The following is a 57,671-nucleotide window of genomic DNA, read 5'->3' as shown; positions in this document are numbered from 1 at the left end:
TAGACCGGGTCCACCATCGCCACGCACTCGCCCCAGCCCTCGCCCACGTCGGTGACGGCGCGCAGCAGCATCAGCGTGCGCACGGTCTGCGTGCCGAACGACGTGCGGAACGGGCTCTTCAACGGCATCTCGACCCAGCGGAGCTCGACCCCGGACAGCCTCATGACGACTCGTTCCTCTCGACGACGTACCACCCGGCCCGGTCGAACCCGGTGACGCGGGCACCTCCCGCGAGCAGCCCGCCGAGGACCTCCCGCACGGCGTGCCGCCACTGCCGCGCCGCGGCCGGGTTCGCCACCCGCAGCGCCTCGACGTCCGGCGGCACCGCGACCAGCACGGTGGAACCGCCGGTGGTGCCGGGCACCGGCAGACCGTCGGCGGAGATGCCCAGCCCGACCACGCCCCTGGCCTCCACGACCCGCGGCGTGCCCGCGCACACCGCGGCGACCTCCGGTGACGTCACCCGCCAGTGCACCAGCAGCCGGTCGCTCTCCACGCCGCCGTTGATGCTGTCGCGCATGTCGCCGTAGAAGTCCGGCAGGTACTCGGCCGCGTCGGCACCGAGCTTGCCCAGGTTGAAGTAGGCGTTGCGGCGCACCAGCGGGTCGAACGTCCAGGTGACGGCGGTCAGCCCGCGGGCCAGCGCCCACGCCCGCTGGTCGAGCTTGAGCGCGTAGCCGACGTTGCGGCCGCGCATCCGGGCCGAGACACCGGCGATGTGGCTGTGCAGCGTGCCGGCCGCCGGTGGCGAGCAGAACCCGATGCACGCGCCGACGAGCTCGTCGCCGTCGAACGCGCCCGCCACGTAGCTGCCCGCCTTGGCCATCGCCCGCAGCAGCTCGGCGGTGACCGGGGGAGTGTTCCCGCTCGACCGCCAGATCTCGGCGTAGAGCCGTTCGGTGGCGACGAGCTCGGACTGCTCGGTGAGCTGGCGGACCACGACGTCCTGGGCCAGCAGCGGTTCGGTCATGTGGTCAGCTCCCTCACCAGTGCCGAGAGCAACGCGGTGCGCGGCGCCAGCTCGGACACCAGCACGTGCTCGTTCTCGGCGTGTGCGCCACCGCCGACGGCGCCGAGCCCGTCGAGCGTCGGCACGCCTGCGCCCGCGGTGAAGTTGCCGTCGGAGGCACCGCCGACCGCGGCCCGGGTCAGCGGTCCGCCCAGCCGGGACGCGAGCGCGAACAGCTCGGCGGACATCGCGGCCTCCAGCGGCGCGCGGTTCGGGCCGCCGGTCACCTCGACCTCCGCCCCGTCGAGCACCGGTTCCAGCGCCCGCATCGCCTCGTCCACGCGCAGCTGCTCGTCGAGGTCGCGCACGCGCACGTCCACCATGAAGCTGCCGTGCGCGGCAACGGTGTTCGTGGTCGTCCCCGCCGACAGCACGGTCGGCGTCACGGTCGTACCCGAGTCTACATCGGACAGTGCGGCCACGGCGAGGATCTGGTGGGCCGCCTCGATCGTCGCGCTGACACCGCGCTCGGGTTCGAGCCCGGCGTGCGCGGCGCGGCCGTGCAGCACCACCTCGTACATCGACGTGCCCTTGCGCTCGGTCTTGAGCGCGCCGCCGTCCGCCGACCCCTCGGTGACGAGCACGGCCCGGTGCTCGCGCGCCTCGGTCTCGATGAGGCCGCGGGAGGACGGCGAGCCGATCTCCTCGTCGCCGGTGATGAGCACCGTGACGCCGTCGGGGGAGTCGAGCGCGGCCACGGCGTGGAAGATCATCACCACGCCGGTCTTCATGTCGAAGCAGCCGGGACCGCGCAGCACGCCGTCCCGCACCGAGAACGGGATGCGGTCGAGCGTGCCGATGGGCCACACCGTGTCGTGGTGGCCCAGCAGCAGCACCTTGCGCGGACCACCGCCCAGCCGCCACCGCAGGTGGGTGCGGCCGTCGAGCACGATCCGGTCGGGGGCGCTGCCGAGCAGGGCCGTGCCCACCTCGGCGGTGACGTCCGCGCTGCGGGCGACGGCGGCGAGGTCGGTGGACGGGGACTCGCAGTTGATGAGGCGTTCGATGTCTTTGAGCACGTCAGGACACCTTAGGCGTGGCGCGGACGCCCATGTGCAGGTACTGCTCGCCGGTGGGCAGCGTGTAGAACACGACCGAGGTCCAGCTGTCCTGCTCGGAGTCCCGGCACACGAACAGCTCGTCGGTGATCGGCACGAGGTCGACCTCCGGCGGGTCCGGCACGAGCCCCGCCAGCGATCCGGTGACCGTCATCGCCAGCCGCAGGCCCTTCTCGCCCTCGGACACCTCCAGGCGCGCCGAGGCCCGTTCGTACCGGCCGACGTACCGCGCGGTGTCCACCTCGACCGGGTCGCCGGGCTCCAGCGGGCGCGGCATCGCGACACCGGCCAGCTCGGCGAAGATCTCCCGGTACAGCTCCAGGTAGAGCTCGCGGGCCTTGCCGCCGTTGGTGAGCAGCGTGACGGCGAGGCCCTGCTCGGGCAGCAGGCGCAGGAACGCCGACTGGCCGATGGTGTTGCCGTCGTGGCCGATGAGCCGGTGACCGTCCCAGCCGAACCGGATCCAGCCCAGGCCCCACGAGTCGCCTAGCGCGTTCGGGTCGGGCACGTCGGTCTGCTTCTCGGTCATCGCCGCCGCGGTGGCCTCCGCCAGCACGGACCCGCCGCCGGTGAGGTGCATCTTCGCGAACTCCAGCACGTCCGCGGTCGTCGAGAAGATCGTCCCGGCGGGGCCGAGCGAGCGCGGCAGCTGCCACACCGGGGCCGGCTTCGCCTCGCCGTCGGCGTCGATGTGGCCGACGGCGGCGCGGTGCATCAGCGCCTCCTCCGGCAGCGTGCCGGTGCGGTCCAGGCCGAGCGGGCCGAAGAGCTTCTCCCGCATGGCCGCGTCCCACGTCTGCCCGGTGAGCTTCTCGACCACCCGGCCGGCGAGGGAGAACCCGCTGTTGCAGTAGGAGAACGTGGCGCCGAGCGGGTGGTTCTGGCCCGCCTCCACCAGCTGCTCGACATAGCGCCGCAGGCAGTCGTCGCCGCGGCCGGTGTCGGTGAACACGTCGCCGTCGATGCCACTGGTGTGCGTGAGCAGGTGCCGCATGGTCACCTTCTGCGCGACCACCGGGTCGGCCAGCTTCAGCTCGGGCAGCACGTCGGCGATCGGCGTGTCGAGGTCGAGCAGGCCCTCGTCGACCAGCCGCATCACCACGGTCGCCGTCCACACCTTGCCGATCGAGCCGATCTGGAACACCGAGTCCTGGGTGACCTCGACCCCGGTGGCCGTGTTCAGCACGCCGTGGCAGGCCTCGGCGACGTCGTCGCCGCGCAGGATGCCGAGCGCCGCACCGGGCACGCCGTGCTTCTTCGCGAGCACGGACAGCCTGCGCTGCCAGTGCGCCGCGTCCAGGGCCCGGCCCTCACCGGTGTGCTCGCGCACCCAATCGACCACGCGCCGGTTGAAGTCCTCGCGGTGCGAGGGCGTGCCGTTGAGGATGAACAGGTGCGAGGCACCGGGGTAGAGCACCAGCCGGGCCGGGACGTCGTTCTGGCGCAACGCGGTGAACCACTGCTCGGCCTGCCCGGCCGGGCACCGGTCGTCGCTCGCGCCCTGGTAGATCAACGTCGGCGTGCGGACGTCGTCGACGCGGGTCAGCGGGGACAGCTCGGCGAGGTGGTCGCCCGCACCGCCCAGCTCCAGCGCGGTGAGCGCGTGACCGGCGTCGGACGTGCCCGCCATGCTCGTCAGGTCGCTGACCACGCCACCGGCGACCGCGGCGGCGAAGCGGTGGTCGCGGCTGGTCAGGTAGCAGGTCATGTAGCCGCCGTAGCTGTAGCCGGTGACGGCGAGCCGGGCCGGGTCGGCGGTGCCGTCGGCGACCAGCTGGTCGAGCGGCTCCAGGAAGTCGCGCGCGTCGGCCTTGCCCCACGCGCCGAGCGCAGCCTGGTAGAACGCCTCGCCGTAGCCGTCGCTGCCGCGCGGGTTGAGCAGCAGCACCGTCCACCCGCGCCGGGCCAGCACCTGGTGGTACAGGTGCACCGGGTCCGCGGAGCCGTTCCACGCGTTGTGCGGGCCGCCGTGGATGTCCAGCAGCAGCGGGGAGGGGCCGGTGCGCTCCGGGTCGCGGACGAGCCAGCCATGCACGACGGTGCCGTCGGAGATCGTGAACTCGCGCTCCCGCGGCACGAACCGGTCGGCGCCGCTGTCGTGCCCGGTGCGGACGGTCACCTCGCCGGTGGTCAGGTCGACCGTGGCGATCTCGCCGTAGGAGGTGCCGCTGCTCAGCACGACCGCCGCGGTGGTGCCGCTGACCGACAGCCCGGACACGACCCGGGAGTCACCGCCGACGAGCAGTCTGGGCGCGTCGTCACCGTCGACCGCGTACAGCTGCGTGCAGCCGCGGTCGCGGGCGCAGAACACCACACCGGTCGGCGTGAGCGCGGGCTGACCGCCGGGGTAGCCGGCCATGCCCGGCATGACGTTGCGGTCCAGCGGCGCGGCGAGGTCGCGCGGCTCGCCGCCGTCCAGCGGCAGCTCCAGCAGGCCGAGGTGGCCGGTGTCGGTGGTGGTGCGGCCGGTGACGAGCAACGCCGACCCGTCGCGCGACCACGTGATCGTCGCGGCCTGGCCGTCGGCGAGCCCGACGAGCCTCGGCTCACCACCGGCGGCGCTCACGACGTGCACCGGCGCGCGGAAGGTCAGGTCGGCGTCGCGGTCCGTGGCCGCGGCGAAGGCGAGCCGCGTGCCGTCCGGTGACCACGCGGGCGGGCCTGCGTGCCAGTCGCCGCTGGTGAGCTGCCTGACCTCGCGGCCGGCGAGCGTGAGCACGTGCAGGTGGCTGCGGACCGTGCGCAGGAACCCGGCCCCGTCGGCCTTGTAGTCGAGCCGGTCGGCCACGACGGGTGCCTTCGCGTCGCCCTCGTCGACCGGTGCGCTGAACGCGACCGCCGTGCCGTCCGGGCTCCACACCGGTGCCCCCGCACCGAGCGGCAGGGTCGTGAGCTGCTCGGGCTCGCCGCCGTTCGCGGGCAGCAGCCACAGCTGGGCGGGACCGTCCTGGGCGCGCAGGAACGCGATGCGCGCGCCGTCGGGTGAGAACGCCGGTGCGACGTCGGCCTCGCCCCTGGTGAGCCGGCTCGGCTCGCCGTCCGCTACGCGCCACAGCGACCGCAGGTCGCGGTCCCGCTCGCGGTCGGTGGTGCGCAGGACGTACACGACCTCGCTGCCGTCGGGGGAGATCGCGGGCTGCTCGGGCAGCGCGAAACCGTACAGGTCCTCGATGGTGGTCACGGTGCAGATCCCCTCGTCAGTGGTTCGGCTTGCCGAGCTCGGCGCGGAACAGGTCGAGCACGTTCGCGCCGAGCACCAGCGCGATGTCGTCGTCGGGCCACCCGCGCTCCTGCAGCGCCTCGGTGACCAGCGGCAGCCCCGCCGGCCCTTCGAGCCCGGGGAGGAACCGGTCGGTCGGCACGCCCTCGATGAACTGCGCCTCGCAGCACGGGGGAGTGACGTCCTCCAGGACCTCCTTCACGAAGTCCGGTCCCAGGCCCACGTGCCGGATGCCCATCACGCCCGCGATGTGCTCGATGTGGTCGACCAGCCGCTCGATGCGGAAGTCGGTCTCGTGCAGGAACGGCGCGAAGAAGTTCACGCACACCACGCCGCCGTTCGCCGCGATGGCCCTGAGCTGGTCGTCGGTCAGGTTGCGGTGGTGGTCGCGCAACGCCCGTGCCGACGAGTGCGTGGCGATCACCGGCCGGGTGGCGAGCTCCAGCACGTGCTCGACACCGGCCACGCCCAGGTGGCTGACGTCGAACATCATCCCGAGCCGTTCCATCTCGGCCACCGCCGCGACGCCCGCCCTGGTCAGCCTGCCGCCGGTGGCGTCCTCACCGCTGCCGTCGGCCAGCGCGGTGCGGCCGAAGTGCGCGAGCGACGCGATCCGCACGCCGAGCCGGAACAACGTCTCCAGCAGCTCGACGTCCTCACCGACACCCGGTGCGCTCTCGAGTGCGAGCACGAGCGCGATGCGGTCGTCCGCGAGAGCGGCGTCGACGGTGGTGCCGTCGTGGCAGAGCGCGACGGCGTCCGGGTTCGCCTCGGCGATGCGGTGTGCGGCCTCGATCATCCGCAACGTCTGCCGCAGCGCCCCCTCCGGCCGGAACACGTCGTCCACGAACACCGGCAGCACCTGCAGGTTCACCCCGCCCGCCCGCAGTTGCGGCAGCCAGCGCTCGCGGAAGTGCGGCACCCAGCGCTCGACGGGCCGGTGCGCGATCGCGTCGAGCAGGTCGTTGTGCGTGTCGGCGACGACGCAGCGGTCGTGCAGGTCCATCAGTACGCCTCCAGCAGTTCACGGGTGTAGTCGTGCCGGGGCCGCGCGAGGACCTGGTCCGCCTCGCCCTCCTCGACGATCCGGCCGCCGCGCATCACCGCGATCCGGTCGCTCACGTACCGCACGACGGCCAGGTCGTGGGAGATGAACAGCATCGACAGGCCGAGCCGTCGTTGCAGGTCGCGCACCAGGTTGAGCACGGCGCCCTGGACGGACACGTCGAGCGCGGAGGTGATCTCGTCGGCGATGACCACCTCCGGCCGCCCGGCGAGCGCCCTGGCGAGCGCGACCCGTTGCCGTTGCCCGCCGGAGAGCCGGGCGGGCAGCGCGGTCGCGCGGTCGGGGTCGAGGTGCACGAGCTCCAGCAACCGGGCGACCTCGGCGCGGCGGTCGGTGCCCCTCGGCATCGCCTCCGCGATCGACTCGCCGATGCTCATCCGCGGGTCGAGACTGGAGTACGGGTCCTGGAACACCATCTGCAACCCGCGGTCACGCCGGCGGAGCCTGCGGACGTCCACGCCGTCGAGCGAGATCGTGCCGGAGGTGGCGTCGACGAGGCCGACGGCGGTGCTCGCCAGGGTGGACTTGCCGGAGCCGGACTCGCCGACGAGGCCGACGACCTTCCCGGACGGCACGGTCAGGCTGACGTCGTCCACGGCCAGGTGCCCGGTCCTGCGGTGTCCGTAGTGGACGGACACGGACTCGAAGCGCAGCTCGCTCACGTGGTTCCCCCTCGGCTCCCGGCAGACTCGGCCAGTGCCGACCGCTGCTGCTCCTCCACCCGCCAGCACGACACCCGGTGTCCCGCCTCGACCGCGGTCAGCACCGGCTCCTCCGCGCGGCAGCGGTCGTCCGCCAGCGGGCAGCGCGGAGCGAACGGGCAGCCCGCCACCACCTCGGCCGGCTCCGGCGGCCGTCCGGGGATGACCGCGAGCGGCTGGTCGCGGTCGGTCTCCAGCGTCGGCACCGCCGCCAGCAACGCCGTCGTGTACGGGTGCCGTGCCGCGGTGAACAGCTCCGCCGTGGGCAGCTCCTCGACGATCCGCCCCGCGTACATCACGAGCACCCGGTCGCAGGTCCGCTGCACGACGCTGATGTCGTGGCTGATCAGCAGGACCGCCGTCGAGCGCTCGTCGCGGATGCGGCCGAGCAGCCGCAGCACCTCGCGCTGCACCGTGACGTCCAGCGCGGTCGTCGGTTCGTCGGCGATCACCAGCCGGGGATCGCCCATCAGGCCCATCGCGATCATGGCGCGTTGCCGCATGCCGCCGGAGAACTCGTGCGGGTACTGCTTGGCGCGTTGCCCCGGCACCCGCACCGACTCCAGCCGGTCCGCCGCCCGCTGCCACGCGTCCTTGCGCGACATCCCCTGGTGCTGCTCGGAGACCTCGGCGAGCTGGCTGCCGATGCGCCGGGTCGGGTTGAACGACGTCATCGGGTCCTGGAACACCATGGCGAGCGACGTGCCCAGCTCGCGGTCCGGCGTGCCCTCCACCGGTTTCCCCAGGAACTCCAGGCGGTCCGCGGTCACCACACCGGGGTGCTCGACCAGCCGGGACACCGCGAGCGCGGTCAGGCTCTTGCCCGACCCCGACTCGCCGACCACCCCGACCACCTCGGCCTCGCGCACGGCGAACGACACCCCGCGCACCGGCGTGACCCAGCCGTCCGGGCCGGGGAACGACACCCGCAGGTTCCGCACGGTCAGCACGCCCTCGTCCGCCACGTCGTCCACAGTGGACGGAGCAGGCGCCGGCCGGCCGCGCCGCACCGGCGGTGGCCGGTGGCCCAGCACGGCCGCGGCCGCCTCGCCGAACAGGTTGAACGCCAGCCCGGCGACGACCACGGCGACCGCCGGTCCCAGCGCGGGCGCGGGGGAGACGTAGATCCGGTTCAGGCCCTCGCCGAGCAGCCGGCCCCAGTCGTAGGACGGTGCCTGCACGCCGATGCCCAGGAACGACAGTCCCGCGAACGCGGTCAGCGCCGACCCCGCCGCCAGCGTCGCGTTGATCACCAGCGGCTCTGCGACGTTCGGCAGCACGTGCCGCACCAGGACGCGGAACCGGCCGACGCCGCTCACCCGTGCCGCCGCGATGTAGGACCGGCCGCTCACCGACGCCGTCAGCGTCTGGGTGAGGCGGGCGAACGACGGCGCGAGGGCGAACGCGATGGCGAGCACCGCACCCGTCGTCCCGGTGCCGAAGACGACCGCGAAGAACAGCGCCAGCAGCAGACCGGGGAACGCCACCGCGATGTTGACCGCCGCCGTCACCACGCGCCCGGCCCAGCGCGGCAGCACCGCGGGCAGCGCGCCGAGCACCACACCCGTTCCCACGCCGACCACGGTCGCCAGCAGCGCCAGGCCGATGGTCAGCCGGGTCGCCACCAGCACCCGGTGGAGGATGTCGCGCCCCAGCGCGTCCGTGCCCAGCGGGTGCGCTGCGGACGACCCCTGCTGCAGCGCGTCCGTGTCGATCGCGCCGGCCTGCTCACCCCACAGCAGCGGGGCGAACAGGGCCAGTCCCGCGAGCAGGAGCAGCAGGACGGCGGACGCGGCACCGACCGGTGTGCGGGCGACTGCGAGCCAACGGCGCATCACGCCTCCCGGATCGTCGAACGGGGGTCGAGCAGGGCGAGGACCACGTCCACGGCCAGGTTCACCAGCAGCACACCGGTGCCGTAGACGAGGACGATGCCCTGCACCGCCGGGTAGTCCTTCTGCTGGATCGACCCGACGATCGTGGAACCCAGACCCGGCCAGGCGAACACGTTCTCCACCAGCACGGTCCCCGCCACCAGCGCGGCGAGCATCATCGCGCCGAGCGTGAGCGTCGCGGTCAGCGCGTTGGGCAGCGCGTGCCGCAGGTAGACCAGCCGCGCGGGCAGCCGCTTCGCCCTGGCCGTGCGCACGAAGTCGTTGCCCAGCACGGACAGCAGCTCCACCCGCACCATCCGCGCGAGCACCGCCGCCGGGCCCAGCGCGAGCGCCAGCACCGGCAGCACCCACGAGCCGGCGGCGTCGTTGCCCGCCACCGGGAACCAGCCGAGCGTGACGGCGAACAGGCTGACCAGCGCGACCGCGAGCAGGAACTCGGGGATGGCCGCGACCACCACGCTCACCGAGGTGAACCCGAGCTCGCCGCCGCGCCGGCGACCGCCCTTCGTGAGCACCGCCATGCCGACGCCCACCGGAACCGCCACCACGACCACGACCAGGAACGCCAGCACCGCGAGCTGCACGGTGGCGGGCAGCCGGTCGCCGATCAGGTCCGCGACCGGCGTGCCGCTGACCAGCGACACGCCGAAGTCGCCGCGGACCAGGTCACCCAGGTAGTTCCAGTACTGCACGAGCAGCGGGTCGTCCAGCCCCAGCGCCTCCCGCCGCGCGGCGACCACGTCGGGCTGCGCGGTCAGGCCGAGCGCCTCCCGCACCGGGTCACCGGGGATCAGGTGGATCATCAGGAACGCGGCCGTCACCAGCGCCCACAGCGAGGTCGCGAACCGCACCGCCCGCCGCCGCGCGAATGGCAGCCACGAGGTGCCGCTCGAAGCCGTCGAGGTCGTGGCGGTGGTCACGAGGCGAGCATCCGGATCGAGGCCGGGTCGAGGCCGTCGCTCATGGTGAACCTGGCGCCCTTGACGAACGTCGGCACCACGGCGTCGAAGTACGGCAGGAGGTCGGCGTTCTTCACCAGCGCGGACTCGGCCCTGTTCCAGTTCTCGCAGCCGGCGCTGCCCGCCTTCGTCGCGGCGAGCTTCGTCTGCTCGGCGTACTCGGGGTTGGTGATGGCACCGAAGTTCACGCCCTGCGGCGGCACCGGGCCGGCCGCGAACGGCACCAGCTGGCTGGGCAGCCCGAGCGTGATCGGCGCCATCGACACGTCCCACGCGCCGGTGCTGAACAACGCCTGGTTGAGCCCGGCGGAGTCGACCGGCTGGATGGTCACCCGCACCCCGATCTCCTGCCAGGCCTTCTGGATGAGCTCGGCGGTCGCGGTCAGCGTCGGCCCGAGGATGGTCGGCTGCATCAGCCGGATCGTCAGCGGCTTGGTGTCCTTCGTCCACCCGGCGGCCTTCAGCGCGTTCTCGGCGGCGGCCTTGTCGAACTTCGGCAGGTGCGCGCTCACGTTGTCGCCGGTGCACGGCCGGGGTTCGACGGTCACGAAGCTCTGCGACGGCTTGCCCTTGCCGCTCGTGAGCACCTTGCCGACCTGCCCCAGGTCGAGCGCCTGCAGCAACGCCCTGCGCACGGCCGGGTCGCTGCCGGGCAGCCCCTGCGCGTGGTTGAACGCGAACATGCCCAGCGGGGTCGCGTAGTCGACGTGGTCGACCTTCTGCGCCAGCAGGCGTTCCTGGTCGGGACCGGCGACCGTGGCCGCGGTGAGCTGACCGGACAGCAGCAGGTTGACCGCCGTCGTCTCGTTCGGGATGACCCGCAGGACCACCTTGTCCGGCAGGCCCTGCTGCTCCTGCTGCCAGTCGCCGGGACCCCACGCGTAGTCCTTGCGGCGGGTCAGCGTGTAGTGGTCGTTCGGCACGACCTCGGAGATCGTGAACATCCCGGTGCCCTGCTCGCCCTTCGCGAGCAGCGACCGGTCGGCCATGCCCTTCGCGCAGACGATCGGCAGCGTGCCGACGTTGGTCAGCAGGAACGCGTCCGGCGCGCCGCTGGTGACGGTGACCGTGCGGGTGGCCTCGTCGGCGGTGGCCGTGGTGCCGGGGGCGACCTGGAGGCCGGCCAGCGGCGACTTGTTCTGCGGGTCGCCGACGAAGTTGATGTTCGCGGCGACGTCGGCAGCGGTGAGCGGGGCGCCGTCGGCGCACGTGACACCGGAGCGCAGCGTGAAGGTCGCCTTGCTGACGTCGGCGTCCCACTTCTCCGCGAGCCCGGACACGACCTCACCCGAGCGCGTGGGTTCGACGAGGCGGCCGTAGAGGAACCGGCCGACCTGGCGCGCGACGGACAGCACCGTGAGCGCCGGGTCGAGCGTGCCCGGATCGGCGCCGACGGACAGGGTGAACGTCCCGCCCTGCGCCAGCGCGCCGGACGAGGTGCCGCCGGAGCCGCAGCCGGCCACCAGGGTGATTCCCGCTAGCAGAGCGATCGTGCGCTTCATGAGGTGCTCCGGAGGTGGTCGACGGCGAGGCGTCCGGCGCGGCCGATGACCGCGTCGACGGCGGGCTGGCGCAGGACCGCGGAGTCCGCGCGGGTGAACACGGCGACCGCGTAGTCGCGGCCGTCGGGGTACGTGACGACGCCAGCCTCGTTGCGGACACCGGGCAGCGTGCCGGTCTTGGCCGCGACCCGGACGTCGGAGGGGAAGCCGGAGCTGAGCCGGTGCGGCCAGACCTGCCTGGCCATGATCGACCGAACCCGTTCGCACGCCTGCGCGACGGCGGCGCGGTCGGTCCAGATGGCGTCCAGCAGCGCGGTGACCTCCCGCGGCGTCGAGGAGGTGGTCCGCTGCGGGTCCACTATGGACAGGTTCCGCACGACCTCCCACGTCGGCGCCTCCAGCACCTCCTCCGCCTGCTCCACGCCCATGGCGAGGTCCGCGGTCATCGAGGCGAACAGGTCCTCGCAGCAGCCGATGATCCGCGTGCGGTGCAGGCCGAGGCGGTCGAGCACCCCGTCGACCGCGGCCTGTCCGATCCGGTGGAACAGCACGTCGGTGGCGGCGTTGTCGCTCATGGTCATCATGAACAGCGCCAGGTCCCGCCAGCTCATCTCGACGTCGTCGGCACACCCCGCGGTGCCGATGCCGCCGATCCGGTAGCGGGACGTGACCCGCGTGCGCTCGGTCTCGTCGAGGCGCCCGGCGGCCACCTCCGCGGCGTAGGCGACCGCCACCGGGATCTTGAACACCGACGCGAGCACGACCTGGTCGTCCGCGCCGACGCACACCTCGGGCCCGCCGGTCACGCCGACCTCGCGGGCGTGGACGAACCCCTCGGCACCGGCCTCGGCGAACGCGGCCCGGATGCGGTCGGAGATCGCGCTGCCGGTCACCGCGCCGTCCGCCACCGCGCTGTCCGTCACGGGGCCACCCGGCGGTCCGCGCGGCCGGTGTGCAGGTACAGGGCCCGGCCCTGGCCGTCGTCACCGACGAACGCGTGCGGCAGGTAGATGCCGAGCGTCGGCTCCGCGGCCACGAGCGTGTCGCCCTCCCACGGGAACAGCTCGGTGCGGCCGGCGCGTTCCGGGCTGAGCTCGGCCATGATCCCCTTGGGCACGAGCTCCATCCAGATCCGGCCGTCGTCGTCCTGCGTCACGACCCGTTCGCCGACCGAGGACGTGTAGGTGCCGACGAACCGCGCGCCGTCGGGGCGTTCGGCGGCCTGCGCCGGTTCTGGCATGGCGGGCAGGTCGACGCCGGCGAGCTCGCGCAGGACGTGCCCGACGACCTCGCGGTACAGCTCCAGCGTGTTGCCGCCGTTGGTCAGCAGGCTGACGGCGACGCCCTGCTCGGGGACCAGGCGCAGGAAGGCGTTCTGCCCGATGGTGCCGCCGTCGTGGCCGACGACCGTCGCACCGGGCAGGTGGAACAGCTCCCAGCCCAGACCCCAGGTGTCGCCCATGACCGCGAGCTTCGGCACCTCGACCTGCACCTGCTGCATGGCGGCGACGCTCTCCGGCGACAGCACCCTCGTGCCGTCCTGCGCGAGGCCGCCGTCGAGGTGCATCCGCGCGAACGCGAGCAGGTCGCGGGCGCTCATCGCGAGCATCGAGCCGGCGGGGGCGTTCGAGCGCACGAGCGCCCAGACCGGTGCGAGCTGCGGGCCCTGCCCGGGGTCGTGCGTGAGGTGCCCGGCCGCGGCGCGGAACAGGATCGCCTCGTAGGCGTCGGTGGCCGCGTGGGTCAGGCCGAGCGGTGCGAACAGGTGCTCGTGCAGGCAGCGGTCGTAGTGCTTGCCGCGCACCACCTCCACGACCCGGCCGAGCACGGTGTAGCCGGCGTTGTTGTAGCTGAACATCCCGCCGGGTGCGAAGAGCTGGGGCGTGTCGTGCAACGTCGCGATGTACTTCTCCACGGAGTCGTCGCCGCGGCCGGTGTCGGTGAACAGATCGCCCTCGAAGCCCGCCGTGTGGTTCAGCAGCTGCCGCACGGTGATCCGCTGCGCGGCGTCCTCGTCGGCGATGCGGAACTCGGGCAGGTAGGTGCGCAGCGGGGCGTCGAGGTCGACCAGGCCCTCGTCGACCAGCTGCATCACGAGCGTCGTCGTCCAGACCTTGGTGATCGACCCGATCTGGAACAGCGAGTCGGTGGTGGTCTCCACACCGGTCTTCTTGTTGAGCACCCCGGCCGCGGCCTCGACCAGCTCGTCGCCGGCGAGCACGGCGGCGGTGGCTCCCGGCACGCCGTGCCGTGCGACCAGCTCGGGCAGGTTCTGCTGCAACCAGTCGTTGATCTCGTTCAGCCTCGACATGCACGTGCCCCGTTCACCTCGACGTGACTCCGGTCGCGGGCAACGCTAGGTTCGGCGGCCCCGCGGACACCTCGTGCGGGCCGACGAATCTGACACCCCGGGTTCGTCCGCTCCGACGAACGCCCTGGCGTGGTGGAGCAGGCTCCACCTCTGGCCGGGCAGTCTGCGTGATCGTTCCGAAGGGGTCGCCGAACCTACGTTTCTCCTGCAAGCAGGACCTACCGAGGAGAACGTGATGAGGGCAGACGCGCTGTCGCTGCAGGCGGTGCGCAAGGTGTACGGCACCGGGGGTGGTGCGGTCACCGCGCTGCACGAGGTGACGGTCGGCATCGGCCGGGGCACCTTCACCGCCGTGATGGGGCCGTCGGGATCGGGCAAGAGCACGTTCCTGCACTGCGCGTCCGGCATGGACAAGCCGACCTCGGGACGGGTGCTGCTCGGCGACACCGACCTGGGCGCGCTGAAGGAGGCCGCGCTCACGAAGGTGCGCCGCGACCGGATCGGGTTCGTCTTCCAGGCCTACAACCTGCTGCCGTCGCTGACCGTCGAGCAGAACATCACCCTGCCGCTGCGGCTGGCCGGCCGGTCCACGGACCGCAGGTGGCTGCACGAGGTCGTCGAGCGGGTCGGGCTGGGCGACCGGCTGGGGCACCACCCCGCGGAGCTGTCCGGCGGGCAGCAGCAGCGGGTCGCGATAGCGCGGGCGCTGATCGCCCGGCCCGAGGTCGTGCTGGCCGACGAGCCGACCGGTGCGCTGGACTCGCGCACCGCGCACCAGGTGCTGACCCTGCTGAGGTCCATTGTGGACTCGATGGGGCAGACGGTGCTGATGGTCACGCACGACCCGGTGGCCGCCTCGGCCGCGCACAGCGTGCTGTTCCTGGCCGACGGACGGCTGGCCGGCGAGCTCGTCGCGCCGACGCCGGAGAAGGTCGCCGAGCGCATGACGCACCTCGGGGAGTGGTGAGCCGTGCTGATCCTGGCCTGGCAGACCGTCAAGGCCCGCACCGGCGGGTTCATCGGCGCCTTCGTGGCGATCCTGTGCGGCACGGCGCTCGTCGCGGCGTGCGGCGTGCTCATGGAGTCCGGGTTGCGCGGTGGCGTGCCGACCCAGCGGTACGCGGCGGCGGACGTCGTCGTCAGCGGTGACCGGATCGTGCGACCGGAGGGTGGGGACGTCCTCGCGTTCGAGCACGCCAGCGAACAGCCGCCGGTCGCGGCGGGGCTGGTCGACAAGGTCCGCGCGGTGCCGGGTGTGCGCGCCGCGGTCGCCGAGCAGACCTTCCCGGCCACGGTGGTCACCGCGGACGGGCAGGTGCTCGCGGACAAGCCGTCGTTCGGCCACAACTGGGGTTCGGCGGTGCTCTCGCCGTTCACGTTGAAGTCCGGGCGGGCCCCGGCGGCGGGCGACGAGGTGGTGCTCGACGCCGGGCTCGCGGCACGGGTCGGGGACGAGGTGCGGATCGCGACCCGGTCCGTGCCGGTGACCTACCGGGTCGTCGGGGTCGCGGAGGGCGCCGGGTCGAGGCAGGCGTCGGTGTTCTTCACCGACGCCGAGGCCGACGAGCTCGCCGCCCATCCCGGCAAGGTCAGCGCCATCGGCGTGCTCGGCAGCGGCGGGGACGCCACCGGGCTCGCCGACCGGGTCGAGGACGCCCTCGCCGCTGACCACGTCTCCGTGGCCTCCGGTGCCGACCGCAGCGCAGCCGAGTTCGACGACGTCAGCCAGACCAAGTCGATCCTCGCGATCATCGCCGGTTCCTTCGGCGGTTACGCCGTCCTCGTCGCGATCTTCGTCGTCGCCAGCACGCTCGCGCTGGCCGTCGAGCAGCGACGCCGCGAGTTCGCCCTGCTGCGCGCCGTCGGTGCGACCCCGCGCCAGGTCCGCAAGCTCATCGGCGTCGAGACGCTGGTGGTCGCGGCGGTCGCCGGTGTGCTGGGCAGCGTGCTCGGCATCGCGGTCAGCCAGGGGCTGCGCAGCGCGTTCGCGCAGATCGGTGTGGTGCCGGCGGACTTCGAGCTGACGATCAGCCCGATCCCGCTCGCCGCCGCACTCCTGATCGGACTGGGCGCGGCCCGCGTCGCCGCCTGGAGCGCGGCGCGACGGCCGTCCTCGATCAACCCGGTCGAGGCGCTCGGCGAGGCCTCCCTGCAGAAGCGCGACCTCGGCCGGGTGCGGCTGGTCGTCGGCTGGGTCACCCTGGCCGTCGGCGTCGGCGCCACCGCGGTGCCGCTGTTCGTCCGCGGCCAGCTCGGCGCCGCGATGTCGGTGATGGCCGCCCTGGTGATCATCATCGGCCTGTCCCTGGTCGGGCCGCGCGTCGTGGGCCGGCTGGTGCGGCTCGTCGCACCGGGGCTCGGCCGGCTCTCCCGGGTCAGCGGGCACCTGGCCGCCGCCAACGCGCTCAAGAACTCCCGCCGCATGGCCGCCGCCGTCACGCCGCTGATGCTCGCGATCGGGTTCGCCGTCGTGAACTTCTACAGCCAGACGACGTTCACCGCCGCGGTGCAGCAGGAGACGACCAGCTCCATCACCGCCGACCACGTCGTCACCGGCGTCGCCGGGGTGCCCGCGGAGCTCGCCGGTGCCGTCCGGGACCTGCCCGGCGTGACCGGGGTGACGCCGCTCGTGCGCACCGAGGTCATCACCGCGCGCAGGACCGGTGACAGCACGGAGGTCAACCGCGGTCCCGCCCACGGCATCGACTCCGACGCCGCCGTCGACCTCGGTGTCACGAGCGGGACCATCGGGGACCTCACCACCGGCACGGTCGCGCTGAGCGACTCCTACGCGTACTGGAACGACAAGAAGATCGGTGACACCGCCGAGTTCTGGTACGCCGACGGCCAGCCCGCGCGGCTCAAGGTCGTGGCGACGTTCAAGCACGACCTCGCGTTCGGCGACCACGTCATGTCCGCCGCCGACGCTCGCGCGCACACCAACGCGGGCATGGACAGCGCTCTGCTGGTGCGCACCGACGACGCCGCACAGCTGACCGACCTGGTCGGCCGCTACCCCGGCCTCGCGCTCACCGGTGCGCTCGACGGACCGGACCGCAGCGACCAGCGGGCGCAGTTCCTGCTCAACCTGGTCGCCGTCGGCGTGATCCTCGGCTACGTCGCCATCTCGGTGTCCAACACCCTGGTGATGTCGACCGCCCAGCGCCGCCGCGAGTTCGCGTTGCTGCGCCTGGTCGGCACCGGTCGCCGGCAGGTCGTGCGGATGATGCGGGCGGAGGCGCTGCTCACCGTCGGGATCGCCGTGGTGCTCGGCACGCTGGTGGCGGCGTTGCCGCTGGCGTTGCTCGCGCTCGGCGCCACCGGCACACCGCTGCCGGCCGGGCCGGGGTGGGTGTTCCCGGCCGTGCTCGCCGGTGCGGTGCTGCTGGGCACCGCGTCCATCGCGGTCGCGACCCGGTTGTCGTTGCGCGCCAAGCCGATCGACACCATCGGCATGCGCGAGTGATGATCAGTGGCCTCGGCCGGGTGCGCATCCTCTTCTCGTGCCGCCCGGCCCACGGCCACCTCCACCCGCTGGTGCCGCTCGCCAGGGCGGCACCAGCACCGTGCTCGGCGCGCTCGCGGCGGGCCTGCCCCAGCTGGTGCTGCCGCAGGGCGCCGACCAGTTCGTCAACGGCGACGCGCTGTCCGCGGCCGTGATCACCGAACGGGCGCGCCACCTCCTCGACGACCCCGCCACGCGGGAGGTCGCCGGGGAGGTGGCGCGGAAGAGCGCGGCGATGCCCGATCCGGCGGCGGTGGTCAGGCAGCCGGCCGCGCCGGCGTCCTGGGGGCGGGCTCCACCTCCGGTTGCAGGTCCATGCCCGCGGGCAGCGAGGCGCGGTAGATCGGCATCGCGGCGGCGGTCGTCAGGATGGCGACCGCCACCAGGATCGCGAACATCTCCGGCGTCACCAGGTTGTAGGCCAGGCCGATGTTGATGAAGATCAGGATCATCAGCCCGCGCGCGTTCATCAGGCCGCCCACCGCGGAGGCGTAGCGCCACGAGTAGCCCTGCGCCCGCACGACCAGCCCGCAGCCGAGGTACTTGCCGACAAAAGCGGCCAGCACGACCACGGCGAGCTGCCACCACAGCGCCCCACCCGACCCGAACCCGGACACCTGGGTGTTGAGACCGCTGAACGCGAAGAACACCGGCAGCAGCAGGATCGAGTTCAGGTCGGTCAGCTTCGTCTCCAGCTCCCGGCGCAACACCGGCGACTTGGGCATCGCGAGCCCGGTGATGAACCCGCCGAACACCGAGAACACCCCGATGAAGTCGGTGAACCAGCCGGCCACCAGCACGACCAGCAGGATGACCGCCATGGCGTCGCGGCTGAGCTCGCCGGTGCGCTCGGTCTGCTCGCCCAGCTTCGCGAGCCACCTGCGGCCGATCGTGAGCATGACGACCGCGAACACCGCCGCGCCGATGATCGTGCGCAGCGCACCGCCGGGGCTGCCCGACGCGCCGACCGCGATGATCAGCGCGAGGAACGCCCACGCCACCGCGTCGTCGATCGCCGCGGCCACCAGGGTCAGGCCGCCGATCGGGGTGTTCGCGATGCCGCGCTCCTGCAGGATGCGCGCCAGCATCGGGAACGCGGTGATCGACAGCGCGCCGCCGACGAACAGCATGAACACCCACAGGCTCGACCCCTGCGGGCTGAGGGAGTCGAAGAACAGCATCGCCGCGCCCGCGCCGAGCAGGAACGTCGGCACGATGCCGGACACCGCGAGCACCGACGCCCTGCGCGCGTTGGCACCCGTGGTCAGGCCGTGGTCCAAAGAGGACCCGACCAGGAACATGTAGAACGTCAGCCCGATCGTGCTCAGCACGTACAGCGTGCTCTTCACGTCAGCCGGGAACAGCTGGGCCTGCAGACCGGGGGCGACGGCACCGAGCAGCGCCGGTCCGAGCAGCACGCCCGCGACCATCTCGCCGACGACCCTGGGTTGCTTGACCAGCATGGCCAGCCGCCCGCACACCGTGGTCGCGACCAGCACGACGGCGAGCGCTGCGAAGACCTGCAACGCGAAGTGGATCTGGTTCACCGGGGATCTCCTGGGGTCAGTGGCGGACCGGGCAACCCTGCGGGTCGTTCGTCTCGAAGTAGCGCCCCGCCAGCCGCAGCCGGCGGGCGTGCACCACCATCACGGTGCCGAGCACGAGCTGGACGACGCTGCGCCAGACGTCACCCCAGCGGTCGCGCACGCGCATCAGGGCGAGCCGCCGCCGTGGCACCGGGCCGGTGCGGACGAGCAGGCACGGGCCGCGGCTGGGCAACGAGCGGGTGTGCGCCACCGGCGAATGCGGGGTGACCTGCCGCAGGACCTCCCTGGCGGCCGCGCGCATCGCGATGGGGGAGAGCCGCCACGCCGGGCACGGCCGGTTGGCGGCGACGCCGAACGGGATGTGGTGCTCGCGGCGGGCGTTGGTGCGCTCCCAGCGGGACGGGTCGAACGCGTGCGGGTCGTCGTAGCCGGTGGCGTGGTAGGCGGGGTAGTCGAAGCACAGCACCGAACCGGCGGGGAACGACGTGTGCTCGTCGAGCACGACGTCGGCGGTCGTGATGCGGTGGGCGATGCCGAACAGCGGGTAGAGCCGGAACGTCTCGTCCAGCACGTGGCCGAAGTACCGGTCGTCGTCCGCCCGCCGGGCCGCCTCGGGGTGCTGGGCCAGTGCGAGCAGGAGGTGCGCCATCGCCTCGGACATCTGCACGACCGCGGTGTTGAAGTAGGTGCCCTGCAGGTAGTGCACCTGCTCGGTCTCCGACAACGTCTCCGGCAGCGGGTGGCGGACGTCCGCGAGCCGCACCCGCAGGTACCGGCTCAGCCGCTCCCGGCGGGCGGGGTGGCGCAGCCCCGTGCACTTCAACGCGCTCACGACGTCGTCGGCGTGCTCGACGACCAGGTCACGCGCGTACCGAGGGCAGGGTTCGCCGAACACCAGCTCGTAGAAGTACTCGGCCCACACCGGCATCATCAGGTCGCGCAACCGCACGTGCGTGACCGGTCCGGTCAGCACCTCGCCGAGGACCTTCGCCGTGCAGCGGGTGGCGAGGTCCGCGAGATCGGCGCTCGGCCCGGCGAGGAACGTCCGCGTCACGCGGGCCACGTCGTCGTAGCGCGGCCCGTCCTCCAGGTGTTCCTGGTGCACCTCGGGACCGGGGGAGAGCCAGTACCAGAACAGGTCCGACAACCCGGCGCCCCTGCTGCGGCCGTTCACGGCGGGGTGGCCGTAGAGCTCCTGGAACCGGTCGGGACCCACCACGTCGTTCGGGAACGTGATGGCGTTGTCGCCGTTGACCTTCTCGAACACCTTGGCGCGCAACGCGACCACCCGCCCCGGCAACCACCTCAGCACCGGGTCACCACCATGTCGCCGCTCAGCTCGCCCCCGCACAGCGCCAGCACGTGCAGGTACTCGTCGCGCAGCACGTCGAGCACCCGCCGCACCCCTGCTTCGCCGTCGGCGGCGAGCCCCCACAGCACCGGCCGGCCGATGCCGACCGCGGACGCTCCGAGCGCCAGCGCCACCGCGATGTCCCCGCCGCCGCGCACACCACCGTCGAGCACCACGGGCACCCGCCCGGCGACCGCCTCGACCACTGCGGGCAACGCGTCCAGCGCCGCCGGCACGACGTCGAGCTGACGGCCGCCGTGGTTGGACACGAAGATCCCCGCCACCCCGTGCTCCACCGCGAGCACCGCGTCCGCCGGGTGCAGGACCCCCTTCAACCACACCGGGAGCGAGGTCCGCGCACGCAGCCGATCGACGTCCTCCCACGTGAACGCCGCCATCTCGATGTCGCGCAGACCGGTGGCACCGGCGAGGTCGCGCATGTTCTCCGCCGCCAGCCCCGGTGGCAGGTCGTGGAACCCGTGCGCGATGTCCCTGCGGTGCCGGCCGAACACCGGCGAGTCGACGGTGACGACCAGCGCGGCGCAGCCGGCCCGTTCCGCCCGTTCCACCAGCGCCTCGGTCACACCGGGGGTGGGCTGGAGGTAGAGCTGGAACCACACCGGCCCGCTCGCCGCCGCCACGACCTCGGCGATCGGCACCGTCGAGGCCATGCTGGACACCAGCACCGCCTCCCCGGCGGCACGCGCCGTCGCCAGCTCGCCGTCGGGGTGGGCGAGCCGGTGGAACGCCGTCGGCGCTACCACCACCGGGAACCCGGTGCGCACCGCGCCGCCCCGCAGCACCCTGGGCAGCAGGGCGCGCCGGGCGAACGCGGCCTCGTTCTCCGCGAGCACGACCTCGTCCCCGACCCCGCCCGCGAAGAAGTCGTAGTGGACGGGGTCGAGCACCGCGCGTGCCTTGTCGTGCAGCTCCGCGAGCACCGGGTTCACCGCAGGTACTCCCGCAGCGGCGCCCTGTGCACCGTCTCGCTGTCCCACTCGTTCTCGAGGTTCTCGGTGAGGTGGTGCTCGTCGACCAGCTCGCCGGCGCGGAACCGGCGCACGACCGGGTGCAGGTAGCGGCCGTCGAGCCCGCTGGTGTCGTCCTGCGAGGTGCGGCCGGCGGAGATGTCGAACGGGTTGACCTTGTCGTGGTCTGCGCCGTACTCCAGCGTCACCACCAGGTACGACTCCACGTCGCCGAACTCGCCGCGGGCCACCGCCTCGTGCAGGTGTGCGACCGGCACCTCCTCGACGTAGCGCACCGTGCCGTCGGCGCCGAACAGCACGACGTCGGACATGAACGCGAACAGCTGCCACAGCGCCGAGGTCCGGTTGACCCGCTCGATGATCGCGTCGGTCACGCCGTCGGCCGCGATCTCCCGGCTGGGCCAGTCCACACCGTGGTAGCGGTGCTCGATGATGCGGTGCAACGCGCGCACGCCGTAGCGGAAGCCGTGGATGAACCCGCTTGTGGACTTCTTGAAGTCCCTGGCCTGCGTGATCGTGCCGGCGAAGAACAGGTCGGGCACGTTCACCGACTCCCACGCCGCGGTCTGGTCGGGGAAGCGGTCCTTGATCGTGAGCTGCGGGCGGCACTCCGGCGCGAAGATCGAGGCGTCGAACCGGAACCCGGTCGCGAGGATCACCCGGTCGTACCGGATCTCCTTCACCACCTCGTTCACCCGCTGGAAGCTGACCTTCACCCAGTAGTCGTCGCCGTCGCGCCGGATGCCCGCGATGTGCCCGTCCAGCACCGCGTTCTGCGACTTGAGCTGGTAGGTGTCGAGGAAGTTGTTGTTCACCGCCCGCAGGTGGCCGACGAAGTGCGTCTGCCAGGCGAGCTTCAGCGAACCGGGGCCGGCGACGTGGATGACCGCAGCGGTCTCGACCAGGTTGTCCGCGGTCTCGAACGCCGAGTTGCCGCGCCCGATGATGAGGACCTTCTTGCCGGTGAAGTCGGCCGGGTCCACCGACACGTCGTAGTAGGGCTCTGCGTGCTCGACGCCCTCGATGTCGGGGACGTACTGCTTCGAGACGCCGGTGGCGACGATGAGCCGCTTCGCCCGGTACGTGCCGCCGTGCTGGTCGTGCACCACGAAGTCGTCCGGCCGGGTCACCGAGACGACCGTGGTGTCGTAGCGGATCGGCAGGTCGTTCTTCACGGCGAAGTCGCCGAGGTAGCGGACCATGTCGTCGGCACCGGGGAAGTAGCGCGGGGTGTAGGCGGTGAACAGCAGGTCCGGGTCGTCGGTGAGCAGCGAGTTCCAGTCGGTGCGTAGGTTCAGCTCTGGGTCGTCCCAGCCGGTGTGCACCTTGTTGATGGAGATCAGCATCCGGTGGCGCGGGAAGCGGGTGAAGAACGTCCCGGCCGCCGCACCGGACTCGAGCACCAGGTGGTCGCGTCCCGCCTGCTTGAGCAGGGCGGACGCCTGCAGCCCGGCAGGACCGGCGCCGATGACGAGACAGTCGGTGGAAACCTCGCTGGACAAGGGTTTCTCCTTCACGCGGTGCCGACCGGTTCGACCAACCGGCGCTTGTCGGGTTTGCCGCTCGGGGCGACGGGGGGTTCGGCGATGGCGGTGACCCGCACCGGAGCGCAGGCGGCGCCCAGCCGTTCGGTCACCAGGTGCCGCAGCTCGGCGAGGGCGGGCACGCGGTCGGCGCGGGGGACGACGAACGCGTGCACGGCCTCGCCGGTGTCCTCGTCCGGCACGGCGACCACGTAGGCCTCGGCGACGTCCGGGTGTTCGGCGAGCACCTGTTCGATGGGGCCGATGTGGTGCAGGTTGGCGTTGACGATCACGACGTCGCGGGCCCGCCCGGTGAGGTGCAGGAAGCCATCGGCGTCGAGGTGGCCGAGGTCGCGGGTGCGGACCCAGCCGTCGACGAACACCTCGGCCGACTCGGCCGGGTTCGCCCAGTAGGAGCCGGCCTGGCCGGGTGTCCGCACGAACAGCTCGCCGTCGCGGACCTCGACGTCGACCGGTGGCCGGCCGACCGTGCCGGGCGGGTCGGCGGGCGTGGCCATCGAGATCATGCCGGTCTCGGTCTGGCCATAGCCGTGGAACAGCACCGGTCCCAGGACCTCCAGTGCCTCGCGGTGGCGTTCGGCCGTCAGCGGTGACCCGGAGACGAGCAGCGCGCGCAACGCCGACAGGTCAGCGGGCCGCTCGCGCTGGCCGCGCACCAGCTTCGCCAGTCCGGGCACGGTGATCACCCGCGCGGTGGCGCGGTGGCGGGTGATCGACTCGACCGGCGCGGGGGTGTCGGCGACGACGACCGTGCCGCCCGCGGTGAGCGTGAGGACCGCGTACTCGAACATGACCTGGCTCGACAGCGACCCGAACACGAGGTAGCGGTCGAGGCGGCCGGCCAGGTCGCGGATCGCGGGCGGCCACGCCTCGGGCCGTGCGGTCCACGCGCGGGTCATCGCGGCGTAGGTCTGGGCACAGGCCTTGGGCGCACCCGTGCTGCCGCTGGTGTGGATGAGCCGGGCGACGTCGTCCGGGCGGCCGGCGCAGGTGAGCTCGGCGCTCCCGTGCCGCCGCAACGCGTCCACGTCGGCGTCTTCGAGGACGAGCGCGATGTCGAGGCCGAGCAGGTGCCGGACCTGGGCGTCGGTCAGGCCCGGCCGCACGCCCACGACCCGCGCGCCCACCGCGTGCCCGGCGAGGATCGTGGCGAACGCCTCCGGGGTGACGCCGAGCAGCAGCGCCAGCCCGTCACCGGGACCGATGCCGCGGGAGCGCAGTCCGTGCGCGATCCGCGCGGTGAGGTCCAGCAGCTCGTCGCCGGTCACCACGCGGGTGCCGTGCTCGAAGACCGGCCGGTCCGCGGCGACGGCGAGCACGTCGAGCACCGCCCGCGGGAACGGCCCGGCCTCACGCGCCGGCAAGGCATTCCTTCACGAACACGGCCAGCGGCTGCTGGTGCACGCCCGGCAGGTCCCAGTGGTTCTCCAGGTTCTCCGCCAGGTGGTGGGTCGCGACCAGCTCGCCGTTGCGGTGGTAGCGGACCACCGGGTGCAGGTAGCTCGCGTCGGCGGCGTGCGCGGCGTCGTTCTCGGCGACGCGGGGGACGTCGATGTCGAACGGGTCGACGGTGTCGTGGTGCGGGCCGTACTCCAGCGTCGCGACGAACCGGTGCTCGGCCGCGTCGAGACCGCCGTCGTGGACGTAGGCGACCGGCACCTCCTCCTCGTACCGCGCCGTGCCGCCGTCGACCGTGACGACGTCGCCGATCACCGCGAACTGCTGCCACAGGCACGACGAGCGGTTCAGCCGGGCGATGAGCGCGTCGCTGATCGACTCCGGAGAGGCGTCGACCTCCCGCCCCGGCCACGGCGTGCCGTGGTTGCGGGCGGAGAGGATGCGGTGCAGCGCGCGGGCGCCGTAGCGGAAGCCGTGGATGAACCCGCTGGTCGACTTCTTGAAGTCGCGCGACTGCGTGATGGTGCCGGCGAAGTACAGGCCGGGCACGGTGGTCGACTCGAACGCCGAGGTGAGCTCCGGGAACCGGTCGTCGACCACCAGCCGCGGCCGTGCGCTGCCGGCGAAGATCGAGCTGTCGAACCGGAACCCGGTGCAGGCGATGATCCGGTCGTAGTCCAGCTCGCGCAGCTGCTCCTGCGTGCGCGCGTACCGGAACCGGATCCGGAAACCGCCTTCCGGCCTGCGGTCGATCTGCTCGATCGTGCCGTCGAGGACGGCGTTCTCCGACTTGAGCTGGTAGGTGTCGAGGAAGTTGTTGTTCACCGCCCGCAGGTGCCCGACGTAGTGCGTCTGCCAGGCCAGCTTCACCGAGTGCGGCCCGGCGACGTGGATGACGGCGGCGTGCTCGACGAGCGCGTCGGCGGTCTCGAACCCGGAGTTGCCCTTGCCGATCACCAGCACCCGCTGGCCGGTGAACCCCTCCGGGTCGGTGTCGAAGGTGTCGTAGCGCTCGACGTGCTCGATGCCGGGGATGTCCGGCACGTGCAGCTGCGACACGCCGGTGGCCACGACCAGGTGCGCGGCCTGCCACGTCCGTCCGCTGTGGTCGGTGACGACGAACGCGTTGCCCTGCTTGGCGATCCGGGCGACCTCGACGTCATAGTGCACACGCAGGCCGGTGGCGACGTCTTCGAGGTAGCGGACCATGTCGTCGGCCGCGGGGAAGTACCGGGGGCTGTACCGGGTGAACAGCAGGTCCGGATCGTCGAGCAGCAGCGAGTTCCAGTCCATCCGCATCCGCTGCTCCGGGTCCGCGTACCCCGAGTGGACCTTGTTGATGGAGATGAGCTTGCGGTGCCGCGGGTAGCGGGTGAAGAACGCGCCCGCACCGTTGCCGCGTTCGAGGACGGCGTAGTCGCGACCGTCGCGCTCCAGCAGTGCCGCGAGCTGCAACCCGGCCGGTCCGGCCCCGATGATCAGGTAGTCGTGCGCCATGGCCGAGGAAGCTACCCACGCGATCTCAGAACTCTCTGAGATCGACTCCCTACCTTCGACGCCGTGACCACGACCGCTTCCCGCACCACCGTGGACCTCGCCTCGCCGCTGACCGGCGAGCACCTCCTCCGCGCGGCCGCACCCGTGGAGGTGCTCATCGGGCCGACCGTCGCGCAGCGCCTGCACCGCGGCCGCGACCACCTGCGCGGGGTCCTGGCCGACGACGAACGCCCCGTCTACGGCGCCAAGACCGGTTTCGGTGCTCTCGTGGGCTTCGCCGGTCGTGCGTCCGAGGCGGACCAGTGCGACAACACCCTGGCGCACCTCGGTGCGGGCCAGGGTCCCGACCTCCCGCCGGACGTCGTGCGCGCGGCCCTGCTGGTGCGGACCTGGTCGCTGGCGCAGGGCCTGTCCGGTGTCTCGGCGCACGTGGTGGACGGGCTCGCCGCGATGTTCGGCACGTCCTTCGTGCCCGCCGTGCCGCGCTACGGGTCGGTCGGTGCCAGCGGGGACCTGATCCCGTTGGCGTACGCGGCGCAGGCGTTGCGCGGCAGGGGGTTCGCCTACCTGGACGGCGTGCGGGTGCCCGCGGCCGAGGCGCTGGCCGAGGCCGGGCTGACGCCGTTGTCGTTGGACGGACGCGATGCGCTGGCGTTGGTGAACGGCACCTCGGTCACCACTGCCGCGCTCTCGCTCGCGTTGTCGTCCGTGCGCGCGTCGCACATCGCCGTGCAGGACCTGACCTGTCTGCTCGCGGACGTCCTCGGTGCCGACCCCGGTTTCGTGAACCCGCGGCTGATCGACGCCTACGGACACGACGGCGCTCGGGTTGTTGCCACGCGCATGCGTGCTCTGCTGGACGGCATCCGGCCCAGCGGCGACCGCCCGTTGCAGGAGCCGTACAGCCTGCGCTGCTCACCGCAGCTGCTGGGCGCGTGCGAGGACGCCCTGCGGTACGTGGACGGCGTGGTCCGCTCGGACCTGGCCGGGGTGAGCGACAACCCGCTGTTCTTCCCGGACGACGACCTCGTGGCGCACGGCGGCAACTTCTTCGGCCAGCCGGCCGCGTTCGCCGGTGACGTGCTCGCCATGGTGACGACGTCGCTGGGCAACCTCGCGGAACGCCAGCTCGACCTGCTCGTCGACCCCGTGCGCAACACCGGCCTGCCCCCGATGCTCGCGGCGGGACCCGGTCAGCAGCACGGGTTGCAGGGCGTGCAGCTGGCGACCACCGCGTTCGTCGCGGAGATGCGGCGCGGCACCGTGCCCGCGTCCACTCAGAGCCTGCCGACGAACTTGCACAACCAAGACGTGGTGCCGTTCGGGACGCAGGCCGCGCTGCGCGCTTACGACCTCGCGGAGCTGCTGCGGTTGCTGTGCGGGTCGCTGGCGCTGGGGCTGCGGCAGGCGGTGCACGTGGGCGGGCGGCGGCCGACGGCGCCCGGCTGCGCCGACCTGCTGGACGCGCTGGCCGGGGCGGTCGAGCCGGTCGACCCGGACCGCCCGCTGGACGAGGACGTGCGGGTGGCCGCCGACCTCGTCACGGGCACGCGGTCGCGACCCGCGGCGGGACCGAGCGCGGAGACGCACCCGCCATCGGGAGGAACAGTGTGAACCGCGCACCCCGTCCCGGGTTCCCGGCGGCCTCGACCGCGCCGCCGTGGCTCGTGACGATCTCCCGCACCAGCGCGAGCCCCACGCCGAACCGCTGCTCGCCCGCGCCGTGCCGGAACCGCTCGAAGATCCGGTCCGCGTCGGCGGGGGCGAACCCCTCGCCGGTGTCGGCGACCTCCACCACGGCGTACCCGGCACCCGACCCGACCCGCACGTCGATCCGCCCGCCCTCCGGCGTGTGCCGCACCGCGTTGGCCAGCAGCTCGTCCACGGCCCGCCGCAACGCCGTCTCCACACCGGTCACGACCACCGGCTCGGCGGGGCGGTCGACCGCGAGCCTGATCCGCCGTTCCGCGGCGCGGTCGCCCTCGCCGGTCACCGCCGCGTCCGCCACGGCGGCGAGGTCCACCGGCCGGCCGTCGAGCTCACGGCGCAGCCGCGCCGACAGCAGCAGGTCGTCGACCACGTCGCCGAGACCGCGGATCGACTCGGCCAGCTTGCCGAGGCTGTCGCGGTGGTCGTCGGGCAGGTCGTGCGCCGCGGCCAGCCGGACGAGCACCTGCGCCCGCGTGTACGCCCGCGCGATCGGCGTGCGCAGCTCGTGGCTCGCGTCGGTGACGAACCGCCGTTGCCGCGCCAGCGCCTCGGCCAGCGGCGCGACCGTCCGGCGGCTCACGCCCAGGCCGACCAGCGCCGCGGCGACGAGACCGGCCAGCTGCGCGATCCCCAGCGCCTGCAACAGGTGCCGCCGGTCGGCGAGCTGGTACCGGGTGTCGAACACCGCCTGCACCGCCGCGCCGTCGCGGCCGGACCGGGTGAGCACGAGGTACTCGGTGCCGTTGGCGGCGACGGCGCGTTCGACCGGTGCGCCGGACGCCCGCACCGCCGCCAGGTCGTCGTGCAGCGGGAAGCCGTGCGGCACGTCGAGCACGCCGAGGTCGAGCTCACCGCCGCGCAGCGTGAACACCCAGGCGCACCGCGGCGCGGTGCCGGGCACGCCGAACTCGGCGTTGTACCGCAGTTCCCTGGCCACCAGCGACTTCTGGCCCTGCTCCATGACGACGTACGCGATGCCGCCGACGAACGCGATCATCAGCGAGATCGCCACGCCCACCAGCAGGCTGATCCGCAACCGCGCCCGCCGCAGCTCCGCGCGCTCCGCCTCGGCCCACGCCCTCACAGGGCCCCCAACCGGTAGCCGACGCCCTGGACCGTTCGGACGACCGAGCGCCCGACCTTGCTGCGCAGGTAGTGCACGTACGTGTCCACAATGGAGGGTGAGGGGGCGTCCTGGAACACCGTGCGGCGCAACGCCGCCCGCGTGTGCACCGTCTCCGGGTGGCTCGCGAGCGCCCGCAGCAGCGCGAACTCCCTGGTGGTCAGCGGCACCCGTTCCCCGTCGGGCAGCACCACCTCGTGCTGCTGCAGGTCGAGCTGACCGGACCCGATCCGCAGCACGGCGGCCAGCTCCACCGCCCGCCGGCACAGCGCCCGCAGCCGCGCGCTCAGCTCGCCCAGGTCGAACGGCTTCACCAGGTAGTCGTCCGCACCGGCGTCGAGCCCGTCGATCCGGTCGTCCACCCCGCCCATCGCGGTCAGCACCAGCGCCGGCGTGCGCACGGACCGGGACCGCATCCGCACCACCAGGTCCAGCCCGTCGATCACGGGCAGCCCGCGGTCGACGACCACCACGTCGTAGGCCTGGGTGAGCGCGAGGTGCAGCCCCCGATGCCCGTCCCTCGCGACGTCCACGGAGTACCCTTCACCGCGCAGCACGGCGGCGAGCAGCTCGGCCAGCTCCCGGTCGTCCTCGACGAGCAGCAGCCGGAACGGATGTGCCTGCCAGGACCTGGAGTTCCCCCGCATTTCGCCAGAATCGCACGCAGCGGGGGAGACGGACAGATCACCGACCCGGTGCCGAGCTGTCGATCTCCGCGACCGATCGCGGCGGCGCGGGCATTCGACCACGTGAGCGCCCGTGCCCGCTTCTGCGAACTGTGTTCACCGGCATATTCACGGTGAACGGCGGCAGCGGCGTGACCTGCGCTCGTGGGTGGACGGTCAACGGTGATGCCGGTTTTCCCGGTCCTTTCGTCTCGATTCGTGTTGACGTCCAATGGTTTTCGAAAACGCGAACCAGAACGTGAACCCACCGGTGGGCTGACCGGCACCCGTCCGTTCGCGCGAATGTGCATCGGGACGGTAACGACCTGGCCGCCGGGGGAGACATCAGCCGTGGTGTCCGCGCGACGTGAGGTGTGCCGATGAAGATCGACCTGTTCAACGAGATCCAGAACCCCGGTGCCGCCCCCGAGCAGTTCCGCTTCCGCCAGGCCCTCGACCAGGCCCGTCTCGCCGACGAGCTCGGCTATGGCTGCTGGTGGCAGGTGGAGCACCACGGCGCCGGCGAGTTCAGCCTCTCGTCGGCTCCCGAGCTGATGCTCGCCGCGCTGTCCCAGCAGACCTCCCGCATGCGCCTCGGCCACGCCGCCGTCCTCGCGCCGGGCCGGTTCAACCACCCGATCCGCGTCGCCGAACGCGCCGCCACCCTCGACCACCTCAGCGGTGGCCGTGTCGAGCTCGGCCTGACCCGGTCGACGATCCCCGAGTGGAACCTGTTCGGCATCGAGCCCGCCGACGCCCGCGCGCAGACCGCGGAGGCGTTCGAGATGATCCCGAAGATGTGGACCACCGACCGCTTCTCGCACACCGGTGAGCACTACGACATCTCCGACGTCTCGATCGTCCCCAAGCCCCTGCAGCGCCCGCACCCGCCGCTGTGGCAGGCCGCCGCGTCCCCGACGTCGTTCGAGGAGGCCGGCCGCCGCGGTGTGGGCGTGCTCGGCACCACCATCTGGGAGTCACTCGACCGGGTGGCCCGCATGATCGACCTCTACCGCGCCGCCGCCGCGCAGTGCACCGCACCCGTCGGCGAGTTCGTCAACAACCAGGTCGCCTACTTCACCTTCGTGCACTGCGCCGAAACCGACGAGCAGGCCATGCGCAACGGCGCCGCCGCGGCCGCCGCCTGGTACACCGTCACCGCGCTGCGCTTCTTCAACGCCGCCGCCGAGTTCGCCGCCACCATGCAACGCCACCAGGACATCCTCGCCGCCGGCGGCACCGGCCTCACCGGCGAGTTCCTGCGCGCCGAGGCCGACGCCGCTCCCACCGACGCGCAGCTCGTGATCGGCCGGATCCTCCAGGGCGAGGACGTGCCCGACGACGAGCTGTTCGAGGTGCTCTCCGCGCAGCAGTCGCTCATCGTGGGCAGCCCGGACACGTGCCGCAAGAAGCTGCGCGCGTACGCCGACCTCGGGATCGACCGGTTGATGTGCCTGCAGCAGATCGGGCCGATCGGGGCGGACGAGGTGATGACCAGCATCCGGTTGGTGGGGGAGCTGATCCCGGAGTTCGACCAGGCCTGACCGCCGACCCTGCTGTCGCCCATGGCATCTGCAAGCACCACCAACACATGATCAAATCGCCGCTGACTACCACCAACCTGTTCGCCACTCGCCGAACCAGTCCTGAGTCCTTTGGGCGGGTGGAGGCGCTGTTGGTAGTAGAAAAGTGCCCGTTGATGTTGAGTTGGTGGTACTTGCAGATGCCATCAGAGGCAGAGGAGACGGCTCAGGCCGTCATGGGCCTTGGAGCAGGCCCACCGCCCTGATCGCCGAGGACGAGCTGCCCTCCTACCGCGCCGTCGTCCGCGCCGCGCGGTCCGGGCAGGTGGCGGTCGAGGGCCGCGAGGAGCTGCTGGACACCTTCCTGCGCGCCTTCACCCGGCCCTGACCGGGAAGGCGGCAAGGTGATCAAGGTGGACCTGGACCGCACGACCGCCCACCTCGCCACCCGCTGGAACCTCACCCTCGGCCCCCCGTTCGACGGCGGCTCGTCGGCCACCGTCGTGCGCTGCCGCTGGTCCGACGGCACACCCGCCGTGCTCAAGGTCAGCGAGGACCGCTCGCTGATCGCCGCCCAGGCCGCCGCCCTCGCCCTGTTCGCCCCGTCGGGCAAGGTGCCCGCCGTGCTGGCGGCCGACGAGGAGGCCGGTGCCCTCGTGCTGGAGGAGGTGCTCCCCGGCACGCTCGCGGAGGACCTGCCCGCCTACGCGCTGCCCGCGCTGTGGGCGGACCTGCTGGCGGGGCTGCACGCCACCGACCCGCCCGCACACCCGCTCGGCACGCTGCGGGCCCGGTGCGAGGAGGCCTTCGCCCGCATCGGGCGCCGGCTGCACGACCCCGTCGTGGCCGCGCGCATCGGGCCGATGGAGTGGGCGCGGGCGATGCAGCAGTGCGCGCGCCTGCTCGACACGACCGGCACGACCGTGGTGCTGCACGGCGACCTGCACCCCGGCAACGCCCTCGACGGCGGTCCCGCACGCGGCCTCGTGGCGGTCGATCCCAAGGCGTGCCTGGGAGATCCCTGCTTCGACGCCGTCGACCTCGTGCTCGCCGGCGCCGGCCGGGAGGGCGTCACTGCCCGGTGCGCGGCGGTCGCGGGTGCCTGCGGGCTCGACGGCGACCGGCTGTTCGCCTGGGCGCGCACGTTCGCCCCGTTCTCCGTCGTCGCCCACGTCGCGAACGGCGGTCCCGAACCGGTCGTCGACGAGCTCGTGCAGCTGCTGCACTAGGGCCGCGTCAGCCCCGGGCGGCCACGACCAGCTCCTCGCCCTCCCACCGCCTGCGCAGCCACCGGTCGTGGCTCGCGACCACGACCGCCCCCGGACCCGGCCCCAGCGCGTCCTCCAGCTCGTCGCACAGCGTCGGCGACAGGTGGTTGGTCGGCTCGTCGAGCAGCAACAGCTGCGGCGGGTCGGCCACCAGCAACGCCAGGGCGAGCCGGCGGCGCTGACCGACCGACAACGTGCCGACCGCCTTGCCCAGGTCCCGCCGGTGCAGCAACCCCAGCGACTCCAGCGGGACCCGCGCCGCCCGCTCCGCCCCGAGCGCCCGCCCGTAGGTGGCACGGGCGGTGCGCCGCGGGTGCTCGAACACCGTGTCCTGGTCGAGCAGTCCGACCCGCAGATCGGGACGTCGCCGCACCCCCGTGACCGCCAGGCGGCCGGCCAGGGCGAGCAGCAGCGTGGACTTGCCGGAACCGTTGGGACCGCTCACGAGCACCCGGTCGCCCTCGCGCACGTCGAGCCGGTCGAGGTCGAGCCGGCCGGGCACGTGGACCTCCCGCAACGACACGAGGACCTCTTCGGCCGCCGACGTCGGCTCGGCGTGGAACCGCAGCGGGGGCGGGGGAGCAGGCACGGCCCGGCGTTCCAGCTCCTCCAGCCGCCGCGCGGTGGTGCGGACGCGGCGGGAGATCTGGCTCTGCACGCGGTTCGCGCGCACGCCGTAGCCCATCTTGTCGCTGTCGCGCATCGCCCGGTTCGGCGCGACCCGGTGCGCGGTCAGCTCCAGGTCGGTGCGCAGCCCGGTCAGCTCCTCCTGCTCCTCGGCGTACCGCCGTTCCCAGCGCTCGCGGTCGGCCCGCTTCTGCCCGACGTACTCGCTGTACGTGCCGCCGAACCGGACCGGGCCCTCCACGGCCGGGTCGAGGTCGACCAGGTCCGTGCACACCGCGTCGAGGAACGCCCGGTCATGGCTCGCCAGCACCACCGCGCCGGGCAACGCGCGCAGCTGCTCCTCCAGGAACGCCGCCGCGTCGTCGAGGTGGTTCGTCGGCTCGTCCAGCAGCAACGCCGCCGGCCGCCGCACCACCAGCGCCGCCAGCGCGAGCCGCCGGCGCTGCCCGCCCGACAGCGAACCCAGCGTGCGCTCCCACGGCACACCGCCCAGCCCGAGTCCACTCAGGACGATCTCGGCCCTGCGGTCCGCGTCCCACGCCTCGTGCCGCTGCGCCACCTCCAGCTGGTCGGCGTACGCCGCGAGCAGCTCCACGTCGTCGGGCGCGGCGGTCAGCAGCGCACCGAGCCGGTCCAGCGAAGCGAGGTCCTCGCGTGCGTCGGCCAGCGCGTCGCCGACCACCTCGGCCACCGTCGCCGACGCCGGGAACGGCATCTCCTGGTGCAGGAAACCCAGGTCCCGCGGCCGGTCCACCCGGCCGCCGTCGGGCTCGTCGACCCCGGCGAGCAGCCGCAGCAACGTCGACTTGCCCGCGCCGTTCTCCCCGATCAGGCCGATCCGCCGGCCGGGTGCCGCGGTGAGCGACACCCCGTCGAGGACCCGGCGCCCACCGAACCCGCGCACCAGCTCGTGCGCCACCAACGCCTGCGCCGGCACCGCCTCAGCCACGAGCGGCCTCCAGCAGCTTGCCGCCCTCCAGGCGCAACCAGCGGTCGATCCGCACCTCGCCCAGGAACCGCTCGTCGTGGCTCACGACGACGAACGCGCCCTGGTAGGCGTTCAACGCGCTCTCCAGCTGCGCGGCGCTGACCAGGTCGAGGTTGTTCGTCGGTTCGTCGAGCAGCAGCAACTGCGGTGCCGGCTCGGCGAACAGGACGCACGCCAGCGTGGCGCGCAGCCGTTCGCCACCGGACAGCACCCCGACCGGCAGGTGGGCCCGCGCGCCGCGGAACAGGAAGCGCGCCAACAGGTTCATCCGGTCGGCCTGCGGCATCGCCGGTGCGGCCGCGGCCAGGTTCTCCGCCACCGTGCGGCTGTCGTCGAGCAGGTCCAGCCGCTGCGACAGGTACGCGATCCGGCCGTCCGCGCGCTTCACCTCACCGGCCTCGGGCGTGAGCGAGCCCTCGACCACCCGCAGCAGCGTCGACTTGCCCGCGCCGTTCGGTGCGGACAGGGCGATCCGCTCAGGGCCGCGGATCGCGAGGTCGGCGTCGTCGAACAGGTCCCGCACCCGGATGCCGGTGCCCAGGAACAACGTGCGCCCGGCGGGCACGGCGGTCTGCGGCAGCTCCAGGCTGATCCGCTGCTCGTCCTTGAGCGACCGCTCCGCCTGGTCGAGGCGGGTCTTCGCGGCGCTGAGCCGGGCGGCGTGCGTGCCGTCGGCTTTGGCGGCGGACACCTCGGCGTTGCGCTTCATGGTGCCCGCGAAGATCTTCGGCAGTCCGGCGCTGGAGAGGGTGCGCTGGGCGTTCGAGGCACGCCGGGCCGCGCGTTCGCGGGCCTGCTGCATCTCCCGCTTCTCGCGTTTGACCTCCTGCTCGGCGCTGCGGATGTTCTTCTCCGCGACCTCGCGCTCGGCGGCGACGGCCTCCTCGTAGGCGCTGAAGTTCCCGCCGTGGAACCGGATCTCGCCGGCGTCGAGCTCGGCGACGCGGTCCACCCGGTCGAGCAACGCCCGGTCGTGGCTCACCACGAGCAGGCAGCCGCGCCAGTCGTCGAGCACCGAGTAGAGCCGGTGCCGGGCGTCCAGGTCGAGGTTGTTGGTCGGTTCGTCGAGCAGCAGCACGTCCGGCTGCTTCAGCAGCTGGGCCGCCAGCCCCAGCGACACGATCTGGCCGCCGCTCAGCGTGCCCAGCTTCCGGTCCAGCGCCAGGTCGCCCAGACCCAGCCGGTCGAGCTGGGCGCGGGTGCGTTCCTCCAGGTCCCAGTCGTTGCCGATGACGGTGAAGTGCTCCTCGTCGACGTCACCGGACTCGACGGCACTGATGGCGCGCAGCACCGCCGCGACGCCGAGCACCTCGGCCACGGTCACGTCCGCGGTGAGCGGCAGGTCCTGCGGCAGGTAGCCGAGCACGCCGTCGACGGTCACGCTGCCGCCGGCCGGGGGCAACGCACCCGCGATGAGCTTGAGCAGCGTCGACTTGCCGGCACCGTTCGGGGCGACCAGACCGGTGCGGCCGCCGGGGAAGGAGACGGACAGATCGTCGAAGACGACGGTGTCGTCCGGCCACGAGAAGGACAGGCCGGACACGACGACGTAGGCGTCGGAAGACATGGTGAGACCTCGGGAGGTGCGAACGCGCGGGCCACCCGCGCGGGTGGAAGAAGGGACGACGAAACGGCCATCGGAGGCGATGGCCTGTCACACCCCGGGCTCACCCGGAGATGTCGTCTTCACCCACCAGCACGTCGAGCTCCTTCGAGGAGGTTGATCTCTACCCGGTCAACGGTAGCAGCTCCCGGCGTTGCTCCGCTCGGCAGAAAGCGGCGCGACGAGCGGTTACCTTGATCGCGTGGACTTCGACGAGTACCGCGAACACGACGCCACCGGGCTGGCGCAGCTGGTCGCTTCCGGGCAGGTGTCGGCGGCCGAGCTGCTGACCGTGGCGCGGGAACGCGCCGCCGCGGTGAACCCGCGGCTCAACGCGATCGTCAGGGACGTCCCCGCGACGCCCTCCGACGACCTCACCGGTCCGTTCGCCGGCGTGCCGTTCCTGATCAAGGACCTCGGTCAGGACTACGCGGGCCTGCCGACCTCGAACGGGTCGCGGTCGCTGCGGTCGTTCCCGGTCACCGAGCACTCCACGGTCGTGCAGCGCTGGCTCGACGCCGGCCTGGTGATCTTCGGCAAGACGAACCTGCCCGAGTTCGGCGCCAAGGCCATCAGCGAGTCGGCCGTGTGGGGTCCCGCGCGCAACCCGTGGAACCTCGACCACACGCCCGGCGGCTCCTCCGGCGGTTCGGCGGCCGCGGTGGCGGCGGGCATCGTGCCGTGCGCCGGTGCGAACGACGGCGGCGGCTCCACCCGCATCCCCGCGGCGTGCTGCGGCCTGGTCGGGCTGAAGCCGGGGCGCGGGCTCACGCCGTTCGGACCGGGCACCGCCGAGATGATGCACGGCGCGGCGGTGCAGGGCGTCGTCTCGCGCACGGTCCGCGACACGGCGGCGATGCTCGACGTGATCTGCGGCGGTGAGCCGTACGGGCCGTTCACCCCCGGCATGCCCGAGGCGTCCTACGCGTCGTGCGTCACCGAGGAACCCGGCAAGCTGCGCATCGGCGTGCGCGTGCCGTCGGCGATCAACCCGAACCCGCACCCCGAGGCACGCGCCGCGGTCGACGGCGCGATCGAGGTGCTGACGTCGCTGGGTCATGAGGTCGAGGAGCTGCCGGAGGCGCCGTTCGACGACGCCGCGCTGGCCCGCGACTTCCTGCTGACCTGGTTCGTGAACCTGGCCTGGAAGGTCGGCGACGCGAAGCGGCAGACCGGTGCGCCGGACATCGCGTTCGAACGCGACACGCTGCTGATGGCCGCGCTGGGCCGGGCGACCAGCAGCGTCGACTACGTGGACGCGGTGCAGCGCCGGCACGAGCACACCCGCCGCCTCAGCACGTTCTTCGACACCTACGACCTGCTGCTCACGCCGTCGCTGGCCACCCCGCCACCCAAGATCGGTGCGTTCGACCTGCCGGTGAACCTGCAGCGCGCCACCGACGTGCTGCTCAAGACCGGCACCGCGCGGTTCCTGCGCAACACCGGCATCGTGGAGAACATGATCCGCGACAACCTCGGCTGGGTGCCCTACACCCAGCTCGCGAACCTCACCGGCAGGCCCGCCATCTCGCTGCCGCTGCACTGGACCGCCGACGGCCTGCCGCTGGGCGTCCAGTTCGTCGCACCGCTGGCCGGCGAGTCGCTGCTGATCAGGCTCGCCGCCCAGCTCGAACAGGCGCTGCCGTGGGGTGACCGTGTCGCTCCGATCTGAACCCGTCGCGCCGCTCGTGCGCGGTGCCGCCGAACTGGAGCAGACCGACCGCGGCCTGCGCCCGCACCGCCTGCCCGCGTGGGTGCGCGAGCGGTACCCGGACCCGCAGCTGCTGTCGGTGGAGAGCCACCCGTCCGGTGTGCGCCTGGTCGCGGAGACCGAGGCGCGCACCGTCGAGCTGGTTCTGCACCCGACCTGCACCGCCTACGCCGGACTCGACCGGCCGCGCGGCAGCGTCGACCTCGTGGTGGACGGGGTGCCGGCGGCGAGCACCGTGCTCGCCGCCGGCGACGTCAAGGAGGTCGACCTGCGCACCGGTGAGGCCCGGTTGGTCCCCGGCCGGCCGCACACTGAGCGCCACGAGCTCCCCGAGGGCACCAAGGTCATCGAGTTCTGGTTGCCGCACAACGAGGTCGTCGACCTGGTCGCGGTGCGCGCCGACGCCCCGCTGCGCCCGCACGACCCGGGCCGGCGGATCTGGCTGCACCACGGCAGCTCCATCAGCCACGGCTCGAACGCCGCCACGCCGACCGCGATCTGGCCCGCCGTCGCCGCCCGCCACGGCGGTGTCGAGCTGCACAACCTGGGCCTGGGCGGCAGCGCGCTGGTCGACCCGTTCACCGCGCGGGTCCTGCGCGACCGTCCGGCCGACCTGATCAGCGTCAAGCTCGGCATCAACGTCGTGAACTTCGACGCCATGCGGCTGCGCGCGTTCGTGCCCGCGGTGCACGGGTTCCTCGACACGATCCGCGACGGCCACCCGGACACGCCGCTGGTGCTGATCTCGCCGATCTTCTGCGGCATCCACGAGGACACGCCGGGTCCGGGTGCGATCGACCTCGACGCGCTGGCGTCCGGGCGGCGGCTGTTCACCGCGACCGGGGTGCCGGAGCCGGGCCGGTTGACGCTGCGGGTGGTCAGGGAGGCGCTGGAGTCCGTCGTGGAGCGCAGGGACGACGACCCGAACCTGTCCTACCTGGACGGTCTGCGGCTGTACGGCGAGCAGGACGCGGCCGAGCTGCCGTTGCCGGACGCGCTGCACCCGGACACCGCGGCACACCGGCGGATCGGGGAGCGGTTCGCGGAGCACGCCTTCGCGCCGGGCGGTCCGTTCAGCGAGGACCCGGCCTAGCGCCCGGTGCGGCAGCCACCGCGGCCTGCCCTGGCAAGATGCCGGTCGTGGACACCGACGACGTGCTCACCGGCGTGGGGCCGCGGCTGCGCGCCCTGCGCCGGCACCGCGGCATCACCCTCGCCGAGCTCTCCACGACCACCGGCGTCTCGGAGAGCACCCTGTCACGGCTGGAGAGCGGGCAGCGCAAGGCCACGCTGGAGCTGCTGCTGCCGTTGGCGCGCACGTACAACGTGCCGCTGGACGACCTCGTCGGCGCCCCGCGCACCGGTGACCCGCGCATCCACCTGACCCCGATCCACCGGTTCGGGATGACGTTCATCCCGCTGTCCCGGCGCCCCGGTGGCGTGCAGTCGTTCAAGATGCTCATCCCGAGCGGGCTCGCCGAGCCGACCCCGCAGACGCACGACGGGTTCGAGTGGCTCTACGTCCTCAACGGGCGGTTGCGGCTGCTCCTCGGCGACCTCGACCTGACGTTGCCGCCCGGTGAGGCCGCCGAGTTCGACACCTCCCAGCCGCACTGGCTGGGCAGCGCGGACGGGAACGCGGTCGAGCTGCTGATCCTGTTCGACCCGCAGGGACTGCGCACCCACGTCCACGGGCCCGGCCACTCCGGCCGGTCCGGTCAGGGGACGTAGACCTGGCCGGTCTGCCGCCCCTCGATCGACCGCACGTACGCCCGCACCACCTCGGCCAGCGGTACCGGCCTCATGCCGGGGAAGAAGTCGCCGTAGGTGTCGAGCGCCTCGGTGAACACGGTGGGGCTCACCGCGTTGATCCGCCGCGGTGCGATCTCGATGGCGGCGGCCCGCACGAACGCCTCCACCGCGCCGTTGACCAGCGACGCCGCCGCCCCGGTCACGATCGGCTCGCGCGCGAGCACGCCGGTGATCAGCGTGAACGAGCCGTTGGCGGTGACGTGCGAGAGGCCCTCCCGCACGAGCGACACCTGCGACAGCACCTTGCCGGTGATCCCGGCCTGGTAGTCGGCGGTGGTCAGGTCGGTCAGCGGCTTGAACGGCACCGAGCCCGCCGCCGACGCGACGGCGTCGACCGGCCCGACGGCCGCGTACAGGTCGGCCACACGGTCCGGGTCGGTCACGTCGTACCGCAGGTCACCGCCGGTGCGGGACACGGTGACGACGTCGTGCTTGCGTGCGACGAGCTCCTCGTGCACGGCGGTGCCCAGCAGTCCGGTGGCTCCCACGAGCAAAATCCTCATGCCGACGACGCTAAGCCCGTTCCGCGCGCCGGTGAAATGCCGATCGTGCAGCACTTATGATCGGCAGTCATGAATGTCGAGCTGCGCCACCTGCGGGCACTCGCCGCCATCGGCGACCACCGGTCGATCACCGCCGCGGCCCGGTCGCTGCACGTCACCCAGCCCGCGCTGTCCCGCACGCTCGACCAGCTCGAACGGCGGCTGGGGGTGCGCCTCGTCGACCGCACCACCCGCCACGTGGCGCTCACCGGCAGCGGGCAGCGGCTGTGGGAGCACAGCCACCGCATCCTCACCCAGCTCGACAGCGCGCTCGCCGAGGCCGTCCGGCCGCAGCCGTTGCGGCTGACGTTCGCGTGGGCGGCGCTCGGCCGGTTCACGGTCCCGTTCCTGCGCGAGTGGCGGGCCCGGCACCCGGACGTGCTGGTGCGCATCCGCCGCGCCGACGACCCCGAGGCGGCGCTGCGGCGCGGTGAGGCGGACATCGCCGTGCTGCGCACCCACCCGGTGTCACCCGACGTGGAGCACGCGGCGTTGATCGAGGAACCGCGCGTGGCCGCCGTGGCGGACGACCACCCGCTCGCCGCCCGCACCGCCCTCACCCTCGACGACCTGGTGGGCGAGGCGGTGGCCGTGTGCGAGACCGCGGCGACGACCACCGCCGACCTGTGGCCGTCCGGTGCCCGCCCGCGCACGGTGGACGTGCCGGGCGTGGAGGAGTGGCTGACCTCGATCGCGACCGGGGCGACGGTCGGCGTCACGGCTGCGGGCACGATCCACCACCACCCGCACGCGGGCGTCACGTACCTGCCGCTGACCGACGCCGACCCGGTCACCGTCCACCTCGCCTGGCCCGCACTGCCCGCGCACCCGTCCACCGCGGCGTTCGTCGAGCTGGCGCAACGCCACCTGCGTCACGCGTAGAGGCGCAACCCCGACAGCTGTCCCGCGGGCCAGCCGGTGTTGCCGCTGAACACCAGCCGCACGTACCGGACCTGGCTGCCGGGCAACGTGATCGTGGCGCTGTTGCCGCTCGCCGGGTCGAACACGCGCCCGCTCGCCCCGGCCAGCGGACCGAACGCCTGCCCGTTCACGCTGCCCTCGACCGCGACCACCTGCGTGCGCCGTCCCCAGGCCGGGTCGGGCGGCAACGTCAGCACCGCCCGCCGCACCGCCACCGCGGACCCGAGGTCGACCTGCACCCACTGCGGGAACGCGTGGTTCGCACTCTCCCAGTAGGACCTCGGGTCGCCGTCGACCACGTTGCCGCTGCCGTAGTGCTGGTTCTGCGAACTTTGCGCGGTCGGCCGGCCCGCCGCCAGGTCCACGTCCGGCGCCGGCGGTCCGCCGACCCACGGCACGGTCGGGCGGGTGGCGGTCAACGCGAGCTGCCCCTTGAGCATCCGGCCGCCGTCACCGGTGAGCCGCAGGTAGTAGTCGGCCGAGCAGCGGGTCCCGTCCTCGTCCAGTGCCAGGAAACCCGACCCCACCGGCACGTCGGCCTGCGACTCGGCGGTCTTCGCGATCTGGTTGCCCTCGTTGTACTCGTCGAACATCGAGATGTAGATGCCTTGTGCGCCAAGGCGGACCATGTTGTAGAACTGCCGCCACATGAAGTCGCCGTGGACCCGTTGCCGCGCGTTGAGGTCACCGGGCAGCACGCACGGCTGGTAGTCGATGCCCCGCGCGTTGCACTCGGCCTGGTCGGGCAGGTTCACGTTGGTGTGGAAGCGGTCCGAGTCCGCGGCGGTGCCGATCCGGCCGACCATCCACGGCGAGATCATGTCGAACGAGCGGTAGACGTTCCCGAACCCCTGCCGGGAGTCCTCGACCTCGGTGCGCCAGTGCGTAGGGACGCCGCCCATGACGTAGCAGCCGCGCGCCTTGAACCAGTTCACCACGTCCTGGCAGGGCTCGGGTCCCCACGGGCGGCCGGGGTCGTTGAAGCCGAAGCCCCAGATGCCGACGACGGGCTTGCCGTTCTGCCGCGCGTAGGCCGGCGACGAGGTGTGCGCCGCCATCTTGGCCTGCCAGTCGGTCTTGATCTCCGACTGCATGTTCTGCCAGTTCGTGACGTCGTACATGATGTAGAACTTGCGGCCGGTGGCCTCGGCGGCGGCTCGCACGTGCGCCGTGACGGCGTCGCGGACCGGACCCTCACCGCCGGTGGGGTTGAACCGTTGCAGGGCGGCGGTGTCGCAGCCGTTGTCGCGCATCCAGGCGAAGTGCACGTCCACGGTCTGCCGGTCGTGGTTGGAGAACACCGCGGCGGGCCGGCCGTCGCCGAGGTTCGCGAACGCGGTCGGGTAGGTGCGGGCGTAGTCGCGCACGTCCGGCCACACCTTGACCGAGCTGGTCGCCGGGGCGGGCGGCCGGCTCCAGTCGTCGTTCCAGTGCCACCAGCCGTCGATCGGCGAACCGTCACCGCGGCAGGCGAACCAGCCCTGGTAGCCGACGGTGATCTTGCCGACCACGTCGCCCGGCGGGCTGGCGGCACGCGCCGCAGTGGGCAGGAGGTCGAGGGCGGGCACGGCGAGGGCGGAGCTGAGCAGGGTGCGACGAGACAGGGACATCGCGAACTCCTTTGTCGGCGATCCGACATCAGGGTGCAACTCTGAATCAGAAGTCCGCAAGATGTTGACTGAAATGTGCAAAAGACCGGTACTTCCGGCGATCAACTACCGTGCGGGCAACGGTTGGAGGAGGACCTGATGCTGGACCTGAGCCCGCGGCCCGGTGACCTGGAGCCGATCGAGACCGCCTCGGTCGACGAGCTGCGCGCGGTGCAGCTCGAACGGCTGCGGTGGTCGGTCCGGCACGCCTACGACAACGTGCCGCACTACCGCGCCTCCCTCGACGCGGCCGGCGTGCACCCCGACGACGTGAAGTCGCTGGAGGACCTGGCCCGCCTGCCGTTCACGACCAAGGCCGACCTGCGCGACAACTACCCGTTCGGCATGTTCGCCGTCCCGCGCACCGACGTCCTGCGCGTCCACGCCTCCTCCGGCACCACCGGCCGTCCCACCGTCGTCGGCTACACCAGGGCCGACCTCGACACCTGGGCCTCGGTCGTGGCCCGCAGCATCCGCGCCGCCGGCGGCCGCGCCGGTCACGTGCTGCACAACGCCTACGGCTACGGCCTGTTCACCGGCGGCCTCGGCGCCCACGCCGGCGCCGAGCTGCTGGGCTGCACCGTCGTCCCGGTCTCCGGCGGCATGACCGAACGCCAGGTGCAGCTCATCCGCGACTTCGAGCCGGACGTCATCATGGTCACCCCGTCGTACATGCTCTCGATCATCGACGAGATGGAGCGCCAGGGCATCGACCCGCGCGGCACCTCGCTGAAGGTCGGCATCTTCGGCGCCGAGCCGTGGACGAACGACATGCGCGCCGAGATGGAACGCCGCCTCGACATGCACGCCGTCGACATCTACGGCCTCTCCGAGGTCATCGGCCCCGGCGTCGCCAGCGAGTGCGTGGAGACCAAGGACGGCCTGCACGTGTGGGAGGACCACTTCTACCCGGAGGTCATCGACCCGGTCACCGGCGAGGTGCTGCCCGACGGCGAGGAGGGCGAGCTGGTGTTCACCTCCCTGACCAAGCAGGCCATGCCGGTCCTGCGCTACCGCACCCGCGACCTGACCCGCCTGCTGCCCGGCACGGCCCGCACGATGCGCCGCATCGAGAAGATCACCGGCCGCACCGACGACATGATCATCCTGCGCGGCGTGAACCTGTTCCCGACCCAGATCGAGGAGCTCATCCTGCGCATCCCCGCGCTGTCACCGCACTTCCAGTGCGTGCTGAACCGCACCGGCAACCTCGACGACCTGACCGTGGTGGTCGAGCACCGCGAGGACACCGGCCCCGGTGCGGCGGGCGAGACGTTGCGGCAGCTGGTGAAGAGCTCGATCGGCGTGACGGTGGCCGTCGAGGTCGTGGCGCCGGGCGGGATCGAGCGGTCGGTGGGGAAGATGAAGCGCATCGTGGACCGCCGCCCGAAGCGCTGACCGTCCCGCGGCGTCGGCGAAGCCGTGCACGGCCAGCGCTTCAGCCCACCCCCGGCACCGCCTCTGGAGCTCCACCGCAGCACACCACGCGGCGCGTACCTCAACCGCCGCAATGCGGGGCTACCGGTGAGTGGGGGAGAACAGGCCGGCGCGGCACCACCACTCCTGATCCGGCGCACGGGACCGGGGGTCAGTCGAGCAGCTCGACGTACCCGTCGGTCCCGTTCACCCGGATCCGCTGGCCGTCCCGGATCAGCCGGGTGGCGTTCTCCAGCCCCACCACGGCCGGCAGCCCGTACTCCCGTGCCACCACCGCGCCGTGCGTCATCAGCCCGCCGACCTCCGTCACCAGCCCGGCGATGGCCACGAACAGCGGTGACCAGCTGGGATCGGTGTGGGCGGTGACCAGGACGTCGCCCGGTTCGAGGTCGGCCTCCGCGAGGTCCAGCAGGACGCGCGCCCGCCCCTCGACCGTGCCGCCGGACACCGCCAGGCCGACCAGCGCGCCCGCGGGCAGGTCCGACCGCCGGTAGGTGCCGGTGACGGCCTCGCCGTCCGACGTCAGCACCCGCGGTGGCGTCAGCGCCTCGAACGAGCGGAACTCCTCGCGGCGCCTGCGGATCAGCGCGAGGTCGGCCTGCCCGGTCAGCACGACGTCGCGGAACTCCGGCAGCGTCAGGAAGAAGATGTCCTCTTCGGACTCCAGCACGCCGGTGAGGCGCCGGGCCTCCGCCAGCAACGCCTTCTTGTACACGAAGTACCGGCTCACCATGAAGTACTTCGGGTACTCCCGGTAGCCGATGAACGTCCGCACGCGGTCGATCATCCGCTTGGTCTCCGCGGCCTTGGCCTCGCCGTCCGGCAGCGCGCGCAACCGCTCCAGCAGCTCCTGCTCCTTCGCCCACGCCTCCTGGCGGCCCTGCTCGAAGCGCTGCTCACCGGCACCGGGCGCGAAGTTGCGGACGTTGGTCAGGATGATCGGCACCAGAGTGGACGGACGCTCGCTCCACCGCGGCCGGGTGATGTCGATCTCGGCGACACAGCGCATGCCGTACCGGTCCAGGTACCCGTTCAACGCGGCGAGGGCCTCGGCGCCACCGGGCACCTCGGCCAGGCCGTCGAGCGAGTCGGGGCTCTTCTCCAGGAACGCCACGACCTCGGGGTGCGGGCGGATCGCGTCGGCCACGTCGAGCAGGGCCAGGCCCATCTCCGAGGTCACGTTGTGCGGCGCGGACAGGCTCAGGGCGTCGGCGGCGTTCGTCTCACCCAGCCACTCGTGCAGGTGGCCGTTGAGCCACCAGCTCGCCTGCATGCCGGCCATGATCACCTGGGTGCTGCGCGCGTCGAACAGGACGCGGCGCAGCTCCTGGAAGTCCGCGAGGACGAAGTCGACCAGGTCCACACCGGACAGCGGCGCGATGTCGCGTTCCAGTGCGGCGACCGAGGCCTCGGCGGCGGCGATCAGCTCGATGACGACCGCCGGGTCCGTCTCGATCGTGGCCGGGGTCGCGCCAGGGATCGGTGGCACCGGCGTGTCGTCCGGTGCGGGCAGGAAGCCCTCGCGGTCGACGACGGTCTGCAGCGCGTCACCCATCAGCGGGTCGGACTTGCCCGCCACGCCCAGGAACGCGGCACGGCTCGCCGGTGCGGTGACGATCGGCGTGACGTCGACGAACAACCGGCCGCCCGCGACGACCATCGGGCGCGGTGTCGTCAGCTGCCACACCGACAGGCCCAGCGGCTTCATGGCGTCGGTCATCATCTGCTGGTGGCCGACGGACACGAAGACGCGGTTGCCGTTGCCGTCGCCGTCGCCGCCGGGCACCGGGAACAGCGTGGTGATCGGGCGGCTCTGCACCACCTGGAACCCGTCGTCGGCCAGGCACCACTCGACGTCCTGCGGGCGGCCGAAGTGCGCCTCGATCCGCCGGCCGAGCCGCACGAGCTCCACGACCTGAGCGTCGGTCAGCGCCGGCAGCTCGCGCCGCGCCGGGTCCACCGGCTGCTCGCGGGTGCCGCCGGACGGCAGGGCCTCGACGGCCACGTCCTTGGCGGCGATCGACCGGCTGAGCACCTCGCCGTCGCGGACCCGGTAGACGTCGGTGTTGACCAGGCCGGAGACCAGCGCCTCACCGAGGCCGAAGGTGGCCTCCACGCACGCGACCTTGCGGTTCGAGGTCGTGGGGTCGGCGGTGAACAGCACGCCCGCCGCCCGCGGGAACACCATCCGCTGCACCACCACGGCCATGCGCACCCGGTGGTGGTCGAAACCGCCGCGCAGCCGGTACGTCACGGCCCGCTCGGTGAACAACGACGCCCAGCACCGGCTGACGTGCCGGACCACCTCCTCCGCACCCACCACGTTCAGGTAGGTGTCCTGCTGGCCCGCGAACGACGCCGTCGGCAGGTCCTCGGCCGTGGCGCTCGACCGCACGGCGTAGGCGTGCTCGGCGCCGAGCCGGGTGACCGCGCCGGTGATCGCCGCGGTCACCTCGTCCGGGACGGCGACGCCCTCCAGCACCCGTCGCACCTCGGCGCTGCCCCGGCGGATCTCCTCCCGGTCGTCCGGTGAGAGGCGGGCCAGCCGGTCCAGCAGGTCACCGACCGCCGCGTCCCGCACGACGCGTTCGAACGCCTCCGTCGTCACGCAGAAGCCGGCCGGCACGCGCACCCCGTCGATGCGCGTGAGGGCGCCGAGGTGCGCGCCCTTGCCGCCGACGACCGCGACCTGTGCCTGGTCGACCTCGTCGAGCCCGAGCACGAAACTGCTGTACGTCAACTTCGGTTCCCCCGTTTCGCCTGCGGGGCTCCAGCATCCTGCCGACGCCAGATTTCCGCAGGTCGTGACCTTCGACGGGAGAGTGTGCTGCACACCGGGGGTCTTGCGGCAAGACCCCCCGTGCGCTATACGTTGGTAGTGGCGGGCAGTACGTGTGCGCCCGTGCGGTCCGTGCTCAGGCACAGCGAGCAGACCTCACCGCCCTGCGCACTCGCGGTCATGTCCGGCCGTTCGTAGGACTCACCGCAGACCACGCAGTCGTACCTGCTGCCGCTCGGGTTGCCGTCCGCATCCAGCAGCGGCTCCGCGATCCCGTCGTCGGTGCGGCGCAGGTAGAACCGGCCCCGCGTGAGCACCGCCATCAGCGGTGTCACGACGATCGGGACCACCACGGCCACGACCGGCGAGTACGGCTGGATCGCCGGCCCGAACAGTCCGAAGTAGACGCCGATCGACAGCCCCGAGGACGCCAGGAACGACACCACGCCCACCGGGTTGACCGCGTGGAGCATGCCGCGCCGGAACTCCGGCTGCTTCGGCGACAGCTTCAGCAGGTACTTGTTGACCGCGATGTCGGTGGCGACGGTGACGACCCACGCCATGGCGCAGTTGGAGTAGAAGCTCAGGATCTTGTTGAGGAAGCTGAACATGTCCGCTTCCATCAGCACCAGCGCGATCGCCAGGTTCACGCACACGAACACCAGCCGCCCCGGATACCGCTTGGTGACGCGCGTGAACGAGTTCGTCCACGCCAGCGACCCCGAGTAGGCGTTCGTGACGTTGATCTTCACCTGGCTGAGCACCACGAGCACCAGCGCCAGCGGCACCACCAGCCACGCCGGCATGAACTGCTTGAACACGCCGGTGAACTGCTCGATCGGCTCGACGGCCGCCACCGCGCCGACCGCGTCCAGCACGTAGACCGCCATGAACACGCCGATGGCCTGCTTGAGCGCGCCGAAGACCACCCAGCCCGGTCCGGCGAGCACCACCGACGTCCACCACACCCGCTTGTTCGCCGCGGTGCGCGGCGGCATGAACCGCAGGTAGTCGATCTGCTCACCGATCTGGCCCATCAACGACAGGCAGACACCGGCCCCCAGCACCACCGCGGCGGTGCCGACCCCGTTGCCGCCGCCGTCGTAGGAGAGGAACCGCCGCACCGACTCCGGCTCGGTGACGACCAGGAACAGCAGCGGCGCCACCATCAGCAGCAGCCACAGCGGGTTCGTCCAGCTCTGCAGCTTCGCCAGCACCTTCATCCCGTAGACCACCAACGGGATGATCACCAGCGTCGACAGCAGGTAGCCCAGCCACAGCGGCAGCCCGAGCGCGTACCGCAGGCCCTGCGCCATGATCGAGCCTTCGAGCGCGAAGAAGATGAACGTGAAGCTCGCGAAGATCACGCTCGTGAGCACGGACCCGTAGTAGCCGAACCCGGACCCGCGCGTGATCAGGTCGAGGTCGATGTTGTACCGCGCGGCGTAGTACGCCAGCGGGAAGCCGGTCACGAAGATCACGAGTGCGGCGAACCCGATGGCCAGCAACGCGTTGGCGGTGCCGTGGGTCAGCCCGATGCCCGCGCCGATCGAGAAGTCCGCCATGTAGGCGATGCCACCCAGCGCCGACGCACCCACCACCCCTGGCGTCCAGCGGCGGTAGGTGCGCGGCGCGAACCGCAGGGTGTAGTCCTCCAGGGTTTCCCCCGAGGTACCGGAAGTCTGGCTGCGCTCCACCACGTCAGCTGTCACGACCGGCAACGCTAGGAAGCCCGCGTTTCGCCCAGGGGAGAGCTTTGTGACCGCCGTGTTACCCGCTTGGCCGACTACGACGGGAGGACATGTCCGACGTCACCCGCACCCAGGGGCTCGCGCGGCTGTGCGAGCCCGGTCAGCAGGTGGGCTCCGCGGGCCAGGCGTCCTGCCGAGTACTGCTCGCGCAGCTCCTGTTCGACGTCCGGGCGTTCGAACTCGGGAGCGAGCACCACGGAGTGGTTGAACCGGGCATCTCCGGAGATCTCCAAGGCGTCGACGTCGTGCAGGCAGACCGCTTGGTGCCGCCAGAACGCGGGAATGAAGATCATGTCCCCTGGTCCCGACACCAGTGCCACCTCCCACGTGCTCTCGTCCGGTGCGGCGAGCAGGGTCACGGCCGTTCCGGAGCGCATGACGACGATGCGGTCGTCCTCGTGGTAGTGGGGGATCACCTGCCGATCGGGCGTCAGGGCCACGCTGTAGGCGGAGAGGTCGGAAGCCCCGCACAACCCGTCGGTCGCGACGGCGCGGAAGAACTGCTTCTGCGGGCCCTCGACCACCGCACCCCGCTGGTTTCCCGCCAGGCTGATCTGCCAGGTGGCAGTGGCCGACCGGGTGGTCGACGACGGCCGGACCTCGTTCAACTGAGTCATTGTGGAGCTCCCGGTCAGGAGGTGGGGAAAACGCTGGGCGAACAGTTCTCGACGTGCTGCGAGATGAAGCCGGCCAATCTGACTAGTCCGGTGCGCAACGCCTCAGGCGTGACCGAGCTGATCGAGATGCGCAGCTGGCGACGCGGTCTTCCGTCGCCGTAGAACCGGTGGATCGGGACCCACAGAACTCCGTGCTCCGCAGCGCACTTTCCCGAGAGCTCGTCCGTGGTTTCGAACGGGACGTTCACCACGATGAAGAACCCACCGCGCGGCGCGGACCAGGTGACCTCCGGTTCGGAGCCCTCCGGGAACAGTTCGGCCAGGGTGTCCAGTGCGACGGTGAGATTGCGGTGGTAGTGCCGGGCCACGGCGAGATTGGCTTCGCGCAGGCTGAAATCGTGGTGGAGGAGCTTTCCTCCGATGACCGCTTGTGCGATCGGCGAGGTGTTCAGCGTGACCATGTTCTTGATCCGGGCGAGCTCGTCCGACAACGTCTCGCCGGGGGCGCCGCCGGTGACCGGCTGGTCGGCCACCACGTACCCCACCCTGGCGCCGGGAACACCGGTCTTGGCGAACGAACTGCAGTAGACGACCTGCTTGTCCCGGTCCATCGACTTGATCGTGCGCGGGTGCGCGCGATCGGTGGACAGCAGCCCGTACGCGTTGTCCTCCACCACCAGCAACCCGAGCCGGCCTGCGAGCTCGAGCAGTCGCTGCCTGGTGTGCACGGGCATGGTCGTACCGGTGGGGTTCGCGAAGTCCGGCACGACGTAGACGGCACGGGGCCGGAGACCGGCCGCGACCGCCTCGGCGGCCACGTCCGCCAGGTCGTCCAGGTCGATCCCGTCCGCGCTGTCCTTCACCGGCAGCACCTTCAGATCGGCGAGCTCTGCCGCGCCGGTGAAGCCGAAATAGGTGGGGTGGACCGCGAGAACCGCGTCCCTGTCGGTGCGGCGCACTGCCCGCATCACCAAGAACAGCGCCTCTTGGCCGCCCACCGTCACAACAATGGAATCCGCGTCCGCGGTGATCTGTTCGTCGACCTCGAGGTGCCGGGCCACGAGGTCGTTGATCACGCCTTTGACGCGGCCGTATTGAAGAATCGTCCTGGTCGCGTCGCGCTCGTCCCCGCCGTAGCTGTCCGCGAGGTGTCGGTGGAAGAGTTCCAGATGACTTCGCACGGTGTTCAGGTCGAAGTCGCTCTCGTCCGGTGTGCCGGAAGCGAGCGAGATGACATCACCCGATTTTCCCGACGTGACCCGGCGAAGAGCGGTCGCGTCGATGAATGGCATGCTCTGCGTTTCATGGAGGTCACTCAAAGCGACCGTGAAGGGTCCCACCCGCATCGCCCCGAATCAACTGGCAAATGAGCATGCGGAGGGTATGGCGGATGTCCATTGGCAAGCAATGAGACGCCGTCCGACAATGACCGCCTGGGCGCCGCCTCGACCCTTTCGAACATGCGGTTCCGAGCGTTGGGACGTCTTCTTGCCCGCAGGGCCGGTGGACCGGGTCAGCCCGTGACCAGTGCGGCCACCCGGTCGCGCAACGCGTGCGCCACGGCGTCGAAACCCTGCTTCACGTAGGCACCCTGAGCGGCCACCACGGCGTCGGCGTACTTGCCGTTGAACGTCTCACAGGTGTGGTAGCTGCACCGGGCAGGGCCCAGCGGCGTGATCCACTGGTCCCGCACCCCGAGCAGCCCCGGGAACGTGTCCCCGGTGTCGTAGCGCAACAACCTCGGTGGGACGACGGAACGCACGAACTCCCGGCTCACGAACGTGCCCGGCGAGCCGTCCGGCCGCGGCAGGGTGAGGTCGATCGGCGAGTCCACCTCCAGCGTCGTGGCCACGCTCAGCGTGTACGGGTTCCACTGCGGGTAGCCGGCGTAGTCGACCAGCACCTGCCAGACGAACTCGGCGGGTGCGCCGATCTCCACGACGACGGACTCGATCAGGTGGGTCATGCCGGCATGTACTCCCCGCCGTTGACGTCGAGCGTCGCACCGGTGACCTCGGAGGCCAAGCGGGACAACAGGAACAGCACCGCACCCGCGCACGCCTCGTCGGTGGGGATGCGGCCCAGCGGGTTGCGGGCGGCGATCTCGTCGTAGACGTCCTGCTCGCTCACGCCGCGCGCGTCGGCGGTGAACTTCAGGTAGAACCGCACGCCGGGGCCGTCCAGCCAGCCCATGACGGCCTGGTTGGCGCGGATGCCGTGCTCGCCGAGCTCCAGCGCCAGGAACTGGGTCGCGGTGGCCATCGCGGCCTTCGCGACCGCGTAGCCGCCCTCGCCGCGCATCGGCTTGCGGGTGGTCATCGTACCGATGTTCACGATCGAGCCGCGTCCTGCGGCCTTCATGTGCGGCACGACCTCGCGGGTCACGTTCAGCGCGCCGTGCAGGATGATGTCCATCGACCGCCGGACCGCCTTCTCCGGCGTGTCCAGCAGGTCGGCGAAACCGGGGTGGCCGAACGCCGAGTTGACCAGGCCGGTGATCGTGCCGAACCGGTCGACGGCGGTCTCGACCAGCCGCGCCACCTGGTCGGGTCTGCGGACGTCGCAGGACACCCCGACGGCCTCGCCGCCGGCAGCCGCCACGTCCTCGGCCACCCGGTCCATCACGCCGGTGGAGCGAGCGGCCATCACGACCTTGGCGCCCTCGGCGGCGGCGCGGAGTGCGAGCTTCGAGCCGAGGCCCGGCCCGACGCCGGTGATCACGACCACCTCGTCCTGGAGCATCACGGGTAGACCTCCGTGTAGAAGGCGAAGTCCCGTTCGAGGCGGTCCTCGGTCAGGCCGAAGTCCTCCGGGGCGTAGGAGTGCGCGCCGTGCCGTTCGGCGCGGTTCTGCCGCAGGTAGGCGGCGAACGCCTGGTCGTCGGCCGGGCCCGCGGGCAGGCCGAGCTCGCCGAGCACGTCGTGGGCGACGACGAGCGGTTTGGCCACGGTGTCGGCGAACCGGACGTCCACGAACCGCTCGGGGCGGGCCTGCCGGGCCGCGGCGAAACCCCGCAGCGTCTGCGCGAACCGGCCGGACCAGTACGGGCCGATCCACAGCGGGTCCACGTTCTCGCTGTACTGCGACGACATCATGCGCACCATCGAGGCGTACGACGGCACGGCTCGCGCGGGTGAGCGGTGGGTCATCACGACCTTGCAGCCGGGGAAGGTGTCCAGCACGGTGTCGACCGCGGTGAGGTGGTGCGGCGACTTGAGCACCCACGGCCGGGTGCGCCCCTCCTGCTGCCACTGCAACACCTGCAGCCACTCGCGCAGCTCGCGGTAGGCCGGCGTCTGGTCGGCGGCGCGCAGCCAGTCGCCGTAGGACGGCACCCGGTAGAACGAGTCGAAGCTCATGGACACGAACGTCCGGTCCAGCAGCAGCACGTCCTCCTCCGGCCCGTCCCACACGACCGTGTGCAGGTCGCCGAAGTCGGGGGAGAGCTGCGCGAAGGCCCGCATGCGTTCCTGGGCACGGCGTTTGCGCTCGGCGGCATCGGGCCCCTCCCCGGGGAACGGCACCGGGTAGGCGACCTCCCACGACAGCGTCGAGGTGAGCTGCGGCGACGCGGCCAGCAGCCGGTGCAGCAGCGTGGAACCGGTGCGCGGCAGGCCGCAGATCTCCGCGGCGACCCGCACCTCGACGTCGAGGACCTCGGGGTGCTCGCGCTGCAGGGCGCGCAGCCGCAACCGGTCGGCCAGCAGCGCGGTGAGCCGGTGCCGGGTGAGCCGCACCCCCGGCGGTGACAGGGAGGCCTCCGCGTTGAGGCTCGCGACGAGCACGTCGAGCGGTTCGCGGAACCAGTCGTCGCCGAAGTCGTCCAGGCCGGTCTTGGCAGCGGCCCCGGTCAGCAGCTCGTCGACGTCGAGCGCGGTGGTGACCGTCATCGGAGCTCCTCCAGGGCGACGACACGGCACTTCGGGATCGGGTGTTCGGTGGCGCCGAGCCAGCGCAGCAGCGCGGTGCCGGAGGTGTGACCGCAGGTGTCGATCCAGTTGCCCACGCCGGGATCGCGCTCGGCCACCACGATCGTGAGGCGGCCGGTGCGGTCGAGCACGGCCGTGTGCTTGTTGACGGTGATCTTGCGGCGGTGGTCGAGCGACTCCATCCACCAGTTGCCCAGCTGGAAGTTCCAGTACGGGCAGTCGGGCACGTCGGTCTCGACCACCCAGGCCTCGCCGGGCCGCAGCGTCCAGTAGCCGTGCAGGTAGAAGATCTCCGGGTCGCCACCCGCGCGCTGGAACACCTCCTGGCCGAAGTCGGGCAACTCGTTGGGGCGGGCCATGAACGTCCGGGTCCAGTGTGCGAACGTGGCCGCGGTGCCGTGCACCGACAGGGCCGCCCGGTGCAGGGCCTTGGCGAGGAACTCGGGCGTCAGCGGGGCCGGCTCGGCAGGCCCGCCGACCTGTTCGACGTGCCACCGGCCGGGTACCTCGGTCGTGCGGTCGAGGTAGGTCTGCCGAACCACGAGACCGGTCGAGTCGGGGGCCAGCGGCAGCCAGTTCGGCCCCTGCTCCTGCGCGCTCGCGATGATCTCGACGGTGCCGTCCGGCGCGGTCACGAGGTCGGCACCGGACAGCTCACCGGTGGAGGCCATCGTGCCGTCCTTGGCGTAGCGGTTGGCCTTCGAGCCGATGCTGAAGTAGGCGATGCTGCCGCGCGTCCCGGTGATGCGGTAGGTGCGGTCGCCCCGGATGTTCGCGGACAGGTAAACGTTGTCCGGGTTGTCGGCGCCGATCTTCACCAGGTCGAGCTCGTGGAACCGCGGGAAGTCGGGGTCGGCGTTGTCCAGGCAGGAGTACAGCATCTCGCGGGTCAGCCGGGCGAGGTAGCGGTAGCCCTCCGCGCGGTCGAGCTGGGTGTCCGGCGCGTGCTCCGACAGCACCACCCGGCCTGCCTCCTCCAGCGCCCGGCAGAACCGCGACCACGCCTGATCCGGCACACCGACCTCCCGATTAGAACGTGTTCTAGTCAAAGATACCCGATTCTGGACAACGTTCAACAGGCGCCGAGCGCACGCAGTCCCGCCAGCGCCTCTGCCGTGGCGGGCTCCGGCGTCAGCACCGCGGTGTCGATCCGGACCTCCGGTCGTTCCGGGTCCTCGTAAGGGGAGTCGATGCCGGTGAAGTTCGGCAGCTCACCGCGTCGGGCCTTGCGGTACAGGCCCTTCGGGTCGCGCTGCTCCGCCACCGCCGGCGGGGTGTCGACGGAGACCTCGTAGAACTCGTTCTCGACGATGAGGTCCCGTGCCAGCGCGCGCGTTCGGTGCGGAACGGCGAGATGAACCAGACCGGCACGATCAGGCCCGCGTCGACCATCAGCGCGGCGACCTCGGCGATCCGCCGGACGTTCTCCGCCCGGTCGGCGGCGCTGAACCCGAGGGCGGAGCTGAGCCCGTGCCGCACGTTGTCGCCGGTGAGTCAGGAGCGGTCCGCGATCCCCCGCGCGATCTTCAGCTCCACCAGGTCCTGCGGCCGCAACCGCAGCTGGTCCGCCGTCTCCCGCGCCTGGTCCCGGTCACGCTTCAGGATCGCCGCCGCCAGCTCCGGCGAGATCACGGCGAGGTAGCTGTCCGGCGTCACCCACGTCCGGTCCGGTGCCGCGAACGCCAGCGCACCGCCCGATCCGCCCTCGCCGATCAGCAGCGTCGTGACCGGGGCGGACGCCGACGCCACCGCCGTGAACATGTCCGCTATCGCCGGCCCGGCCCCGGCCTCCTCCGCGGCCAGGTCGTTGGCCGCGCCCGGTGTGTCCACCAGCGTCAGCACCGGGATCGCGAGCCGGTCGGCCAGCCGCACCAGCCGTGCCGCCGTGCGGAAGCCCGCGGGACGGGTGGCCGTGCCGCACTGGGCCGCGAACGCGACGGCAACGCCCTCGCGGAACCCGAAGCCGCACAGCACACCCGGATCGACGCCACCGCAGCGGTCGCCGCTGATCGGTTCGTACCAGTCGAAGTACGCCGCGAGGTACTCGGCGGCACGGGGACGGTCCGGCGCGCGGGCGTTCTCCACCGCCTCCCAGCCGGTCCGCGGCAGCGTCGCCGAACCCAACGCCGGCGGAACCGCGGCGGGAACGGGCGACGGGGTGGTCAGCAGGCGCAGCCACCGCTCCAGGCGCGGCCGGAGCTCGCCCGGCGGCACCAGCTGGTCGACCGAACCCGCTGCGAACTGCTGGGCCACCGCGTAACCCGGAGGCCGCACCCGCGAGCCCGCGAACCCCACCTGCGCGTCCTCCAGGCCCAGCACGACGTCCGCGCCCGCGCCGAGCGTCGCCCAGCCACCGCCGGTCGACGGGTCGCGCAGGACCGAGAGGTGCGGCAGGCCGGCGGCGCGGGTGAGGACGAGCTGGCGCGCGATGCGGTGCAGCTGGGTGAGCGCGACGGTGCCCTCCTGCATGCGGCTGCCGCCGGTGGCGACCAGGGACACGACCGGCAGGCCCGACGAGCGGGCGTGGGAGAACGCCTGCTCGATGCGCGTGCCGGTATGGGTGCCCAGCGAGCCGCCGAGGAAGCCGAACTCGAACGCCACGACCACCGCGCGGACGGCACCGATCGACGCGACGCCGCACACGACGGACTCCCGTTCGCCGGTGCGGTCCGCGGCGGCGGTCAGCGAGGAGCCGTAGCCGGGCCACCCCAGCGGACCGTCCGACACCCCGGGCAGGTCGCCGGGCAGCTCGGTGAACGACGTGGTGAGCGCCGCGATCAGCGCCCTGGCCGGTTCACGGCCGGAGGGCACGCTTCATCACCTTGCCCATGTCGTTGCGCGGCAACGACTCCACGAACCGCACCCGCCGCGGGCGCTTGTGCGGGGTGAGCAGCCGGGCGACGTGGTCGGCCAGCTCGCGTTCGGACGGCGCGGCACCGGCCGGCACGACCCAGGCGACGATCCGCTCGCCCAGGTCGTCGTCGGGCTCGCCGGTCACCGCCACCTCCTTCACCGCCGGGTGTTCGAGCAGCGCGTTCTCGATCTCGCCGGCGCCGATCTTGTAGCCGCCGCTCTTGATGATGTCCGTGGCCTTGCGGCCGACGATCCGGTAGTAGCCGTCCGGGTCGCGGGTGCCGACGTCACCGGTGCGGAACCAGCCGTCCGCGAACGCCTCCGCCGTCGCGTCCGGGCGGTTGAGGTACTCGGTGAACAGGTTCGGGCCGCGCACCTGGATCTCGCCGATGGCACCGGTCTCGTCCAGCACGGCACCGCCGTCGTCGACCAGCCGGACCTCCACACCGGCCAGCGGCAGGCCGACCGCGCCGGGTTTGCGGTCGCCGTCGGCGCGGACGCTGGTGTTCATCAGCGTCTCGGTCATCCCGTAGCGCTCCACGACCCGCTGCCCGGTCGCCGCCGCGATGCGTTCGTGGTCGCGCACCGGCAACGCCGCCGAACCCGACACCAGCACCCGCGCACCCCGCAGCGCCGCCGCCAGCGCCGGGTTGTCACCGACCTCCTCGGCGATGCGGTGGTACATGGTCGGGACGCCGAACATCATCGTGCCGTCACCGGACAACGCCTCGGTGAGCGCGGCGGTCGAGAACTTGCCCAGGTGCACGACGGTCCCGCCGCGCCGCAGCGGCCCGAGCACGCCGAGGATCAGGCCGTGCACGTGGAACAACGGCAACGCGTGCACCAGCACGTCGTCCCCCGTCCACTGCCACGCGTCGGCCACCGCGTCCAACGTGGACGTGATGGCGCGGCGGGGCAGCACCACGCCCTTGGGGGACCCGGTCGTGCCCGAGGTGTAGACGATCAGCGCGGGCGCCTCGTCACCTGGCTCGGCGAACGTCTCGGCGGAAGCACCGCCGAGGGTCACGTCGAGCCGCGGCACCGACCGCAGGCCCGGCGGCAGCTCGACACCCGGCGCCGCGAGCACCGCGGCCGGTGCGCTGTCCGAGACGATGTGCGCCAGCTCCCGTTCGCCGACCTTCGGGTTGAGCGGCACGGCGGGCACCCCGGCGAGCAGCGCCGCGACGACGGCCACGCACGTCTCGATCGTCGAGGTGGCCCACACCGCCACCCGCGGCAGGCCGGTGAGCCGCTGTGCCAGGGCGCCCGCGCAGGACGCGAGCTCGGCGTGGGTCAGGGCTTGGTCGCCGAAGCGGAGGGCGACGCGGTTCGAGGGCGACGAGAACAAGGCACTCACCAGATTCCGGGGACGACGAGGGCGAGCCAGACCAGCGGCGGCGCCGCCGCGACCATGATCCCGCCGTAGACCATGAGCTGCTTGAAGAACTTGTCGCGGTCCACGTCCTGCGCACCGGCGAGCACCAGCGCGCCGTTGGTGGAGAACGGGCTGACGTCGACCACGGTCGCCGACACCGCGAGCGCCGCGATCAGCCCGACCGCGCTGACCTCGCCCTGGAGCAGGAACGGCACGGCGAGCGGGATGAGCGCGCCCATGATGCCGACCGACGAGGCGAACGCCGACACGATCGCGCCGATGTAGCAGATCAGCAGCGCGGCGACCAGCGGTGCGCCGACACCGGCCACCGAGTCGCCGGCCCACTTGATCGTGCCCATCGTCTGCAGCACGGCGACGTAGGTGAGGATGCCGCAGATCAGCAGCACGGTCGGCCAGGTGATCTGGTTGATCGCCTGTTTGCTCTGCTCCGGCCACACCACGCTCAGCAGCACCGCCACGGTGATCGCGGCCAGGCCGACGTCGAGGTCGAACACCAGCGCGGCCACGACGAGCGCGACCAGGCCGGCGAGGGTGGCGATCCGCGGCGCGGTGAGGGTGGTCCGCTCCTCGGTCCCACCGCTGTCGCCGGGGACGTCGCCACCACTGCCGGTCCGCACCAGCGCGGGTGTCTCCAGCGGCTGGCGGGCGAGCTTCAGGCCGCCGCACACCACGAACACCACGGCCGCGATGAGCAGGTTCACCACGAGACTGGCCAGGAACAGCACGACCTCGTTGCCCGGCAGGCCTTCCTTGGCCACGATGCCGTTGACGATCGTGCCGTAGATGCTGATGGGGGAGAAGCCACCGGCCTGCGCGCCGTGCACGACCATCACGCCCATGAGCAGCGGGCTGATCCGGTACTTGGCCGCGAAGCCCATGGCGATCGGCGCGATGATCGCCACCGCCGCCGGGCTCACGGCACCGATCGCCGTCAGCACGCCGGTGATCGCGAACATCACCCACGGCATCAGCGCGATCCGCCCGCCGACCACCCGGATCGCCTGGTGCACCAGCCAGTCCGTGGTGCCGTTGGCGCGCGCGATGGCGAACAGGAACGTCACGCCCACCAGCACGACGAACAGGGAACCGGGGAAGCCCTTGAAGATGTCGTCGGCCTCCATGCCGACGACCAGCGTGCCGACCCCGAAGGCCGCGGCGAACGCGAGCGCGCCCATGTTGACCGACCGGGTCGTGGCGATCACGAACACCACGACC

General features: G+C 72.2%; 45 protein-coding genes and 3 pseudogenes (2 of these 48 cut by a window edge). 12 read left to right on the top strand and 36 right to left on the bottom strand.

Features of this window, described 5'->3' with window-relative positions:
- From menC to AB0A63_RS11705, 11 genes and pseudogenes are all read right to left on the bottom strand, one after another.
- Positions 1-164: the 5' portion of an o-succinylbenzoate synthase gene (menC, locus tag AB0A63_RS11755; protein ID WP_360388764.1), read on the bottom strand. 937 nt of this gene lie to the left of the window's left edge; only the first 164 of its 1,101 coding nucleotides appear in the window; it begins with the start codon at positions 162-164; its stop codon lies beyond the left edge, outside the window.
- Positions 161-970, bottom strand: a complete 810-nt coding sequence (locus tag AB0A63_RS11750; RefSeq protein WP_360388762.1) for a GNAT family N-acetyltransferase — start codon at positions 968-970, stop codon at positions 161-163. The genes menC and AB0A63_RS11750 overlap by 4 nt, the downstream gene beginning before the upstream one ends.
- On the bottom strand, positions 967-2,028 hold the full coding sequence (locus tag AB0A63_RS11745; protein ID WP_360388759.1) for a M20 family metallopeptidase: 1,062 nt from the start codon (positions 2,026-2,028) through the stop codon (positions 967-969). Before AB0A63_RS11745 ends, AB0A63_RS11750 begins: the two co-directional genes overlap by 4 nt.
- Before the next feature lies 1 nt (position 2,029).
- The gene (locus tag AB0A63_RS11740; protein WP_360388756.1) at positions 2,030-5,248 is read right to left on the bottom strand and encodes a serine hydrolase; all 3,219 of its coding nucleotides are present in this window, start codon (positions 5,246-5,248) and stop codon (positions 2,030-2,032) included.
- A 16-nt stretch (positions 5,249-5,264) separates the two neighbouring features.
- Positions 5,265-6,293, bottom strand: a complete 1,029-nt coding sequence (locus tag AB0A63_RS11735) for a dipeptidase (protein WP_360388753.1) — start codon at positions 6,291-6,293, stop codon at positions 5,265-5,267.
- A gap of 5 nt (positions 6,294-6,298) precedes the next feature.
- Positions 6,299-7,015: pseudogene (locus tag AB0A63_RS11730) on the bottom strand (ATP-binding cassette domain-containing protein); the annotation flags it as partial.
- Positions 7,012-8,889, bottom strand: coding sequence for a dipeptide/oligopeptide/nickel ABC transporter permease/ATP-binding protein (locus AB0A63_RS11725; RefSeq protein WP_360388750.1), 1,878 nt, complete (start codon positions 8,887-8,889; stop codon positions 7,012-7,014). The pseudogene AB0A63_RS11730 and the gene AB0A63_RS11725, both read right to left, overlap by 4 nt.
- Positions 8,889-9,869 carry an ABC transporter permease gene (locus tag AB0A63_RS11720; protein ID WP_360388747.1) on the bottom strand — a complete coding sequence of 327 codons (981 nt, stop codon included), beginning with the start codon at positions 9,867-9,869 and terminating at the stop codon, positions 8,889-8,891. Before AB0A63_RS11720 ends, AB0A63_RS11725 begins: the two co-directional genes overlap by 1 nt.
- A complete protein-coding gene (locus AB0A63_RS11715; RefSeq protein WP_360388744.1) occupies positions 9,866-11,410 on the bottom strand; it encodes an ABC transporter substrate-binding protein in 1,545 nt (514 codons plus the stop codon). The genes AB0A63_RS11720 and AB0A63_RS11715 overlap by 4 nt, the downstream gene beginning before the upstream one ends.
- Positions 11,407-12,333 carry a serine hydrolase gene (locus tag AB0A63_RS11710; protein WP_360388742.1) on the bottom strand — a complete coding sequence of 309 codons (927 nt, stop codon included), beginning with the start codon at positions 12,331-12,333 and terminating at the stop codon, positions 11,407-11,409. Before AB0A63_RS11710 ends, AB0A63_RS11715 begins: the two co-directional genes overlap by 4 nt.
- Positions 12,330-13,721, bottom strand: a complete 1,392-nt coding sequence (locus tag AB0A63_RS11705; protein WP_360388739.1) for a serine hydrolase domain-containing protein — start codon at positions 13,719-13,721, stop codon at positions 12,330-12,332. The genes AB0A63_RS11710 and AB0A63_RS11705 overlap by 4 nt, the downstream gene beginning before the upstream one ends.
- Positions 13,722-13,956: 235 nt before the next feature.
- Between AB0A63_RS11705 and AB0A63_RS11700 the strand changes: the two genes are divergently transcribed.
- The 3 genes and pseudogenes from AB0A63_RS11700 to AB0A63_RS11690 all read left to right on the top strand — a co-directional run.
- Complete coding sequence (locus tag AB0A63_RS11700) at positions 13,957-14,688, top strand: ABC transporter ATP-binding protein (protein ID WP_360388736.1); 732 nt, start codon at positions 13,957-13,959, stop codon at positions 14,686-14,688.
- 3 nt (positions 14,689-14,691) lie between these two features.
- A complete protein-coding gene (locus AB0A63_RS11695) occupies positions 14,692-17,187 on the top strand; it encodes an ABC transporter permease (RefSeq protein WP_360388733.1) in 2,496 nt (831 codons plus the stop codon).
- Positions 17,096-17,431, top strand: a pseudogene (locus AB0A63_RS11690) (hypothetical protein); the annotation flags it as partial. The gene AB0A63_RS11695 and the pseudogene AB0A63_RS11690, both read left to right, overlap by 92 nt.
- Positions 17,432-17,483: 52 nt before the next feature.
- On the opposite strand, the gene AB0A63_RS11685 reads toward AB0A63_RS11690, so the two are convergent.
- From AB0A63_RS11685 to AB0A63_RS11660, 6 genes are read right to left on the bottom strand one after another with little or no spacing between them, the layout of a single operon-like run.
- On the bottom strand, positions 17,484-18,773 hold the full coding sequence (locus AB0A63_RS11685; protein WP_360388730.1) for a cation:proton antiporter: 1,290 nt from the start codon (positions 18,771-18,773) through the stop codon (positions 17,484-17,486).
- Between the two features lie 16 nt (positions 18,774-18,789).
- Complete coding sequence (locus AB0A63_RS11680; RefSeq protein ID WP_360388727.1) at positions 18,790-20,085, bottom strand: cytochrome P450; 1,296 nt, start codon at positions 20,083-20,085, stop codon at positions 18,790-18,792.
- The gene (locus AB0A63_RS11675; RefSeq protein ID WP_360388724.1) at positions 20,079-21,074 is read right to left on the bottom strand and encodes an alpha-hydroxy acid oxidase; all 996 of its coding nucleotides are present in this window, start codon (positions 21,072-21,074) and stop codon (positions 20,079-20,081) included. Before AB0A63_RS11675 ends, AB0A63_RS11680 begins: the two co-directional genes overlap by 7 nt.
- On the bottom strand, positions 21,071-22,615 hold the full coding sequence (locus AB0A63_RS11670) for an NAD(P)-binding domain-containing protein (RefSeq protein WP_360388721.1): 1,545 nt from the start codon (positions 22,613-22,615) through the stop codon (positions 21,071-21,073). The genes AB0A63_RS11675 and AB0A63_RS11670 overlap by 4 nt, the downstream gene beginning before the upstream one ends.
- Before the next feature lie 11 nt (positions 22,616-22,626).
- A complete protein-coding gene (locus AB0A63_RS11665) occupies positions 22,627-24,021 on the bottom strand; it encodes a long-chain fatty acid--CoA ligase (protein ID WP_360388718.1) in 1,395 nt (464 codons plus the stop codon).
- On the bottom strand, positions 24,008-25,552 hold the full coding sequence (locus AB0A63_RS11660; RefSeq protein WP_360388715.1) for an NAD(P)-binding domain-containing protein: 1,545 nt from the start codon (positions 25,550-25,552) through the stop codon (positions 24,008-24,010). The genes AB0A63_RS11665 and AB0A63_RS11660 overlap by 14 nt, the downstream gene beginning before the upstream one ends.
- A gap of 63 nt (positions 25,553-25,615) precedes the next feature.
- Between AB0A63_RS11660 and AB0A63_RS11655 the strand changes: the two genes are divergently transcribed.
- The gene (locus AB0A63_RS11655; protein ID WP_360388712.1) at positions 25,616-27,166 is read left to right on the top strand and encodes an aromatic amino acid ammonia-lyase; all 1,551 of its coding nucleotides are present in this window, start codon (positions 25,616-25,618) and stop codon (positions 27,164-27,166) included.
- Here AB0A63_RS11655 and AB0A63_RS11650 read toward each other — a convergent pair.
- Positions 27,093-28,346 carry a HAMP domain-containing sensor histidine kinase gene (locus AB0A63_RS11650; protein ID WP_360388709.1) on the bottom strand — a complete coding sequence of 418 codons (1,254 nt, stop codon included), beginning with the start codon at positions 28,344-28,346 and terminating at the stop codon, positions 27,093-27,095. The two genes, AB0A63_RS11655 and AB0A63_RS11650, sit on opposite strands and share 74 nt — an antisense overlap.
- Positions 28,343-29,032, bottom strand: a complete 690-nt coding sequence (locus AB0A63_RS11645) for a response regulator transcription factor (RefSeq protein WP_360388706.1) — start codon at positions 29,030-29,032, stop codon at positions 28,343-28,345. Before AB0A63_RS11645 ends, AB0A63_RS11650 begins: the two co-directional genes overlap by 4 nt.
- 398 nt (positions 29,033-29,430) lie before the next feature.
- On the opposite strand from AB0A63_RS11645, the gene AB0A63_RS11640 reads away from it, so the two are divergent.
- The 3 genes from AB0A63_RS11640 (at position 29,431) to AB0A63_RS11630 (ending at position 31,802) form a co-directional block, all read left to right on the top strand.
- The gene (locus AB0A63_RS11640; RefSeq protein WP_360388703.1) at positions 29,431-30,594 is read left to right on the top strand and encodes an LLM class flavin-dependent oxidoreductase; all 1,164 of its coding nucleotides are present in this window, start codon (positions 29,431-29,433) and stop codon (positions 30,592-30,594) included.
- Positions 30,595-30,760: 166 nt separating this feature from the next.
- A complete protein-coding gene (locus AB0A63_RS11635; RefSeq protein ID WP_360388700.1) occupies positions 30,761-30,961 on the top strand; it encodes a hypothetical protein in 201 nt (66 codons plus the stop codon).
- 16 nt (positions 30,962-30,977) lie between these two features.
- Positions 30,978-31,802, top strand: a complete 825-nt coding sequence (locus tag AB0A63_RS11630; RefSeq protein WP_360388697.1) for an aminoglycoside phosphotransferase family protein — start codon at positions 30,978-30,980, stop codon at positions 31,800-31,802.
- A gap of 7 nt (positions 31,803-31,809) precedes the next feature.
- Here AB0A63_RS11630 and AB0A63_RS11625 read toward each other — a convergent pair whose 3' ends face one another.
- Positions 31,810-33,417, bottom strand: coding sequence for an ABC-F family ATP-binding cassette domain-containing protein (locus AB0A63_RS11625; protein ID WP_360388694.1), 1,608 nt, complete (start codon positions 33,415-33,417; stop codon positions 31,810-31,812).
- Positions 33,410-35,023 carry an ABC-F family ATP-binding cassette domain-containing protein gene (locus AB0A63_RS11620; RefSeq protein ID WP_360388691.1) on the bottom strand — a complete coding sequence of 538 codons (1,614 nt, stop codon included), beginning with the start codon at positions 35,021-35,023 and terminating at the stop codon, positions 33,410-33,412. The genes AB0A63_RS11625 and AB0A63_RS11620 overlap by 8 nt, the downstream gene beginning before the upstream one ends.
- A 238-nt stretch (positions 35,024-35,261) precedes the next feature.
- On the opposite strand from AB0A63_RS11620, the gene AB0A63_RS11615 reads away from it, so the two are divergent.
- Genes AB0A63_RS11615 through AB0A63_RS11605 form a run of 3 tightly spaced genes read left to right on the top strand, consistent with a single transcriptional unit; the run spans position 35,262 to position 38,501 of the window.
- Positions 35,262-36,731: an amidase gene (locus AB0A63_RS11615; protein WP_360388688.1), complete on the top strand. Its 1,470-nt coding sequence runs from the start codon at positions 35,262-35,264 to the stop codon at positions 36,729-36,731.
- Complete coding sequence (locus AB0A63_RS11610) at positions 36,715-37,863, top strand: GDSL-type esterase/lipase family protein (RefSeq protein ID WP_360388685.1); 1,149 nt, start codon at positions 36,715-36,717, stop codon at positions 37,861-37,863. Before AB0A63_RS11615 ends, AB0A63_RS11610 begins: the two co-directional genes overlap by 17 nt.
- 38 nt (positions 37,864-37,901) lie before the next feature.
- Complete coding sequence (locus AB0A63_RS11605) at positions 37,902-38,501, top strand: helix-turn-helix transcriptional regulator (RefSeq protein ID WP_360388682.1); 600 nt, start codon at positions 37,902-37,904, stop codon at positions 38,499-38,501.
- Here the strand turns inward: AB0A63_RS11605 and AB0A63_RS11600 are convergent.
- A complete protein-coding gene (locus tag AB0A63_RS11600; protein ID WP_360388679.1) occupies positions 38,489-39,085 on the bottom strand; it encodes a short chain dehydrogenase in 597 nt (198 codons plus the stop codon). The genes AB0A63_RS11605 and AB0A63_RS11600 overlap by 13 nt on opposite strands.
- Before the next feature lie 69 nt (positions 39,086-39,154).
- Between AB0A63_RS11600 and AB0A63_RS11595 the strand changes: the two genes are divergently transcribed.
- Entirely contained in the window at positions 39,155-40,006 is an 852-nt protein-coding gene (locus AB0A63_RS11595; RefSeq protein WP_360388676.1) for a LysR family transcriptional regulator, read from the top strand.
- Here the strand turns inward: AB0A63_RS11595 and AB0A63_RS11590 are convergent.
- Complete coding sequence (locus AB0A63_RS11590; protein ID WP_360388674.1) at positions 39,997-41,655, bottom strand: discoidin domain-containing protein; 1,659 nt, start codon at positions 41,653-41,655, stop codon at positions 39,997-39,999. The two genes, AB0A63_RS11595 and AB0A63_RS11590, sit on opposite strands and share 10 nt — an antisense overlap.
- A gap of 138 nt (positions 41,656-41,793) precedes the next feature.
- Here AB0A63_RS11590 and paaK point away from each other — a divergent pair, with 138 nt between their 5' ends.
- On the top strand, positions 41,794-43,092 hold the full coding sequence (gene paaK, locus AB0A63_RS11585; RefSeq protein ID WP_360388671.1) for a phenylacetate--CoA ligase PaaK: 1,299 nt from the start codon (positions 41,794-41,796) through the stop codon (positions 43,090-43,092).
- Between the two features lie 190 nt (positions 43,093-43,282).
- On the opposite strand, the gene rph is transcribed toward paaK, so the two are convergent.
- From rph to AB0A63_RS11520, 13 genes and pseudogenes are all read right to left on the bottom strand, one after another.
- Positions 43,283-45,871 carry a rifamycin-inactivating phosphotransferase gene (gene rph / locus AB0A63_RS11580; RefSeq protein WP_360388668.1) on the bottom strand — a complete coding sequence of 863 codons (2,589 nt, stop codon included), beginning with the start codon at positions 45,869-45,871 and terminating at the stop codon, positions 43,283-43,285.
- A 125-nt stretch (positions 45,872-45,996) separates the two neighbouring features.
- Positions 45,997-47,622, bottom strand: coding sequence for an allantoin permease (locus AB0A63_RS11575; RefSeq protein ID WP_360388666.1), 1,626 nt, complete (start codon positions 47,620-47,622; stop codon positions 45,997-45,999).
- 74 nt (positions 47,623-47,696) lie between these two features.
- A complete protein-coding gene (locus AB0A63_RS11570) occupies positions 47,697-48,278 on the bottom strand; it encodes a hypothetical protein (protein ID WP_360388663.1) in 582 nt (193 codons plus the stop codon).
- A gap of 14 nt (positions 48,279-48,292) precedes the next feature.
- Positions 48,293-49,570, bottom strand: coding sequence for a PLP-dependent aminotransferase family protein (locus AB0A63_RS11565; protein ID WP_360388660.1), 1,278 nt, complete (start codon positions 49,568-49,570; stop codon positions 48,293-48,295).
- A gap of 221 nt (positions 49,571-49,791) precedes the next feature.
- The gene (locus tag AB0A63_RS11560; protein WP_360388657.1) at positions 49,792-50,244 is read right to left on the bottom strand and encodes an SRPBCC domain-containing protein; all 453 of its coding nucleotides are present in this window, start codon (positions 50,242-50,244) and stop codon (positions 49,792-49,794) included.
- Positions 50,241-51,020 carry an SDR family oxidoreductase gene (locus AB0A63_RS11555; RefSeq protein WP_360389849.1) on the bottom strand — a complete coding sequence of 260 codons (780 nt, stop codon included), beginning with the start codon at positions 51,018-51,020 and terminating at the stop codon, positions 50,241-50,243. Before AB0A63_RS11555 ends, AB0A63_RS11560 begins: the two co-directional genes overlap by 4 nt.
- The gene (locus AB0A63_RS11550) at positions 51,020-52,168 is read right to left on the bottom strand and encodes a sulfotransferase (protein WP_360388655.1); all 1,149 of its coding nucleotides are present in this window, start codon (positions 52,166-52,168) and stop codon (positions 51,020-51,022) included. Before AB0A63_RS11550 ends, AB0A63_RS11555 begins: the two co-directional genes overlap by 1 nt.
- On the bottom strand, positions 52,165-53,223 hold the full coding sequence (locus tag AB0A63_RS11545) for a DUF1214 domain-containing protein (RefSeq protein ID WP_360388653.1): 1,059 nt from the start codon (positions 53,221-53,223) through the stop codon (positions 52,165-52,167). Before AB0A63_RS11545 ends, AB0A63_RS11550 begins: the two co-directional genes overlap by 4 nt.
- A gap of 56 nt (positions 53,224-53,279) precedes the next feature.
- A complete protein-coding gene (locus tag AB0A63_RS11540; RefSeq protein WP_360389846.1) occupies positions 53,280-53,519 on the bottom strand; it encodes an adenylyl-sulfate kinase in 240 nt (79 codons plus the stop codon).
- 98 nt (positions 53,520-53,617) lie between these two features.
- Positions 53,618-53,686, bottom strand: a pseudogene (locus AB0A63_RS11535) (adenylyl-sulfate kinase); the annotation flags it as partial.
- A gap of 15 nt (positions 53,687-53,701) precedes the next feature.
- Positions 53,702-55,018 carry a carboxyl transferase domain-containing protein gene (locus AB0A63_RS11530; RefSeq protein ID WP_360388651.1) on the bottom strand — a complete coding sequence of 439 codons (1,317 nt, stop codon included), beginning with the start codon at positions 55,016-55,018 and terminating at the stop codon, positions 53,702-53,704.
- The gene (locus tag AB0A63_RS11525; RefSeq protein ID WP_360388649.1) at positions 55,002-56,417 is read right to left on the bottom strand and encodes an acyl-CoA synthetase; all 1,416 of its coding nucleotides are present in this window, start codon (positions 56,415-56,417) and stop codon (positions 55,002-55,004) included. Before AB0A63_RS11525 ends, AB0A63_RS11530 begins: the two co-directional genes overlap by 17 nt.
- Positions 56,414-57,671: the 3' portion of an SLC13 family permease gene (locus AB0A63_RS11520; protein WP_360388646.1), read on the bottom strand. The gene runs 32 nt beyond the window's last position; the window shows 1,258 of its 1,290 coding nt (coding positions 33-1,290); its start codon lies off the right edge, out of view; it ends in the stop codon at positions 56,414-56,416. Before AB0A63_RS11520 ends, AB0A63_RS11525 begins: the two co-directional genes overlap by 4 nt.

The sequence above is a fragment of the Lentzea sp. NPDC042327 genome, from assembly GCF_040647275.1.
Lineage (GTDB): Bacteria > Actinomycetota > Actinomycetes > Mycobacteriales > Pseudonocardiaceae > Lentzea.
Note: the sequence above shows the minus strand (reverse complement) of the source record. Positions and strands in the feature narration are given on the sequence as shown.

Coding starts and splice junctions, on each gene's coding strand:
- AB0A63_RS11600 (WP_360388679.1), bottom strand. CDS start 39,085: ATGAGGATTTTGCTCGTGGGAGCCACCGGACTGCTGGGCACCGCCGTG.
- AB0A63_RS11705 (WP_360388739.1), bottom strand. CDS start 13,721: ATGTCGAGGCTGAACGAGATCAACGACTGGTTGCAGCAGAACCTGCCC.
- AB0A63_RS11735 (WP_360388753.1), bottom strand. CDS start 6,293: ATGGACCTGCACGACCGCTGCGTCGTCGCCGACACGCACAACGACCTG.
- paaK (WP_360388671.1), top strand. CDS start 41,794: ATGCTGGACCTGAGCCCGCGGCCCGGTGACCTGGAGCCGATCGAGACC.
- AB0A63_RS11700 (WP_360388736.1), top strand. CDS start 13,957: ATGAGGGCAGACGCGCTGTCGCTGCAGGCGGTGCGCAAGGTGTACGGC.
- AB0A63_RS11645 (WP_360388706.1), bottom strand. CDS start 29,032: ATGCGGGGGAACTCCAGGTCCTGGCAGGCACATCCGTTCCGGCTGCTG.
- AB0A63_RS11725 (WP_360388750.1), bottom strand. CDS start 8,889: ATGCGCCGTTGGCTCGCAGTCGCCCGCACACCGGTCGGTGCCGCGTCC.
- AB0A63_RS11590 (WP_360388674.1), bottom strand. CDS start 41,655: ATGTCCCTGTCTCGTCGCACCCTGCTCAGCTCCGCCCTCGCCGTGCCC.
- AB0A63_RS11560 (WP_360388657.1), bottom strand. CDS start 50,244: ATGACCCACCTGATCGAGTCCGTCGTCGTGGAGATCGGCGCACCCGCC.
- AB0A63_RS11660 (WP_360388715.1), bottom strand. CDS start 25,552: ATGGCGCACGACTACCTGATCATCGGGGCCGGACCGGCCGGGTTGCAG.
- AB0A63_RS11750 (WP_360388762.1), bottom strand. CDS start 970: ATGACCGAACCGCTGCTGGCCCAGGACGTCGTGGTCCGCCAGCTCACC.
- AB0A63_RS11715 (WP_360388744.1), bottom strand. CDS start 11,410: ATGAAGCGCACGATCGCTCTGCTAGCGGGAATCACCCTGGTGGCCGGC.
- AB0A63_RS11550 (WP_360388655.1), bottom strand. CDS start 52,168: ATGACGGTCACCACCGCGCTCGACGTCGACGAGCTGCTGACCGGGGCC.
- AB0A63_RS11640 (WP_360388703.1), top strand. CDS start 29,431: ATGAAGATCGACCTGTTCAACGAGATCCAGAACCCCGGTGCCGCCCCC.
- AB0A63_RS11555 (WP_360389849.1), bottom strand. CDS start 51,020: ATGCTCCAGGACGAGGTGGTCGTGATCACCGGCGTCGGGCCGGGCCTC.
- AB0A63_RS11605 (WP_360388682.1), top strand. CDS start 37,902: ATGCCGGTCGTGGACACCGACGACGTGCTCACCGGCGTGGGGCCGCGG.
- AB0A63_RS11570 (WP_360388663.1), bottom strand. CDS start 48,278: ATGACTCAGTTGAACGAGGTCCGGCCGTCGTCGACCACCCGGTCGGCC.
- AB0A63_RS11595 (WP_360388676.1), top strand. CDS start 39,155: ATGAATGTCGAGCTGCGCCACCTGCGGGCACTCGCCGCCATCGGCGAC.
- AB0A63_RS11620 (WP_360388691.1), bottom strand. CDS start 35,023: ATGTCTTCCGACGCCTACGTCGTCGTGTCCGGCCTGTCCTTCTCGTGG.
- AB0A63_RS11565 (WP_360388660.1), bottom strand. CDS start 49,570: ATGCCATTCATCGACGCGACCGCTCTTCGCCGGGTCACGTCGGGAAAA.